40 protein-coding genes, 1 tRNA gene and 1 riboswitch (2 of these 42 running past the window's edge) are annotated in these 57,671 nt (G+C 57.2%); of the genes, 24 read left to right on the top strand and 17 right to left on the bottom strand.

Going from position 1 to position 57,671, the window contains the following annotated elements; translation table 11 throughout:
- Positions 1 to 1,460, bottom strand: the 5' portion of a protein-coding gene (locus Pan181_RS18550; protein WP_145248957.1) for a tetratricopeptide repeat protein. The gene continues 94 nt to the left of window position 1, outside the view; the window shows 1,460 of its 1,554 coding nt (coding positions 1-1,460); the start codon lies at positions 1,458 to 1,460; its stop codon lies beyond the left edge, outside the window.
- A 496-nt stretch (positions 1,461 to 1,956) separates the two neighbouring features.
- On the opposite strand from Pan181_RS18550, the gene Pan181_RS18545 reads away from it, so the two are divergent.
- The 3 genes from Pan181_RS18545 to Pan181_RS26880 all read left to right on the top strand — a co-directional run bounded on the left by Pan181_RS18545 (position 1,957) and on the right by Pan181_RS26880 (position 5,953).
- Positions 1,957 to 3,150 carry a TolC family protein gene (locus Pan181_RS18545; protein WP_231943636.1) on the top strand — a complete coding sequence of 398 codons (1,194 nt, stop codon included), beginning with the start codon at positions 1,957 to 1,959 and terminating at the stop codon, positions 3,148 to 3,150.
- Positions 3,151 to 3,716: 566 nt separating this feature from the next.
- Complete coding sequence (locus tag Pan181_RS18540) at positions 3,717 to 4,277, top strand: chemotaxis protein CheW (protein ID WP_197528498.1); 561 nt, start codon at positions 3,717 to 3,719, stop codon at positions 4,275 to 4,277.
- Between the two features lie 65 nt (positions 4,278 to 4,342).
- The gene (locus Pan181_RS26880; protein ID WP_315861132.1) at positions 4,343 to 5,953 is read left to right on the top strand and encodes a methyl-accepting chemotaxis protein; all 1,611 of its coding nucleotides are present in this window, start codon (positions 4,343 to 4,345) and stop codon (positions 5,951 to 5,953) included.
- A 374-nt stretch (positions 5,954 to 6,327) separates the two neighbouring features.
- Here Pan181_RS26880 and Pan181_RS18530 read toward each other — a convergent pair whose 3' ends face one another.
- Positions 6,328 to 7,281, bottom strand: coding sequence for an IS110 family transposase (locus Pan181_RS18530; protein ID WP_145246082.1), 954 nt, complete (start codon positions 7,279 to 7,281; stop codon positions 6,328 to 6,330).
- 620 nt (positions 7,282 to 7,901) lie between these two features.
- Between Pan181_RS18530 and Pan181_RS18525 the strand changes: the two genes are divergently transcribed.
- Positions 7,902 to 8,510: a hypothetical protein gene (locus tag Pan181_RS18525; RefSeq protein WP_145248955.1), complete on the top strand. Its 609-nt coding sequence runs from the start codon at positions 7,902 to 7,904 to the stop codon at positions 8,508 to 8,510.
- An 801-nt stretch (positions 8,511 to 9,311) separates the two neighbouring features.
- Positions 9,312 to 9,384: transfer RNA gene (locus Pan181_RS18520), tRNA-Ala, on the top strand.
- A gap of 315 nt (positions 9,385 to 9,699) precedes the next feature.
- Here the strand turns inward: Pan181_RS18520 and Pan181_RS18515 are convergent.
- The 3 genes from Pan181_RS18515 to Pan181_RS18505 all read right to left on the bottom strand — a co-directional run bounded on the left by Pan181_RS18515 (position 9,700) and on the right by Pan181_RS18505 (position 14,743).
- Complete coding sequence (locus tag Pan181_RS18515; protein ID WP_145248954.1) at positions 9,700 to 11,277, bottom strand: arylsulfatase; 1,578 nt, start codon at positions 11,275 to 11,277, stop codon at positions 9,700 to 9,702.
- Between the two features lie 1,066 nt (positions 11,278 to 12,343).
- Complete coding sequence (locus tag Pan181_RS18510; protein ID WP_145248952.1) at positions 12,344 to 14,029, bottom strand: efflux transporter outer membrane subunit; 1,686 nt, start codon at positions 14,027 to 14,029, stop codon at positions 12,344 to 12,346.
- A gap of 60 nt (positions 14,030 to 14,089) precedes the next feature.
- The gene (locus Pan181_RS18505; protein WP_145248950.1) at positions 14,090 to 14,743 is read right to left on the bottom strand and encodes a TetR/AcrR family transcriptional regulator; all 654 of its coding nucleotides are present in this window, start codon (positions 14,741 to 14,743) and stop codon (positions 14,090 to 14,092) included.
- A 258-nt stretch (positions 14,744 to 15,001) separates the two neighbouring features.
- Between Pan181_RS18505 and Pan181_RS18500 the strand changes: the two genes are divergently transcribed.
- Positions 15,002 to 16,339: an efflux RND transporter periplasmic adaptor subunit gene (locus Pan181_RS18500; protein ID WP_197528497.1), complete on the top strand. Its 1,338-nt coding sequence runs from the start codon at positions 15,002 to 15,004 to the stop codon at positions 16,337 to 16,339.
- A complete protein-coding gene (locus tag Pan181_RS18495; protein WP_145248946.1) occupies positions 16,336 to 19,590 on the top strand; it encodes an efflux RND transporter permease subunit in 3,255 nt (1,084 codons plus the stop codon). The genes Pan181_RS18500 and Pan181_RS18495 overlap by 4 nt, the downstream gene beginning before the upstream one ends.
- Positions 19,591 to 19,608: 18 nt before the next feature.
- Here the strand turns inward: Pan181_RS18495 and Pan181_RS18490 are convergent, their stop codons facing one another.
- Both Pan181_RS18490 and Pan181_RS18485 read right to left on the bottom strand, forming a co-directional pair.
- Positions 19,609 to 20,817 (bottom strand): hypothetical protein, encoded by a 1,209-nt coding sequence (locus Pan181_RS18490; protein ID WP_145248944.1) that lies wholly within the window; start codon positions 20,815 to 20,817, stop codon positions 19,609 to 19,611.
- Positions 20,818 to 20,822: 5 nt separating this feature from the next.
- Positions 20,823 to 21,188 carry a SpoIIAA family protein gene (locus Pan181_RS18485; protein ID WP_145248942.1) on the bottom strand — a complete coding sequence of 122 codons (366 nt, stop codon included), beginning with the start codon at positions 21,186 to 21,188 and terminating at the stop codon, positions 20,823 to 20,825.
- A 231-nt stretch (positions 21,189 to 21,419) separates the two neighbouring features.
- Here Pan181_RS18485 and Pan181_RS18480 point away from each other — a divergent pair, with 231 nt between their 5' ends.
- The 3 genes from Pan181_RS18480 (at position 21,420) to Pan181_RS18470 (ending at position 26,334) form a co-directional block, all read left to right on the top strand.
- The gene (locus tag Pan181_RS18480) at positions 21,420 to 23,141 is read left to right on the top strand and encodes a DUF3472 domain-containing protein (RefSeq protein WP_145248940.1); all 1,722 of its coding nucleotides are present in this window, start codon (positions 21,420 to 21,422) and stop codon (positions 23,139 to 23,141) included.
- A gap of 538 nt (positions 23,142 to 23,679) precedes the next feature.
- Complete coding sequence (locus Pan181_RS18475; RefSeq protein ID WP_145248938.1) at positions 23,680 to 25,404, top strand: S41 family peptidase; 1,725 nt, start codon at positions 23,680 to 23,682, stop codon at positions 25,402 to 25,404.
- 198 nt (positions 25,405 to 25,602) lie between these two features.
- Positions 25,603 to 26,334, top strand: coding sequence for a hypothetical protein (locus Pan181_RS18470; protein ID WP_145248936.1), 732 nt, complete (start codon positions 25,603 to 25,605; stop codon positions 26,332 to 26,334).
- 69 nt (positions 26,335 to 26,403) lie between these two features.
- Here the strand turns inward: Pan181_RS18470 and hemP are convergent, their stop codons facing one another.
- Entirely contained in the window at positions 26,404 to 26,571 is a 168-nt protein-coding gene (gene hemP / locus Pan181_RS26230; RefSeq protein ID WP_197528496.1) for a hemin uptake protein HemP, read from the bottom strand.
- Positions 26,568 to 27,341 (bottom strand): tetratricopeptide repeat protein, encoded by a 774-nt coding sequence (locus Pan181_RS18460; protein WP_145248934.1) that lies wholly within the window; start codon positions 27,339 to 27,341, stop codon positions 26,568 to 26,570. The genes hemP and Pan181_RS18460 overlap by 4 nt, the downstream gene beginning before the upstream one ends.
- 409 nt (positions 27,342 to 27,750) lie before the next feature.
- Between Pan181_RS18460 and Pan181_RS18455 the strand changes: the two genes are divergently transcribed.
- From Pan181_RS18455 to Pan181_RS18440, 4 genes are all read left to right on the top strand, one after another.
- The gene (locus tag Pan181_RS18455; RefSeq protein ID WP_145248932.1) at positions 27,751 to 28,470 is read left to right on the top strand and encodes a PEP-CTERM sorting domain-containing protein; all 720 of its coding nucleotides are present in this window, start codon (positions 27,751 to 27,753) and stop codon (positions 28,468 to 28,470) included.
- Between the two features lie 117 nt (positions 28,471 to 28,587).
- Positions 28,588 to 29,523, top strand: coding sequence for a hypothetical protein (locus Pan181_RS18450; RefSeq protein ID WP_145248930.1), 936 nt, complete (start codon positions 28,588 to 28,590; stop codon positions 29,521 to 29,523).
- A complete protein-coding gene (locus Pan181_RS18445) occupies positions 29,516 to 30,394 on the top strand; it encodes a DUF1559 family PulG-like putative transporter (protein ID WP_197528495.1) in 879 nt (292 codons plus the stop codon). Before Pan181_RS18450 ends, Pan181_RS18445 begins: the two co-directional genes overlap by 8 nt.
- A 146-nt stretch (positions 30,395 to 30,540) precedes the next feature.
- On the top strand, positions 30,541 to 32,235 hold the full coding sequence (locus Pan181_RS18440) for a Kelch repeat-containing protein (protein ID WP_145248926.1): 1,695 nt from the start codon (positions 30,541 to 30,543) through the stop codon (positions 32,233 to 32,235).
- A 156-nt stretch (positions 32,236 to 32,391) separates the two neighbouring features.
- On the opposite strand, the gene Pan181_RS18435 is transcribed toward Pan181_RS18440, so the two are convergent.
- On the bottom strand, positions 32,392 to 32,622 hold the full coding sequence (locus tag Pan181_RS18435) for a hypothetical protein (RefSeq protein ID WP_145248925.1): 231 nt from the start codon (positions 32,620 to 32,622) through the stop codon (positions 32,392 to 32,394).
- A gap of 468 nt (positions 32,623 to 33,090) precedes the next feature.
- Here Pan181_RS18435 and Pan181_RS18430 point away from each other — a divergent pair, with 468 nt between their 5' ends.
- Positions 33,091 to 33,513 (top strand): secondary thiamine-phosphate synthase enzyme YjbQ, encoded by a 423-nt coding sequence (locus Pan181_RS18430; RefSeq protein ID WP_449187626.1) that lies wholly within the window; start codon positions 33,091 to 33,093, stop codon positions 33,511 to 33,513.
- 1,468 nt (positions 33,514 to 34,981) lie between these two features.
- Here Pan181_RS18430 and Pan181_RS18420 read toward each other — a convergent pair.
- The 3 genes from Pan181_RS18420 to Pan181_RS18410 form a co-directional block, all read right to left on the bottom strand.
- Complete coding sequence (locus Pan181_RS18420; RefSeq protein ID WP_145248919.1) at positions 34,982 to 35,416, bottom strand: secondary thiamine-phosphate synthase enzyme YjbQ; 435 nt, start codon at positions 35,414 to 35,416, stop codon at positions 34,982 to 34,984.
- A gap of 479 nt (positions 35,417 to 35,895) precedes the next feature.
- Positions 35,896 to 36,849, bottom strand: coding sequence for an IS110 family RNA-guided transposase (locus Pan181_RS18415; RefSeq protein WP_145244891.1), 954 nt, complete (start codon positions 36,847 to 36,849; stop codon positions 35,896 to 35,898).
- Between the two features lie 546 nt (positions 36,850 to 37,395).
- Entirely contained in the window at positions 37,396 to 38,223 is an 828-nt protein-coding gene (locus Pan181_RS18410) for a PilZ domain-containing protein (RefSeq protein WP_145248917.1), read from the bottom strand.
- 453 nt (positions 38,224 to 38,676) lie between these two features.
- Here Pan181_RS18410 and fliW point away from each other — a divergent pair, with 453 nt between their 5' ends.
- From fliW to Pan181_RS18375, 7 genes are all read left to right on the top strand, one after another.
- A complete protein-coding gene (gene fliW, locus Pan181_RS18405) occupies positions 38,677 to 39,114 on the top strand; it encodes a flagellar assembly protein FliW (protein WP_145248915.1) in 438 nt (145 codons plus the stop codon).
- Positions 39,115 to 39,399: 285 nt separating this feature from the next.
- Positions 39,400 to 39,618, top strand: a complete 219-nt coding sequence (csrA, locus tag Pan181_RS18400) for a carbon storage regulator CsrA (RefSeq protein WP_145248913.1) — start codon at positions 39,400 to 39,402, stop codon at positions 39,616 to 39,618.
- A gap of 520 nt (positions 39,619 to 40,138) precedes the next feature.
- A complete protein-coding gene (locus Pan181_RS18395) occupies positions 40,139 to 42,985 on the top strand; it encodes a flagellin N-terminal helical domain-containing protein (RefSeq protein ID WP_145248911.1) in 2,847 nt (948 codons plus the stop codon).
- Between the two features lie 281 nt (positions 42,986 to 43,266).
- Positions 43,267 to 46,374, top strand: coding sequence for a flagellar filament capping protein FliD (fliD, locus tag Pan181_RS18390; protein WP_145248909.1), 3,108 nt, complete (start codon positions 43,267 to 43,269; stop codon positions 46,372 to 46,374).
- A gap of 42 nt (positions 46,375 to 46,416) precedes the next feature.
- Positions 46,417 to 46,890, top strand: coding sequence for a flagellar export chaperone FliS (gene fliS, locus Pan181_RS18385; RefSeq protein WP_145248907.1), 474 nt, complete (start codon positions 46,417 to 46,419; stop codon positions 46,888 to 46,890).
- A gap of 113 nt (positions 46,891 to 47,003) precedes the next feature.
- Positions 47,004 to 47,864: a menaquinone biosynthesis family protein gene (locus Pan181_RS18380; RefSeq protein WP_145248905.1), complete on the top strand. Its 861-nt coding sequence runs from the start codon at positions 47,004 to 47,006 to the stop codon at positions 47,862 to 47,864.
- A 299-nt stretch (positions 47,865 to 48,163) separates the two neighbouring features.
- Positions 48,164 to 48,243, top strand: a riboswitch (cyclic di-GMP riboswitch).
- A 39-nt stretch (positions 48,244 to 48,282) separates the two neighbouring features.
- On the top strand, positions 48,283 to 48,480 hold the full coding sequence (locus Pan181_RS18375) for a hypothetical protein (protein ID WP_145248902.1): 198 nt from the start codon (positions 48,283 to 48,285) through the stop codon (positions 48,478 to 48,480).
- A gap of 544 nt (positions 48,481 to 49,024) precedes the next feature.
- Here the strand turns inward: Pan181_RS18375 and Pan181_RS18370 are convergent.
- The 4 genes from Pan181_RS18370 to Pan181_RS18355 all read right to left on the bottom strand — a co-directional run bounded on the left by Pan181_RS18370 (position 49,025) and on the right by Pan181_RS18355 (position 52,955).
- Positions 49,025 to 50,128 (bottom strand): linear amide C-N hydrolase, encoded by a 1,104-nt coding sequence (locus Pan181_RS18370; RefSeq protein ID WP_145248900.1) that lies wholly within the window; start codon positions 50,126 to 50,128, stop codon positions 49,025 to 49,027.
- 235 nt (positions 50,129 to 50,363) lie between these two features.
- On the bottom strand, positions 50,364 to 50,792 hold the full coding sequence (locus Pan181_RS18365) for an RrF2 family transcriptional regulator (RefSeq protein ID WP_261342236.1): 429 nt from the start codon (positions 50,790 to 50,792) through the stop codon (positions 50,364 to 50,366).
- A gap of 81 nt (positions 50,793 to 50,873) precedes the next feature.
- Positions 50,874 to 51,638, bottom strand: a complete 765-nt coding sequence (locus Pan181_RS18360) for a phosphoadenylyl-sulfate reductase (protein ID WP_391483959.1) — start codon at positions 51,636 to 51,638, stop codon at positions 50,874 to 50,876.
- 261 nt (positions 51,639 to 51,899) lie between these two features.
- Positions 51,900 to 52,955, bottom strand: coding sequence for a transaldolase family protein (locus Pan181_RS18355; RefSeq protein WP_145248896.1), 1,056 nt, complete (start codon positions 52,953 to 52,955; stop codon positions 51,900 to 51,902).
- 427 nt (positions 52,956 to 53,382) lie between these two features.
- Between Pan181_RS18355 and Pan181_RS18350 the strand changes: the two genes are divergently transcribed.
- Together Pan181_RS18350 and Pan181_RS26225 are read left to right on the top strand one after the other, a co-directional pair.
- Positions 53,383 to 54,558: a BBP7 family outer membrane beta-barrel protein gene (locus Pan181_RS18350; RefSeq protein ID WP_231943635.1), complete on the top strand. Its 1,176-nt coding sequence runs from the start codon at positions 53,383 to 53,385 to the stop codon at positions 54,556 to 54,558.
- 89 nt (positions 54,559 to 54,647) lie between these two features.
- Positions 54,648 to 57,671, top strand: the 5' portion of a protein-coding gene (locus Pan181_RS26225) for an MMPL family transporter (protein ID WP_197528493.1). The gene runs 117 nt beyond the window's last position; 3,024 of the gene's 3,141 nt are visible here — the first part of the coding sequence; its start codon is at positions 54,648 to 54,650; the stop codon falls past the right edge of the window.

Raw genomic sequence — 57,671 nt, 5'->3', positions numbered from 1 at the left:
TCCACGTACTGCTCATCCACCTGAATGGCATTGGTGTACGATTGGATAGCGTTGGCGTTCTCGCCAAGGTTCTGTTGGCAAAGTCCACGCTTGAAGTAGTATACCGCCCCGGAAGGTTGCAGGCGGATGCACTCGTTGAAGCTTTCGATCGCCGAAACGTAATCGCCAAGTTGAAAGTAAGCGTGCGCCCGATTCAGGTACGCATCGAGATAGCGATTGCTATAGGAGATGGCTTTGTTGTACGAACGAATTGCTTCGCGATACTCACCCATCTGGGCGTAGACCATGCCTTCCCACAGGTAAGCGCGGGCGTCGCCGTAGTTGAGGGTTTCGGTGTCGGTCAGGTCGCGCAGTGCCAGGTTGTTCTCGCCCATCTTGGCGAAGCAGATCGCGCGACGAAAATAGGCCTCGCCCATTTCGGGGTTCAGGTCGATCGCATCGGTGAATGCTTTGATCGCTTTGCCGTACTCTTTGAGCAACCGATGATTCACGCCTTGGCGGAAGTAAGTGGCCGCACGCGTGGCGTCGAAGTTCTCGGTCTCGGGCAGCAGGCCAAGCAAGGTATCGCAAGTTTCAATGCTACCGAGGTAAGCCTTTTCGGCTTCTGCGGTATCGGTTTCCGCTTTGCCTTTTTCTTCGTATACCAAAGCCAGCGTCAGGTAGGCTTGGGCGAACGGAATGTCTTCCATGCCTTCTTCCGGCACGTACTTTTCGATCGCGGTCTCTAAGTTATCGATGGCGGGACCAAAGTCTTCGTCGGCGATGTAGATGGTCGCCAACGTCACGTAACTCAAGTGATCGTCAGGATCAAGCGAAATGGCTTTCTCGAGATCGGCCGTGGCTTCCTCGATCTTGCTCATGCCCGCGTACGCGGTGCCGCGCAGGCGAAGCGCTTCAGCGTCGTCAGGATTTGCTTCCAGGTACTCGGTAAGCAATGGTTCCGCCTGCTGAGCAGCACCAGGCGCGAATTGGGCCGACAACGCATACGCCTTACCGAGGGCAAACGAATACTCAAGGTTCGAGCGGTCGGCTTCGTAAGCGGCTTGTAGGTCGGGCAGGGCGGTGCCGATGAACTGGTTGCCCAGGTCCATGTACATTAACCCGCGATAGTATTGAGTTTCGGCTCGCAGGGCCTTCAGTTGTTCCGAAGAACCGTTGGTGAAGTCCATCGCCTGCTTGAAGTCTTTCATCGCGTCCTGAGGAAGTTCCAGGGCGGCGAAAGCACGGGCGCGACCAATGTAAGGTCGTGGGTCGATGTTTGAAGCAGCAATCGCTTCGGTAAAGGCGTCACGGGCCCCTTCGTAATTCTCTTGCTCCAAGGCGTCGTAACCTTCGGAGATCGCCGAGTCCACGGCGTCCTGCAAGCCATCCTGTGCCTGAGCGACCGTGCTCATCAGTAACAAACTGGCTGCGATCGTTGCCAGGATACGGGACAAGTGCAGGAATTGCGTCTTAGCCATGTTTAGTCACCTTGAAGTGGATTCGCCGTGTGTGTGTTTGGTGGGGCAGGATGGCTGGGCGCGACCCAGCCAGTCGGCGGAGCTATGAATCGTTCACGAACCCCCGAAACATCGGCTCTCGGGGGGCATGGAGTTACGCAGGGTTATCGGGTGCGCAATGGCACCTGTGGTATGTATCGTGCAATACCCTAGGGAGAGCGTCAGCGAGATTTGAGCCGCTCCAGAGGATTGCTAGCTAAAATAGTACGGTAGATACGAATACGCGGGTAACACCGCCAAAGTTCACGGTTTTCCGATGCTATCTACCAGCTGGCATTTGGCAACCTATGCGGGCGCAGGGAGCTTTGTTTGATTCTGGAAGCCAGTCGATCCGAAAGGGGTAACACGCATCCACGAATTCCAGGGAGGGAACACCGTGCGCAGTTGTTTGACAGTTTTATGCGCTTTGCTTATCGCCTCGAATGCTCTGGGGCAACCGCTCGAAATGCCCACCGAGGTGTCCGGTCCCCCGGCCATGCTCGATGCTCCGCAGCCGCTCACGTTGGAAGAGGCCGAATCGATTGCGATTGCGTCGCACCCGGCCATTGCCGAGCAGCAGGCCATGATCCGCGCTGCCCGAGGCGAATGCTTGCAGGTGGGGCTCGCGCCGAATCCTACGGCTGGCTACACCGCTTCGGAAGTCGGCAACGAAGGCAACGCGGGCCAGCAAGGTCTGTACGTCGGGCAGCAGTTTATCCGTGGCAACAAACTGCAGCTCAACCGTCAGGTGGCCTCGCAGCAAGTGCACGTGCTCGAGCAGCAGCTCACCGCCGAGATGCTGCGCGTTCGCACTCGCGTGCGGATTGCCTTGTACAAAGTGCTGCTCACGCAGCGCCAGGTCGATCTGACCACCGGGCTGGTCGACGTCAGCAAGCAAGCGGCCAAGACCGTGAGCGACCTGTTCGACGCCAAAGAAGCCCGCCGGCTCGACGTCCTGCAGGCCCAGATTGAATCGGATCGCATCCTGGTGAAGCTTCGCCAGGCCGAAGCGAATCGCGACGCTGCCTGGCGCGAGCTGGCCGTGGCCATGGGGCAACCGACCACAGCGCGTCGCGACGTGCAGGCCGATCTCGAATCGCTCGGCTGGGCGTACGACTGGGATACCTCGCGGCAAATGTTGCTCGAGGGGAGTCCCGAGCTGGCTGCGTTGATGATGGATGTCGAGCGGGCGCGGGCGGCCGTGGCCCGGGCGTGTGCCGAGCCAATCTCCGACGTCAGCGCCCAAGTGTCGGTTCAGTACGACGACTCGACCGAAGACACCGTGACTGGCATCCAAGTCGGCATGCCGATTCCGATCTGGAATCGTAACCAGGGTGGCATCGCCAAGGCTCGCAACGAGCTGACCGCCGCGCAGCGCCGGCTCGAAGCGTACGAGCTGCAGCTCACCAGCCAGTTGGCCGAGAAGCTCCGCCAGTACTCGGCCGCCAAGGCCCAGGCCGATGCGTATCGAGGGGGCATCCTGCAGCGGGCCGAAGAGAACCTGTCGCTCACCCGCGAAAGCTATCAGGCGGGCGAGTCGAACTATCTGGAGCTGCTCACCGTGCAGCGAACCTACTTCGAGTCGAATCTCGATTACCTCGGCAGCCTGGGCGAAGTGAACCGCAGTGTGCAGCTGCTAAACGGTTTCTTGCTGGGCGAACCGACAGAATGATCGCGCGCTAGCCGTCGCCCCGGCCATGCTAATGCTCTGCTGAATAGGATGACGCCGCGATGAGGTGACCGCCTGCGCGCACTCTATCTCTACGTTCGGCTTCTGGTGGTAGAAGTGGTGCAGTCATAAGCCACCCATCCAAGGGGTGGTTGGGTAGCGCGCGTGATCGTCGGACCTTCTCGATAACGAATTCCCCTTACTCGTCGCCACGTTGATTCTCGGGGGGGCTGCTCATCTCACCCTTCCAAGAGTTCCTGCTCCGCCCCGGCGTGTCCGGAACTTCCCTCGCCACAAGCTCATCGATCAACAATTCACCGATCTGGGGGAGCACGAGTGGCGTGAACAACGACTGTGTCGGATGTCGTGACCAGGCGTAGCGGTGGTGCCCCTCTGTGTAGGGGGGAGTACTGATGGAGATGTGCTCTGTTTAGTCGTAGTGTAATGCATCTAGCAAAAGCGCATTGACTGGGTGGTAATTCAAACCTACGGTTTTGTGCCGCAACGATTGGTTGCGGGAACTTCTGAATCAAGACAAAGAGCGATTGGATGCCGACCCGGCCCGGTAGGTGGACGGCCGCGTTGGATCCCCGTTCTTGCGCCCACTTTCTGCCACCATTGAGGGGACTCTGTTCGTGTCTGAAGAATACCAACCCATTGAGGGTTTGGGCCGCACAGACGATAGCACGCAGTATCTAACTTTCACGCTCCAAGAAGAGCAGTACGGAATAGAGATTCTTTGGGTCCAGGAGATCAAAGGACACACCAAAGTCACTCCTATTCCCAATGCCCCGCACTATCTGTGCGGAGTGGTTAACCTTCGTGGAACCGTTGTTCCTGTGATCGATCTGCGCGCTCGTTTCTCGATGCCTGAAAAACCATACGACCAATTCACCTGCATCATCGTGGTGAATGTAAATGGGCGAGTCGGCGGATTGGTCGTCGACACCGTGTCGGATGTATTGAACATCGCTACGGATTCGATTGCCGCTCCCCCCGACTTGGCGTCCACAAAAGAACAGTCATGCATTACTGGTTTGGGAAAGATGGACGACCGGATCGTGCTGCTGTTGGATGCGGAGCGAGTGTTCGAGAAACAGGACTTCGATTGTGCTGTCGTTGCTGCTTAATGCGAAATCTTATTCATCATTTGATAAACCAAACGCGTCGATAGACGCAGAAAGTATTTGTTTCAATGGCCTGGTTCAAACAACTAAGCGTGGGGGCAAAGCTATTTGCTGCATTCTCCTCGCTGCTGATACTGATGATTGTCATGGGGTTGGTAGCCATCTCCAAGCTATCGACACTCAACGCCAACGTAGAAGCACTGACTTATAAATGGATTCCCTCTCGTGCGCAGGCGAATCTGCTAAGCACGAACACCTCGAACCATCGGGTCTACACGTTCAAACTGTGCATGGTGGAGACCGATGAAGAAATCACCACGTGCAAGAAAGCGCTGGACGAGTGTGCCCAGAAACTGAATGCCAGTTATGAAGAACTGAGCGAACTGTGCTCGTCGGACGAGGAGCAAAAGAATGTTGATGCAATCGGGAGTCGCTTAACTAAGTATCTTGGCGAAAGCGATCGGATGATCACCTTCTTGGATGAAGGGGGCAAGAGCCAAGCGAAAGAGTTGTTGTTGGGAGGGTTGTTTGCAGCTCGTATGGATCTAGAAGACGCCATCAACGAAGTACTCGCATTCAATCGCGATGGTTGCAACTCCGAAGCAAGTGCGGGTATTGCCGCTTACACTTCTGCATTGATCGTGATCAGTATCGTGCTCGTTGTGAACTGCATCGCTGGTTTGGCGATGGCGGCATGGATTTCGCGTTGGTTTAGCGGTGCCATTCGCAAGGTCGAAACGATCTCCACTTCGGTCGCTTCAGCAGCACAGCAGCTCTCAGGAGCTTCGGATACGCTCAGTTCGGGCACGCAAGAGTCGGCTTCGAGTTTGGAGGAAACCGCCGCGAGCCTCGAGCAAATCACCGCGACCGTGCGGCAGAATGCCGACAATGCCGAGCAGGCGAATCAGCTGGCTAATAGCTCGCGAAAAACGGCCGAGCAGGGGGGCGAAGTCGTCTCCCACGCCGTGCAAGCGATGCAGGAAATCAGCGATTCGTCTCGCAAGATCGCAGACATCATTACCACGATCGACGAGATTGCCTTCCAAACCAACCTGCTTGCCTTGAACGCCGCGGTCGAAGCCGCCAGGGCTGGGGAGCAGGGACGCGGGTTTGCCGTCGTCGCTGACGAGGTTCGCAGCTTGGCCCAACGTTCCGGCACAGCCGCTCGGGAGATCAAAAGGTTGATCGAAGACTCTGTCGACAAAGTGAAAGCGGGGTCCGAACTGGTCAACAAGTCGGGCGAGACTCTGAGCGACATCGTGACGAGCGTCAAGCGAGTGACCGATATCGTTGCGGAAATCGCCGCAGCCAGCAGCGAACAGACCGCCGGTATCGAGCAGATCAACAAAGCGATCACGCAGATCGACCACGTGACTCAAGACAACGCTTCTCAAACGGAAGAGATGAGTTGCACGGCATCGTCGCTGTTGAACCAATCGCAACTTCTTCAGACCGTGGTCTCGCAGTTCAATCTTAGCAAGAACGAACCGACGGATGCCGCGATGCCTATAGCGACGGTCTCGGCGAAGTCGCCAAAGCGAGCCCCCATCTCCGAGCATCGCAGAAAGCCCCGCCCAGCCGTTACCAGGCCGATCGAACGCACACCAGTGGTCGATCACGTAGACGACATGGAACTGGTAGGCGTGGGAGCCGACTACGGCGCGTTCGAAGAGTTTTAATGGATGCGAGTCAATTCCCCCAGGCGGCGCACTTCGTCGCCTGGGGTTTTTTTGTTTGAGACCTTAGAACCAGCAGGCATCCAGTGCTGCCCAGCAGCCAGTGGCTTTGCACGAAAAGACAGGTGCTGCGGTGGATCAATTGTAGAGGGGCGCCGGAGTTCTCAAGCTTCTGGGCACAAACAGTCTCGAACGGAAGTCAGTGGAGCAATAACGAACGCGTGCGAGGTCACGCGATTCAACAATAGTCTTCCAGCTCAACCGTTTTTTGGGGGAATGGTGGGTAACCCTGCTCGCAAAGACTTGCGCAGCCGATCCATCGCCTCCAGCGGCTGCCGCAATCTGTGTTGTGTTCGGAGTAGCGACTGTCTTGAAAATCAAGTCTCCCGGGGGTCATTCCAGGTGGAATTTGTTTTAATCATGGCATTGAGTATCAGTAGTAGTTTTCGCATGCAGGCGGTAAGGGCGATCATTTTGGCTTTGCCTCGTTGCAGCAGCTGCTGGTAGTGCTCGCGAATGACTCGGTTATGCTTGGTCGCGACGAGAGTGGGCATGTAGAGCATCTTGCGTACGACCGCTCGGCCGCCGCCAATCATCCGCTTGCCTCGCAAGGTTCCGCTATCACGGTTAATCGGTGCCAGGCCTGCAAGACGTGACGCCTCGCCACGATTAAGCGATCCCAGCTCTGGCAAGTGAGCGATCAAGGCTGCGGCCGTCGTTGCCCCCACGCCAGGCACCGAGGTCAGCAGTGCCGAGCGTTCTCGAAACTGATCGTCGGCTTGTAATAGCTGTTGGATCTGTTGATCGAGCTGTTCAAGCTGTCGTTGGTAGAAGTCAATGGCTTCTTCAATCGACTGGCGCACCAAGTCATCGTGCTGTGTACCCAACCGGTTTTTCTCCCGCGTCAGAGCATCGCTCACTTGCTGCCGACGTGTCCGGAGGGAACCGAGTTTCCGCTCGTTTTCCGAGGGTTTTTTGGTCTTCTTGGGCTGCATCAGTACCGCATAACGAGCGATCACTAGCGCGTCGAGACGATCGGTCTTGGCAAGCTGGCCTTGAGTACGGGCGAAATCGCGAATCTGACGTGGGTTGGCGATACTCACCACGATCCCTTGCTCACGAAGGAAGTCGGCTAACATTCGTTCGTAGCCTCCTGTCGCTTCGAGGCAGGCATGGGTTACCTGATGCTGAGCGAGAAACTGCTGAAGTTGCTGGCATCCCTCTTGGTCGGCAGGGAAGTGATGCACCTGGGTTTGCCCGGCAACGACCACGTCCCAATGATGCTTGGCAACATCAACCCCAATCCAAGTACTTTGCAAACTGTTTTCCATCGGTTACCCTTCCTTGCTTATACGAGCTTGTTGATGAGACAGCTCCGGCGACTGTTCGGGCTACTTCGACAGGCGGCCGACCGGCGATCCAGCTACAATTTCGGTCTCGTGAGGACCCAGGAGGGCACGATCTACCGGCGGCCGCCGTCTTCTGCTACGTTCGCTGCGCTCACTCCGCAGAAGACGGCTCGGTTATTGATACCAACCTTTCTGCAAGATACAAGGAGGGTGATGACTCGACAGAGTTCTCTGCTTCGTGGTAAGAATGGGTACGGATCATCCGTGTTTCGTACGTATCAGTTGCATGGGAACCCTCGATGAAACATTGCTTTGCTGTTTGCATCTGCTTGTTCTCCTCGTTTGTCATGGCTGTTGCCCAGGAGGGGGGCATAGTGGAGTCAGCTAGTCTCGACTGCAACCCCTTCTCCGAGAAACCCTTAGGCATCCTCTTAACTAAGCGGTAGCTGTTGCACCTAACCCCTGCACGCCACCCTGCATGAATCCAGACCTTGGTGGTTTCTACATAGGAGGTTCACTGCAAAGATGTTTTGCATGCTTGTCACAGCTATAGTAGAATGTCAAGTAATTGCACCCCTCTTGATAGACTACGGAATCTCTCCATGTTCAGGCTACTGATTCTCTTCCTTTTTGGATCACAGTCGATTCTTCAAAGTGCTTCTGCACAGAGTCAACTGCAGTTCAATCTGCTGAGCGATTTTGGGGATGGTACAACGCAGACGTTCGTCTCTGAATCGAATGACACAATATTGGCGGTACGCCTCGTGGTGTTTGGCCATGGCAACGCTGCGGATACAACGGTCGAAATTCGCGATCTGCTACCAGACGGAACGTTGGACTCAGAGATTCTTACCAGTGGAATGTTACTAGCGAGTGATGTACCGATAGATGCCCCTGATTGGCGTACGGTAGTGTTTGACGATCCGTTTGAGTTCACCCTGAACGAAGACTATGGGTTGGTAGTCAACCAATTTGGATCAGGGCCTACAGGCTACAACGACTACGGAGCCTTCATCGATGGTCGCGAGACCGGATATCAAGGCGGGAGTTTGCAGTTCCCACTCTACCCCGGTGATCAGCTAAAAGAGTACCGCCCAAGTGGTGATCTTGCGTTTTCATTTGTAGTTCCCGAGCCATCGTCAGCCGTGCTCATAGTACTATTTTCCGCCCCAACTTTAGTGGGCTGCTTATTCCGGGGCCCACGAGTATAAGGAATCGCCCTCCGTCAGATGCATCGGGGCTTCTCGCCTGCCAGATCAACCCCTTCTGCCACCTCCCAAGCGATTTCTCAAATCGCCACACTTTTCATTGGCAATTGGCCACCAGTGGTGTTCTAATGGACAGGTGATCGTTGGCTATCGGCTATCGGCTGTTTAGTGATTGGAGGTGATCGCGATGTGATGCTTGTCTTGAACTCGAACGACTAGCGACGCGCAGGCGATGGTTTGCTGGCGTGGGTGTTCGCTGCTGCGCGCGTTGGAAAAGCGTTGGTGGGGCTGCGTCGCTGGAAGCTTTATTGGCTCTAGGCTTTAGGCTGTAAGCGGTAGGCTGAGATCTTTCAGTCGCTGGAAGCTCCCTCAAGATGACAATCCGCATTCCGAAATCCCCAATCCGAAATTGCCCAACTCCCAACTCAAAATAGTTTCCCATGGGTGGGAATCTATTTTGGGCAACTATCACAGAGGTGTTGATGCAACACGTTACTGGTAAACGACTTGCGATAAGTGCGCAGCGGAAAAATAGATTCCCACTCGATGCGTTTTGGGAAATGGGATCTATTTGGGTGCGAAATCCACTGGTTTTGTAGCGTGGGCGGCGATTCAATTTTCCCATCGGTGGGAACATTGGGAATCTATTCGCGAACGACCCCGAGCCATCCGCCCCGGCAGGGGACATCTCACTCCCCCGCACGGCGGCCGAGTTGCCTGAGCCATATCGCTCACTGCCGAAGCTCAACCCCCTGGAGGCTCGCTTGCACAACGTAAACAAAAGCATAGAATACGGAGACGCCTGGGGCGGTAGCTCAGTTGGGAGAGCGCTGCGTTCGCAATGCAGAGGTCGAGGGTTCGACTCCCTTTCGCTCCACTTTATAAATCTCGCCGGTAGTCCTCGTCGACTCACCGGCGACTCTCACGTAAGCGGGCATCACACGAGACCACCGGCGCAAGCTTCGCCGATGGGGCAGATGCCTTCGGATGCCCAACGCTCTTGCCGGACGTGCTTCTCCAGCAGCATCGCCTGTAGACGCCGTGCAGAGTCGGCGAAGTGGACAAGCAGCCTCGCCGACTCCGTTGGCAATCGGAAATCAACCATAGCAACCCAAGAAGGCGAGCTTCGCCCGCTTGGGTGCTACGACTGAAAGGAGCAACCAGTGACTGGCTGTGTGGTGCGATGCACTCGCTACTGCTTTGCCTTTTTGACAAACTCGTCGACGACATTCGACATATCGAACGACTTGCCGCCTTGTACCGGTGGGTACTCGGCTAGCGACTTGAGGTGAGCTTGCATGAGTTCGCCCATCGGCTGCATCAACCACGATACTTTTTGCATCAAATGGCCATAGGAGTCCGCACTATCGTAGCCTTCGTACGGGTCCATCCGGATGTTGAACACCAGCGGCGCGGTGCGCGGCACCACGTTCGCGTAGTAGTCCTCTTTGGTCGAGAAGTGGAACTTCCAGGGGCCCATCCGCACAGCAGTAAGTTTGCTTTCGTAGTAGTAGAAGATGTGGTCGCGGTTCGACGAATCGCTTTTGCCTGTCCAGTAGTCGAGATTGTTCACGCCATCGATGTACTGCTTTTCTTCCTCGCGAATCGTGGTAGCGATGTCGTCCATGCCGGCCGCAGCGGCCAGCGTGGTGAACAGGTCCTGATGCGCCTGGATGCCGTTGAGCCGGGTGCCGGCTGGGATGTGGCCTGGCCATTTCACGACACACGGCACACGCACTCCACCTTCGTAGGTGGTCATCTTCTCGCCCCGGAACGGAGTGGTCGCGCCGTGAGGCCAAGAGGAGTGTTCAGGACCATTATCGGTGGAGTAGACAATGATCGTGTTTTCGTCGAGGCCCATCTCTTTCAAGGCATCCAGCACAAGGCCGATATCATGATCATGCTGCAGCATGCCCGCCCCATGCACATCGCTCTCGCTGGTGATCTTCTCCACCTTGCGGAGCCACTCGTCATCGATGCGAGTGTAAAGGTGCATGCGGGTGGTGTTGAGCCATACGAAAAACGGTTCGTCCGCTTCTTTGGCCTTCTCGATAAACCCAAGCGCCTTGGGGATGACTTCACCAGCGTCGAAGTTCTTCATCCGCTCCTGAGTCAGCGGGCCGGTATCTTCGATCGTCTGCTTGCCAACCTTTCCAAAACGAGGGTCTTCCGTGGGGTCGTCGGTATCGGTCGCGAACGAATGAATCACACCACGAGTGCCAAACTTCTTCTCGTACGCTTCGAGGCTGCCCGAGTACTTCTCACCAAAGTTTTGGTAGTCACGTTGCTCGGCTTCTTCCTGAGTATTGAGATGGTAAAGATTGCCATAGAACTCATCGAATCCATGGGCAGTCGGAAGATGCTCGTTGCGGTCGCCCAGGTGATTCTTGCCGAAATGGCCGGTGCGGTAGCCTGCTTTTTTGAGATACTCAGCCAGGCAGGGCGATTCCGCTTGCAGCCCGAGGGTGTCGCCTGGCTGTCCAACGGTGGTCATGCCCGAACGAATGGGATACTGCCCGGTGATGAATGCAGACCGCCCCGCGGTGCAGGATGGCTGGGCGTAGTGATCAGTGAAGAGCACTCCGCCACGAGCGATGCTATCGATGTTCGGCGTCGTATAGCCCATGATGCCATTGCCGTAGCAACTGACATTTGACCAGCCGATGTCGTCGCCCCAGATGACGAGGATGTTCGGCTTGTCGTCACCTTGGCAGGTCGCCGAGCCAAACAGGAGAACCAAAAGAGCCAGGAAACCGGGTAAGCGTCGCATACTCGTACCTCCAGATCGCGGATTTGACGAATTGGAACAGGCCGCCCTTCAGATAAGCTAACGCACTGCTGGTTTAGGGGAACTTTCTCGCAGAGGTAGCAAGAAAAGTAAGCAAATCCCCCACTTTTTTCTAAGTAGATATGGCGCGTAGCAGCCATCCTTGTTAGTTAGGTTCTCCGGACAGAAGAAGCCACGATGAAGAACTCCTCGTGGCGAGGCTTTGGGCGACTGAGAACATGATGATGTTTGAAGGGAGCCCGAGGTCCACCCCTAAGGGATGGAGTGTTTTAGGGCGGTACGATTGCCGGTGCCCGACGGCAGTCGATTCTGCTCTTATACCCGACAGATCTCTGCGAATGAATTCAGGTGTTTCGCGTGGTCCACATCGCGAGCCTACGCCTTCGGCTGCGGGGCAAACGGTTTCTCCCATTGTCCCCTTTTTCGCTGGGAAATGGCCACCTGTGGTGTTCTAATGGACAGGTGGTGTGTTGTCCGTTGTTTGTGGTCAGTAGTCCGTTGTTGGAGGATGGAGAGATGTAACCGAGTGAACATTAAATCCACTGAAATATCTACCACACAAGCGCACTGTAGGAGCGGTCTCTGACCGCGATGGCCCTTGCGTAGGCGTTCGCTGCTGCGCGGTTGTTAAAGCTGTGGGCTTTAGGCTGTAAGCGATAGGCTAGATTTTTCAGTCGCTGGAAGCTCCTTCAAGACGACATTCCGCATTCCGAAATCCCCAATCCGAAATCCCTCAACTCCCAACCAAAATACTTTCCCACCCATGGGAATCTATTTTGGGCACTTTCCGTGGAGGTGTTGATGCAACTTCATAGCTACCAACGACTTGCGATAAGTGCGCACCGCAAAAATAGATTCCCACTCGATGCGTTTTGGGAAATGGGAATCTATTCGCACGCGAAAACCACTGGTTTTGTAGAGTGGGCGCGGATTCAATTTTCCCATCGGTGGGTAAATTGGGAATCTATTCGTCTCGTGCAAATGCAGCGTAGGATCGTGGGACAGGTTAGGCCAATCGAGCCACGCCTGGGCGCGGGAGCTGTGCTGGCTACTCGATGGGTTCCGGAACGGTCGGCAGCAGCAGTACGTCGTCTAGCTTCAGCGGATTCTCCAGCTCCGGCATGGGTTCCAGTGTTGGCTCTTCGAGTTCCAGCGGAGCGTTGGCTGGTTCGGGTTGGTCGGTGGGTAGCTGGGGGGCGTCGAGCCCTTCCACAGCATCGGTCGGAACCGGCTCCGGAGTGGTCGGCAGTTCGATCTCGCCGAGTGGGATCACGGCAACGATTTGTTCACGTTGCTGCGGGCAGTCCCAGCCGCCGCCGAGGGCGCGGTAGAGTTCGATCAGCGAGGCGGTTACTTCCCCTTCGGTGGTCGCCAGTTGGTCCTGGGCTTGGAGCAACGACCGCTGCGAGTCGAGCACTCGCTGGAAGTCGACGGTGCCGCGTTGGTACTGGGTAACCGCAAGCTCGACGGCCCGCTCGAGGGCCGCGACGCTATCGGCGAGCGCGGACTGACGTTTTTGCTGACGAGTGTAGTTGATCAACGCGTTGTCGACTTCCTCGGCTGCTTCGAGCACGGTTCGCTGGTAGGCGGCCACGTACTCGGTGGCCAGAGCGTCCTGCAAGCGAATGTTGCAACGAACCCGCCCGAAGTTGAGCAGGTTCCAACGCAGCGTGGGTCCCACGTTGGCCGAGATGCTGTTATCGGTAAACAGGTTGTTGACGCGTTGCGATTGCACGCCGAACGAGCCAGTGAGCGACAAGCTCGGGAACAGGTCGGCCTTGGCTGCCCCGATGCGAGCGACTTGTGCGACGAGGGTGTACTCGGCTTGGCGAATATCGGGGCGGCGACGCAGCAGGTCGGCCGGAATGCCGACTGCAACTTCGCCTGGCGGTTGAGGAATCGGCTGGCTGCCGGAGAGCAGCTCGTCGACATAGCCTGGTGCGCGACCGAGCAACACGCTCAACCGGTTGACCGCTTGTTGGTAGCCGATTTCGAGCGTAGGAATCTCGGCGCGAGTGGTTTCGACATTCGCTCGAGCCTGAGCGACGTCGAGTTCGCTGATCAGCTCGGCTTCGAATCGTTTTTGGGTGATCTCCAGGCTCCGCTGCTGAGCTTTGAGATTCTCCTGAGCGATCGCGAGCCGGCGCTGGAAGGCGCGAGCGTCGACGTAGTTTGTTGCAACCTCGGCGAGCATCAGCACCATGGTATCGCGATACGCCCAGACGCTGGCGCACACTTCGGCTCGGGCGGCTTGCACGTTGCGACGGAGTCGCCCGAAGATATCGATCTCCCAACTACCGTTGAGACCCATGGAGTATTGATCGAAGGTATCGTCGAACTGGAAGCCACCACCGCCGCCGTCGTCGCCCACGAGCTGGCCGGTGAGCCCGCCAGTAGTGGGTTGCTTCTGAAAGTTGTAGGCCGTCTCGCCATCGAACTGAGGAAACAGATCGCCGCGTACGACGCAGCGTTGGTAGCGAGCCTGAGCAATGCGAAGTGCCGCTTCGCGGAGCGACAGGTTATTGTCGACCGCTTCGCTCATGAGTTGGTCGAGCGTGGAGTCGCCAAAACCGAGCCACCAGCAGGCTTCGGCTTGAAGCTCAGCGGTGGTGCTTTCGTCCGGGCGCCACTCCTGAGGGACCTCGGTGTGAGGGCGAAAGTAGTCGGGCCCTACGATACAGCCCGAAAGGCAGGCCGCAAGCGTACAGATAATAAGGTGAGCGCACAGACGCATAGCAACGACATCCTTGTCGTTCGTCCTGCTGGTAGCAGGCCGAGGTTAAATTAGCGCCAGTCAGATCGGGGGCTTTGACCGGATTTCGGATTGTGAACTTGTTTGATAGCCCTCGATGGCAGCCAAGGTAACTCGATAGATGTGCTCGGCAACTCGTTCGGCCGTTAGTTTTTCGTATTCACCCGTGGGGAACATGAACTTGTCGACTTCGGCTCCAACGCGGTAATGCATGCACTGCCCGATGACGGAGAGCACTAACAACCGACGTTCGGTGCCTGGAAAGCCTTTCGGTAAAAGAGCCTGTAATGTTTGCTCGAGAAAGTCGAATCGCGGTTTAACGAACGTTTTGAAGAACTGCGCTGTCGTTTCACTAGGGTCGGTCAGTTCGCGTGCTAGCAGCAAGTGATGTGGCTGATCCCTGCGTTCTCCCCCAAAGACAATGCCCATGGTTTGATGGATGAATTGCCTGAGTTTTTCTTGGGGGGTGCCGGTGGTTGGTATTTCGGTAAAAGGTTTGTCCTGCATCGCCAGGTGGTGGGCTTCGGTCACCGCCGCGGCATGGAGCGTACGTTTGTCCTCAAAGTAGTATTTCACCGCGTTTACGTTGAGCCCAGCGGTTTCGCAGATATCCCGCACCGTAGCCCCCTCGTAGCCTTTGGCCGCGAAGTGCTCGATAGCTGACTGCAGCAACCGTTGACGGGAATCCTGGCTCATTTCATACCAATCGGGCGAATCTCGATTGACCTTCAGAAAAAGGACGATACCATGGAATTAAACAGGTGTTTAATTTCTCGAAAGGGCTGTAATCAAAGGCCCTGCCAGTTAAACGCCTGTTTAAATTTAGGCTAAGAGCCGGTCGTCGAATAGTCAAGGCGACTCCCACCCGGAACCACGTTGGCCTTTCTCAAAAGGCTCCTTGCTCAGATGACCAGCAGCGATAAAAGTGCGCCTACCAGCAGGTGGTTCGAGATCTTGTTCCGAACCGCTGCGTCGATAGCTTTGCTGGCAGCCGGCGTCGGGGGCTGTTTGATGATGGGCAAGGTAGAGACCCACCGCGGTGCCGAACCTGAAGCTCCGGTGCCGATTGTCGAGGTGGCCGTTGCTCAGGAGCAAAACGATGGCATCCCCTTTTCGGTCGATGGCGTCGTGGTGCCTTACCGCCAGGTGGAGATCGCGGCCGAGGTGAGCGGACGCGTTGAGTACAAGGCCGACGAATGTCGCGGCGGCCGCACGGTTCGCCAGGGGCAATTGCTGCTGCGGATTGATTCGCGCAACTATCAACTAGAAGTCAATCGACTGCAGCAGGAACTGACGCAGGCCAAGGGAACGCTGGAGGAACTCGAAGTTCAAGTCGAGAACGCGAAAACGCAGATTGAGCTGGCCGCGGAAGACCTGAAGATTCGCCAACGCGAACTGAAACGCTATGCCGAAGTAAACGACCCCGGCGCGGTGTCGGGCGCGGAGGTTGATACCGCCCGCCGCAACGAGCTGTCGGCCCGCAATACGCTGGAGACCCAGCGTGACCGCCTGCAGGAGCTAGAGTCGACACGCACCCGCCTGGAGAGTGTCCGGGATTTGGTGCAGGTGAATCTCGACAAAGCCCAACTCGATCTCAAGCGATGCGAGATCTACGCACCGATCGAAGGTATCGTCGTAAGCGACGAGGTGGAGCAAGATGGCTACGTGCAGCAAGGCACGCCTGTGGTGGTGTTGCAAGACACCTCGCAGGTGGAAGTTGCTTGCAAGCTCTATATGTCGCAAATGAACTGGCTTTGGCAGTCGTCGAATCCCGCGGATGGCGACGCGGAGGGAGTCAGCGCGTTTGATTTCCCCGCGACTCCGGTCGAAGTGGTTTACGACCTGGGAGCGACCTCTTATGTATGGGATGGCGTGCTGCAGCGGTACGAAGCGGCTGGCATCGACGAACAAACTCGTATGGCACCTTGCCGAGTGCAGGTGAAGAACCCGCTCGAGGCTCGCCTGGAAGTCGACTCGCAGGCGGTCGAAGACGCCCCGCGGCGATCGTTGCCAACGCTTATGACCGGCATGTTTGTCGAAGTGCGAGTGCGGGCGACTCCCAACACCACCCTGGTGCGAATCCCTCAACAAGGTTTGCAGCCTGGTAATAAGGTATGGGTGGTGCGTGATGGCGAATTGGTGATTACCAACGTGCGACTGGCTGGTCGCGACGGAGAGGGAGCGGTGATTTACGGGGCGCAAGGAGGACCGATGCCGGGAGATCAGGTGATTGTCTCGCCGATGGCGGCCCCGCGCGAAGGCCAGCGAGTTGAGGTTCATAAAGACGCATGAAATCTCTAGTACGTTGGGCCATCGAGAACTCGCCAGGGCTGAACATCGTGATTATCGCGGTGTTCGTCGTCGGGTTCTTTTCGTTCTCAAGCTTGCGCCGCGAGTCGTTCCCCGAGTTCGATCTAGACATGATCCTGATCAGCGTGCCCTATCCCGGGGCCGCTCCCCAGGAGGTGGAGGAGGGAATCTGCCAGAAGATCGAAGAAGCGGTTCGCTCGCTCGAAGGTATTAAGAAGGTCACAGCGTCGGCCTCTGAAGGTTCTGGTAGCGTGGTCCTCGAACTCGAGACCGGCGGGCGGAGTCCCGATCGCGTGCTCGACGAAGTGCGTAGCGAGGTCGATCGCATACCGAGTTTTCCGCTCGAAGCCGAGGAGCCGGAGATTCGCCTGGTGACCGCGCGGCGGCCGGCCATTCGTATCGGCGTGCTTGGCCCAGACAAAGAGGGAGCCCAGGCCGAATTGGAACTTCGAGACATTGCCGAAGGTATTCGCAACGACCTGTTGCTCTATAACGAGATCTCGCAAGTCGACCTGACTGGTGCACGCGATTACCAGATCGACATCGAAATCGAAGAAGACACCCTTCGCTCGCACGGGCTGACCCTCAAGCAGGTGGCCGAAGTCATCGGGCGGGAGAATCGCGAGTTGCCGGCTGGTTCGATACGTGGTTCGTCGCAAGAAGTGCTGCTGCGGGGGAACAACCGCCGGACGACAGGAACCGAGATCGCCAAGCTGCCACTGGTGACTTCCTCGGGCGGGGCGGTGCTCACCGTGGGCGACTTGGGCAACGTGCGCGACGAGTTCGTCGATTCGGCATCGCTCAGCCGTGTGAACGGTCGCCCTGCATTGTTGCTTTCGGTGCAGCGGAGCATGAGCGAAGACCTGTTAAAGGCGGTCGATCAAGTCAAAGAGTACGTCGCCGACGCAAAACTGCCGGAAGGCTACGACCTAGTGACCTGGGCCGACGAGTCGGTTGAGGTACGAGGTCGACTTAATCTACTAATTAAGAACGGCTGGCAAGGTCTGGTGCTGGTGTTCTTGTTGCTGGTATTGTTCTTGGAATTGCGGCTCGCGTTCTGGGTAGCCATGGGCATTCCCTTTACGCTCATGGTTACCGGCACCTACCTGCTGGGTACCGATCAAACGCTCAACATGCTGTCGATGTTTGGCTTTCTCATGGCCTTAGGCATCGTAGTGGACGACGCGATCGTCGTAGGGGAGAACATCTACGCTCATCGGCAGATGGGCAAAAACACGCTGCAAGCAGCACTCGATGGAACCGTAGAAGTGATGCCATCGGTGTTTGCCTCGGTGCTCACCACGATTATTGCCTTTGCTCCGCTGTTGTTTGTGTCGGGCATCATGGGCAAGTTCATGGCGGTCATGCCGGTTGCGATTATCGCGATGCTCACCGCTTCGCTGATCGAAAGCGTGACCATTCTGCCGATGCACCTCGCGCATCGCGACAACCTGCTATTCAAAATCTTGCACGTAGTGTTCTACGTGTTTGCCTGGGTCGTACCGGTCGCCCACTGGCTCAACGCTCGGGCAACTAGTGCGCTTGAGTGGTACATCTCTCGCGTCTACGAACCAACGCTGGCCGTGGTGCTGCGTAACCGCACGATCTTTCTAGCGGGCTGTGTAGCCATGCTGATTTTCACCGCGGGGCTCGTGCGATCGGGGGTCACTCCGTTTGTGTTCTTCCCCAAATTGGATGGCAACACGCTACTCGCTTCGGTCAAGTTTCCCGATGGTACGCCCGAGCAGGTGACCGATCGCTGGACCAAGCACGTGGAAGACGCATTCTGGCGAGTCGCCAAGCGGTACGAGGAGCAAGGCGAGCCAATTGCCGAGTTGTCGTACCGGGTGGTCGGCGAGCAGGTCTCGGGCGGCGGTCCTGGAGCGGTTACCGCCAGCGGCGGCAGCGGAAGCCATGTCGGCAGTGTCGAAGTCGAACTACTACCCTCAGAGAAGCGAACCATCAAGGGCGAAGCGATTGCTGCAGCCTGGCGCGAGGAAGTCGGCGACGTGCCCGGCACCGAGGATCTGACCATCTCGTCGCGCGGCGGAGGACCTGCCGCCACGGCCATTGAGTTCAAGTTGCTCGCCGCGCCGGAGTATAAAGACGAGCTGGAGAATATGGTCGAACGGTGCAAGGAAGAGCTTGCCCGCTTCCCGGGAACCTACGCAGTGAACGACGACTCGCTGCCTGGCAAATGGGAGTATCGTTTCCGCATTCGCGAGGAAGCCGCCAGTCTCGGTGTGAAGACTTCGGACTTGGCCGAGACCGTGAGGGCGGCCTTCTATGGCGAAGAAGTGATGCGGGTGCAGCGTGGCCGCCACGAAGTGAAGATCATGGTGCGGTATCCCCGCGAAGAACGCCGCCAGTTGGCCAATTTTGACGAAATCCGGGTGCGATCCGACGATGGAATCGAACGCCCGATCAGCGAGTTGGCCGAGGTCGACATCGCCCGCGGTTACTCGGTGATCACGCGCATCGACCAGCTCCGCTGCATTACCGTGTCGTCCGACGTCGACGAAACGGCCGGCAACACTCGGCAAATCACTCAGGCGTTGCGGAGCAAAGTGGTGCCGGAACTCTCGGAAGAGTTTCCGCATGTGTCGGTGCGGTGGGAAGGTCAGCAGGAGCAAACCGCCGAATCGATCGGCAGCTTGTTCACCGGGTTTGGTGTCGCCGTACTGGCGATGTTCGTGTTGCTATCAATTGAGTTTAAGTCGTACTTCCAGCCCTTGATCATCCTGGTGATCATTCCCTTCGGCATCGTTGGAGTGGTGTTCGGGCACGCGTTGCAAGGCTTGCCTGTTACACTGTTCAGCATGTTCGGCCTGGTTGCCCTGACCGGTATCATCATCAACGACTCGATCGTGCTGGTCGATTTCATCAATCATCGCGTGCGGGAAGGCTTGCCGCTGAACGTGGCGGTGCACGAAGCAGGAGTGCGACGTTTTCGGCCTGTGCTGCTTACCACAGTGACTACGATTTGTGGTTTGCTACCGATCTTGCTCGAGACCTCGTTCCAAGCACAATTGCTCATTCCCATGGCAACCAGCATTGCGTTCGGCGAAATGGTCGCCACCGTGCTGGTGCTGTATCTGGTGCCAGTTTGTTACTCGGTGTACGGCACCCTATCGGGCATGGATCGTACGAATGTCGACTCAGACGATACCGAAGACCCTTTGTTGGAAGACTCGCCGGAGAGTCGCTACGCGCCCGAAGAGTGCGTTGCGTAGCCGATGCTGGGCGAGGGATTATTCGGCAGGTAGACCAAACGCGAAGACCAGCAAGCACAGAACCCCCACGGTAGAGAAGCCAGCCAGGTAAGTCTTGCGTTTGGGGAGATCGGACTGCTGCCAGGCAACTACCACGGCTACCACGCATTGCAGTAAGTAGTACAACGCGAACGCCCGCGAAGCGTAGGCGATGATGCGATTCACGTCGGTCGCCCAGGTGAGAGCGATGGTGATGGCCATGATGATCTGATACGCATATCGCACAGGGAGTCGGCTTCCGGTAAGGTCTTCGATCAATCCGCCAGCGCCCTCCTCATCGGCCACAGCCGCACTGAACTGGCTGCCGATCGCAGCGATCGAAATCAAAAAGGGGAGCACTAACGCAACTGGTTGTGTCATGTTGACTACCGCGGTGACATCGGTGCCAAGTTTGCTGCTCATCAACACGGTCGCCAACGCGATAAATACCACATAGATCGCCGCCGAAATCAACTGCGAGTTTCGCATAGTCACGATGCGCAGATCGGCAGGGTGTTCCTCGCCGAGGTAACGCGATGTTTCAAATCCTTGGACCACGATTAGCAAACCAAGCAGCACACGGATACTGTGCACGTTGAAATCCACTTGCATGTCAGGCAGATGCCAGGAACCTGCCATCGCAAGTTGACTGTTGTGTACCGCCAGGGCGACCAGCAAAGCAGCAATCATGCCGAGGTTCAGCGCGACTGCGTATTTCTCGAGCCGCTCAAGCATGCCGAGCCCACGCCAAGTGCCGACGCCACCAATCACGACCAACAACACGGTAGTGACCGTGTTCTCGGCAAATTGACTCCGCACATGAATCGCGTTGAGCAGAAACGCAGCCAGCAGCTGCAAGTAATAGGTCACCGAGATGAAATACGCCCCTGCCAGAACCATTCGCGAGAGAAAAGCTACCGACTGGGCAGCGCCGTGCCCGTTGTTTTCGATCGGCTCGAAATGGCGGATGTTGAAGCGGATGACCTCTCCCACCGCATAGGCAACTGCCAGCAGGACTGCCATGCAGAACACGGCCGAACTCCCCACCAGTCCACCTAACAACGGCGCACTAATAAGAAAGCCGCTGCCCATAATCGAGGCCAGCGGCGTGAGCGTGGCTTGCCACTCGTTGGAGCCGGCCAGTCGCTTCGAAAAAGCGAAATAGCCGGCCAGGCCAAGAGCGACCACAATGATAACTACATTCAGCATAGGCTCTATTCGTCGGAAACGATCCAGGCGTGGGCTTTGTCGAGGTCTGTTTGATCGAAGTACTTAATCTTAGCTCCTGTGAAGGGCTTGCAAAATACCGACATGCCTTCTTCCCACTTCGATTCGCCAACGATGGCCAACCGCTCAACATCGCTCCAGTGGGCGAAATCGAACTTTACATCCTCCCACAAAGCCCCGGCTGTCCAACCGTGGAAGTCGTGCATCTCAAAGAGAACCCGCAGCTTGCCGTGCTCTTTGATTTGTTGTTCGATGGCAGGGACAAACGTCTCGTAGTCTTCTTTGGTCAGTTTGCCAGTCGCTTTGACGTGCAAAATTTTGCCGGTCGCGACGATTTCGAGTTGGCTTAACATGACTCGCTCCTTTCAATGGAATCCAAATGAGTTTCCGTTCGGGTGCGCTTTGCAGCACTATAGGCAGTCTCTGGCCATTTGGCTCGGCACGATGCAGGAATGCCCTTTCGTTCTACGGCTAAACCGCCAAGGCAGGTTGGTGATTTTGAGTTTTCACGACAGAAAACCGGTACGAAGACCTTTAATGTTACCAGTGATGGTTCCGTTCCTTCCAAGTACTGTGCGTCTTCCATGAAATCTCGCGTCGCATTCCTCTGTTTGGCCCTCACGATGGTACTTGCCTGGTGCACTGGAGCCGCTCGTCCCTGCACGGCGGAGGAGCTGCCTGGCCAGCGTTCGGCGAGCGTGGAACTCACCCCCGTGCCCGATCATACGGGGGATTATTACCGCACGCAAACCACTTTGGATGGATCGCTCTATCTCACCGCCGACGAGGCGTTTTTTCGGCAAGGCAAGCTGCGAGCGACAGGTGAATCCGCAGCACCGGACCCCGAAAAACTCAATGGCGGCAAATCGTTTGCGAACATCGAAGGATGGCAACCTGGCGACAGTTTCGAGTGGGGAGTGCTCTTTCGCCAAGCTGGCGAATTGAAGGTGGACCTCTCCCTCACAGCCGACGACTCCGTCAGTCGCTGGATGCTCACCATCGGTTCGGAGCAACATCCATTGGCGGTCGACTCCGCTACGGCGAAGCTGAGTGTGTCGACCAAAATCACCGAGTCGCAACTCGGACAGCAAACGATTCGACTCACCTGCGAGCATGCTCAAGGTAAACTGAGCCTGCAGCAGGTGGTGCTTTCGGGCGAAGCCGCCCGCGACAGCGCGGTGCTCCGTCAGCGATGGCGACCCGCGGCCGCCCATGCCCGCTTTAGTAGTTCGCAAGCAACCGGGCCGATCCAGTTGTGGGTGATGGAACTCGATGCGGTGCCAGGCGAGTTTGGTTGTTACAGTCCGGTGACAACCCCGTTTGGCTACTACGGTGCCTCGTGGGAAGCCGACGGGCGTGTGGGGACCAGCTTTAACTTCTCGCTCTGGTCGTTTCAGCGTGGAGGTCAGGAACCAGCCATCGACAGATTGTCGCATCTCCTCGCGATCGGCAACCCCGACGCTGAGTTCGGCGGGTTCAGTCACGAGGGAACCGGCGTAAAGGTCCGCGGCTGGCAACCACTCGAAGGCCATCAATCGCAGCGGCAAGCCTTTGCTCTACGCATGGAGCCAGGCGATCCCTACAGCACCTATTACAGTTACTACTATCTGGCCGACGAAGATCGCTGGCAACTCTTCAGCATCGGCAACAAATACAACGGCAACCGTCCTCCAAAATCGCTATGGGTCGGTGGATTCGTTGAGGTGCCCGGCCCGCCGAACCGCCAGCGAACTGGCATCTATCCACGCACCATGCGTTATCGCGGGTGGGTTGAGAATACCAGTGGCGAGTGGTTCCCGCTCGACCAGATGAGCAACGGCGATATCGATCGGGCGACGAAGCTCACCGACACCGAGCGCGGGTGTACCGACGATGGCCGCTTCAAACTCACCGCTGGTGGTTGGAAACTATATACCCCCGCGGAACAAAAGCGGATCGCCAATCCCAACGCGACTCCAGTCGCAATAGCTCCGTACCTCGAACCACGACACCTGGCCACGTTGCATTCGGTTCCTGCTGAAGTGAAGCTGCTGGAAGTGCAACAGCAAGCGGGCGTGCTTCGCGGCAGCTACACTTTGCAAGGCGAACTGGAGTCGAGCGAGGTCACCGCCTACTGGGGAACGCAGGAAGCCCTGACGTTTGCCGACCGCTGGCAACACTTCCGCACGCTGGAGCAAGGTGCAGCGGGCGAGCATCGCTTTGAATTGCCGCTCACCACTTCCGGCGAGCCGGTTTACGTGCGGCTGTTTCTGAAGAGCAGGGCAGGGCAGTTTTGGTCGCCAACGACCGCGATCGCCCAGCCGTAGCTTGGAGCGGATTATTCCTTGGCGGCGGTTTTCCTCGGTCTTTGGGGGCGTGCTATCACCGGTGAGGGGATTTTCGCCCGCTCGCGAACTCTCGGCGAATCGACTGCGTAACAGAACCAACGCCACGGAGCGGCTGTCTTGCTTTTCTTGCTCCTTCGGCGTCGGTTGGTCGGTGATAGTGAGGTCCCGGCCTGTCTGGCAAGACGCCATTACCATAGAGCGGTCGTGCCCCACGAATCCGGCGGAGTCCGGAGAATCGGCACGGTCGGCAGGCTCCGGCGAACTGCTGCGAGCGGCCCCAGCAATTGACGCGTCGCGACGCATGCGGCGCTTGTGCGGGTCGTACGGCACACCGCGGCCAAAAGCGTAGGAAAAAACTGGCTTAGTTTTTTTGACTGCCTTGTTTTTGCGTCCTATATTCGCTTGTGCCCCGGATGGTACCGCCACCAAGGGAGCATCCTGCCCCGCTCGGCTTCATCGTCAAGTCGTCTCGACCGCTGACGTAGAGCACTCTCGCGATAGACGGAACGAACTTAGTATGCGTAAGACGCCCAATAGCTTCTTGTTTCAATTGACTGCTGCGGTCGGCCTGATCCTCGGGTTTGTCGTAAGCGGTACATCTTCGCAGGCACAAAGCGAATCGGTCGCGATTGCCAGCGAAGCGTTGCCTCAAGAGATTTCGCAGTTGCTGGCCGCTGGCCGCAAGCTCGAAGGCGAGCATCGCTGGGGCGAAGCACTCGCTCACTACGAACAAGCAGTTCGCAAGCATCCCGAAGATCGCAGCCTGGCCCAGCGGTACGACATTGCTCGCTTGCATTACGGGGTAGAGCGCCGGTATGTCGATCGTAGCTATCTCGACGCGGTTTCGACTCTCGATGGCAACGATGCGAACGACCTGTATAACGAGTTGTTGCTCAAAATCGATTCGCACTATGTGGTGAATCCACCTTGGAACAGCCTTGCCCGTCGGGGAGTGCAGTCGCTCGACGTCGCGTTGACCAAGACCAATTTCCTGCGGCACAACAATATCTATGCCGATAAAGATCAACTGCTCGAAACCCGCCGGGCGATTTATGGCCCGCTTTCGCAGCAGATTACCACTCGCGAGCAAGCCCTGAGCGTCGCCCGCCAAGTAGCTAAAATTGCGAACCAACGAGTGCAGCTTCGCCCTTCGGCGGTCGCTCTGGAGTTCACCTCGGCCGCTGCAGAAGGACTCGATCATTACTCGTCGTTCCTCTCCGGCAACCAGCTCAAAGAGATTTACTCGCAGATCGAAGGCAACTTCGTCGGACTCGGCGTCGAGCTCAAAGCCGCTCCTTCGGGTGGGCTTGAGATCGTCAACGTGATTCCCGGCAGCCCTGCTGAGCGGGCCAACATCGAAGGTGGCGACATCATCACTGCCATCAACGGCAAAACGATCACCAGCATGTCGACCGACGAAGCCGCTGGCATGCTGACCGGCGAAGAAGGCACCTACGTGGAAGTGCATGTGGTGCCCCCTCACGCTGTCGCCAAGACTGGTGACCTGATCGCCATGCCGAAGACTCGCACCCCGTTCGACGTGAACGTCCGTCGGGAGCATGTGGATGTCCCCAGCCTGGAAGAAGTCGGCATTATCGACGAAGCCTATGGGGTCGCCTACGCTCGGGTGCCGGTGTTCCAGAAGACGACGAGCCGCGACCTGGAACAGGCCCTCTGGGACCTGCACTCCAAAGGCATGCGGACCTTGGTGCTCGACCTGCGTGGCAACCCGGGTGGTCTGCTAACCGCTAGTGTCGAACTGGCCGATAAGTTCGTGGCTCAGGGACGCATTGTCTCGACCCGCGGTCGCAGTGCCGGCGAAGATTTCGACTACACCGCCCATCGGGCTGGCACCTGGCGGGTGCCGCTGGTGGTGCTCATCGACGACCAAAGTGCCAGTGCCAGCGAGATTTTTGCCGCCGCCATCCACGATAACCGTCGCGGTACCGTGGTCGGCGAACGCAGCTTCGGCAAGGGTTCGGTTCAAGGCATCTTCCCGCTGGGGCATGCTGGAGCCGGCATCCGGCTGACCACGGCCAAGTTTTTCTCTCCCACAGGACAACCAATCAGCAAGGTCGGAGTACAGCCCGATATCGTCGTGCGACGTGCTAACGGTTCGCCTGAGGGAGCTCAAACAGTCGCCTATCGCGGCGACGGCGACGATCAGGTGCTCGCCCGGGCGTTGGAAGTAGCCCGCAGCCAAGTGGTGCAAAACGACGCCAGCGATAACTCGCGTCGCTAGGGCGAACGGCGAAAAAACCGGGCAAAACCTGCCAAACTGGCCCGGTGCCCACGTTGACGGCGAAGCCAAATCCCCGGATACTGGGGCATTATCGTGTGGGCCTCGCTCTTGCCCCAACCGCCAAATGCTCGACTGAGCGTAGTATTTGGCGGAAAACGTAGGCTATCCTACTCCCAACTCCCTGTTTGCTTTGCTGCCATGCCTGTCGAAGACGACGACGATCTGTACGATGGCGATTACGAATTCGTAGACGATGATGAGTACGAAGACTCGGAAGAGTATGAGTACGAATACGAGGACGAGTACGAAGACGACGTCGAATACGAAGACGAAGAGCCTGAAGAGGAGGCTGAGGAAGAAGAACCTGAGCCCAAACCGGTAGCAAAGCAGTCGAAGGCCAAAAAGGCCCCGGCCAAGAAAGCTCCGGCCAAGAAGGCTGCTGCGCCCAAGAAAACGACCGCTAAAGAGTCGAAGACAAAAGAGGCGAAGGCCAAGACCACCAAGGCTAAGGAAACCAAAGCCAAGGAGCCTAAGGAAAAGGTCGAAGAAGAGCCCGCCGCTCCAAAGAAGAAGGCGGCCCCTAAAACCGCTAAGAAGGCACCTGCCAAGCCGAAGAGCAAGCCAGTCGAGGAGGAGGTCGTCGCCGACGCTCCCAGCGAGTTGGAAGATGCTCCCAAGGCTGAAGAGGTCTCGAGCGACGCCCCCGAGTCCTCGTCGGACGTCGATGAGTACGGTCGCGAAGCACCGGTGACCAACTACGTGGTGCACGTCTACGAGTACAAGAAGTTCAAGCGTACGATCGACTACAAGTTCACCCCGGAAGATGCCGACGCCTTTGCCACCGAGTACAATCGCTCGAGTCGGTCTTATGGTCGCTTTGCAGTACCGGGCAAAGCCGAGATTCCTCCCGGCAAAGAACTGGCTCCGTAAGCGAGCTGCGCTCACCAGTTAAACATCAACGGGCTGCCCACCATTGGGCAGCCCGTTTTCGTTTTAGCACTATTTTTGTAGGATCAATTTGTCGTTCTTCGTAATCGTCAGACGGTATATCTGACCCGTGTGTTCAATCAGCAAGGTACGTCCCCCTTGCATCAGTTCACTGGACGTTACGATACGCTGTTCTGGCTCGTTCGGTGTGGGTGTTTTGTGATCTTCCCTTTCGCTCACGGCAGATCCTCCTCGTGATGCGATTGGTCTTCGTTGACTTCCGCCAGATGCCTGGCAAGTGCTTCGGCACGATCAGCGTCGCCTTGCGAAAGGGCCAACTGCAGCAAGCGATGCAAGCAGCCCCGGCAGCATATCGAATCGACATCGGTCGCAGTGATCTGTCGCAACTCGTCGTACGCTTCTTGATCACGGTGATGCTTTAGTAGTTGCAGGACGAGCACTACCCGATACCGGCAATTACACGGAGCTAAGTGGATCGCACGCCGGAGCAGCGGCACTACCCTTTCCGCTGGTTGACGCAACCGTACGAGCGATTGCGCCAAGCAAAACAGCAGGCGATCGTCATCTGGTTTCTGCTGTACTTCGCGGCGACAAACTTCGGCCGCCTGTCGCCAGTTGCCGGTTGCTGCCAGACCTCTCAATAGCTGCCAAAGGTCGTTGTCTTCCAACCCGGTGTGCTCGGCAAGCTCCAAGTAGATGTGAGTTGCAAGCTCGTCGTGCCCAAGCCGGCGATGGCAGTCGGCCAATAGAAGATGCCCTTTGGTCTGGAGCGGCACGAGCAACAAGGCGTGCTCCAGATTCTCAAGCGCCAGGTCGAAACGCCCCTGGTGGTGCAGTAGTTCCGCTCGGAGCTGCCAGAGGTTTCCCCTGTTTGGGTGATCCTGAAGCTCGACCTCCAGGATATCGATGGCAGCCTTGGTAAATCCACGTTGATGAAGCTCAACGGCGCGTCGGGCAACGGACTCGTTTGGAGATTTTTCACAACTCATGGTTTGTTTTTTATGAGAGAAATAAAAAAACCACTATGTTTATAGGGTTCTTGGAAAAACGGGGAAGGTTGACACGAGAGTCGTAATTGCTATCTTATTGCTATTGAGACGCAGTCGCAACACCTAGCCAGCCATTCTTCGTTTGGAATAGCAAGATTGCCAGCCAGGGTACCCCTCGCCGAGCATGCGGCTCCCCGCCGAAGCCGGCTCTCACCCCGCCCGCCTGGGTGTCCGGGCTAACGAAGAAAGGAGCTTGCACCCCCTCCCGCCTTATGAGCGGCAAATGTCCCCGAGTCAGGTGACACGCTGCTGCTATCTGATCCGGAAGCATCTCACGCGTTGTGCTTTGTTTCTGAAACCCGTTTACCCAGTACCTGTTTGGTAATTGATTTAACTCAAGAGAAGTCTAATGAAAATCTATTGCACCTTGATCGCCCTGATTGCCTCGCTTGGTTTCCAAGCAGCCACCTTTGCAGCCTTTGTTGAACCACAGTCGTGGACACGGGGAGATGGTGGAACCACCTATCAAGAATGGGGAGTGTTCGACGCCTACCCCACCGACAATACGCCTGACGTCGGCGACATCAATCCCAATGGCACCGCGTCGTTGACTGAAAACACCGGAACTGCTTTCACCACCAGCAGCGGCAACATCTATGGCCCCGGCGGTGCGACTGAGTTCACGGTCACCATTCCTGAAGCCGATGTGCCGACCCCGCAGCACGACATCACAGCAGTGGTTCAATTCAGCACCCTCGGTACCGAGCTGGACTACACCAGTGTTTTGCTAAATGGCCTGGCCCCTGTCGATACCGCTGAAATCGACCGTGTTGCGCTTGGTGGTTTTGGTGGTTCGCAGATCGATACCTGGATGCTGTTCAACGTACCTTATGCCGATTTTGGCGATGGCGTTGCCGGCGTCGAAGACCTCACGCTCGAGTTCACCGCTTCGGGGGCTCACATGAGCCTCGCCGCGTTGTCGATCGACACCGCAATTCGTCCCTTTGGTTTTTACGCCGAACCGAATCCTGTGCCAGAGCCAACCAGCATTGCATTGTGTGCCTTGATCGGTGCTGGTGGACTCGTCGTCGCAGCGCGTCGCCGCTTCGATCTGAATGCCAACGTTTAAAGCTATGTAACAAGTTCCCATGTGTTCATGGGCAGCAACGTGGGGCATCGGAATGTTCCGGTGCCCCACTCTTCACAACGAAATCTTGAGTCGGATGACGTTGAAAGGATATTCGTGATGGAATACTTCAATCGTACTCGCTGGTGGCAGGCCGTTTTCATCGGAATGCTTGTTGCCGGTTTGCCAGCTTCGGTCCAGGCGCTCGGAATTACGCCTGATGCAGAAGACTGGCCGTTCGGTAATTGGTCGCGAAGCGACGCCAATAGTAGCTACGCCGCTTGGGATATGTTCACCTCAGCCGAGGGGGGCGACAACCTGCCCGACGTTGGCCAACACAACGCGGCCGAGGCCAATGTGGTCGAAACGTCGGACCCGGCGGTTGCTTTCCTTACTTCTAGCGGCAATATCTACTCATTCTCTGCAGCTACCGATTTTGATGTCACGATGCCGGCGATCGATCTGGGGGCCGGAGCCAGTACGTCGGTGGTGCTGCAAGTCGTCACCCAAGGGAGCGAGCTCGACTACTCGTCCGTTCGTTTATCCTACGACGACGGGGATCAAGGCATCACGCCCGACAGCACAGCAGAACTCGGTCGCATTGAACTCGGTGGATTTGGTGGCGAGTTGGTAACGACACTCTTCGCCTGGGATCTGGACGGTGTTAGTACTTCGAGCTTCTTGCTGGAGTTCAATGCTTCGGCAGAGTCGATGAGCCTCGACGAAGTCATCCTCGACACGCTTGCCATGGCAAGTGAGGTGATTAGCCAGCCGGGCGATTATGATGGCAGTGGTGTGGTCGATCATGGTGATTACGAGTACTGGATCTCGCAATTCGGCGCGACTAACTCTCCGGCCGATGGCAATGGCGACGGCATCGTTGATCTCGGGGACTACACTCTATGGCGCGACAATCTAGGATCGAGCACGCTCACAAGTGGTGTTGCTAGCTCGCAGTCGGTCCCCGAACCTGCCACTGCAGGTAGTTTGCTGGTGATTATCGGACTCGCAGGTGGAAGCATGTACCTGGCTAGCAAAGGGAATGGAAATGCCTAGCACGTTGCGTCGAAACGCCTTTACGTTGGTGGAACTGTTGGTGGTGATTGCCATCATCGGCATCCTGGTGGCTTTGCTATTACCGGCCGTGCAGGCGGCTCGCGAGGCGGCCCGCCGCGCGAGTTGTCAGAACAACATGAAGCAAATCGGTCTGGCGATGCATCAGCACAACGATGCATTCAAGCGACTGCCGCCGGCTGTGCCAGAAGGGCATGAGCATAACACCGGTGCCATGGTCTGGATTCTTCCTTACCTGGAACTCGGTAACGTGATGGATCGCTACGACTTCACGCTCGGCCCCGACGAAGGAGCGAACGAGGAGCTGTCGAAGATGGTGCTACCAGTATTCGTCTGTCCCACGATGTCGACACTCGATGGCTCGCGCCCAAATGGAATGGCCAGCTATGGCATCAGCACCGGTAGCGGCTACTCTCGCTACCCGGTAAATGTAAAAACCGGCGAGCCCGATCCCAATACGCATAACGGAGCGATCATCGATCCCGTACGGGGCAAGACCTCCATCGCCAAAATCACCTCGGCCGATGGCACGTCGCAAACGTTCCTGGCGGGCGAGCTAGATTTTGGTCTGCTGAATTATGCCGACCGCACCGCCGGCACTGGCACCACTGCCGGCGGCACCACCCGCTGGGCCTACGCCTATCCTGGTGTTTCGTGGTGTTCCACGGCCGGCGTGTTTAATAGCGACCGGCTGATCAATGGTTTTCTGGAATGGGAGACCTTTCGCGGCGATCATCCCGGCGGCGTGATGATGCTGTTTGTCGATGGATCGGTTCGCATGGTGGATGAAGAGACCGCCGACGAGGTACTCGACGGCATGGCCACCACCGCAGGAGGCGAAATCATAGAGTAGCGGCCAACAAAGGTCGACTTTCTCGGCCAGCCGTCTACCATGGAACAACCCGTTTGCGGGGCTTCACCCAGAAGGTGGAGCCTCGCGGCACTTACCAAACCTGCCCCGCCGTTTCCGCGGCACGCACCCACAACGGAAAGAAACTGATGAATCAACCAACGAAAACATGGCTCGGCGTCATGGCCTTGTTGCTAGCAATGGCTCCAATGGCCCATTCGCACTTCACTTGGATGTCGTCCGATAGCGAAGGCCGCGCCTTGTTGTTCTTTGCCGAGTCGCCCCAAACGCCCGACTATAAACTCCCCGAGGCGGTTACCAAGGCCGAAGTCACCTTGCAGGTGGCCGATGCAACTCCTCAGAAGTTGACGCTCCAGACCGTCGAGAACGAAGAGTTCATCGGCCGGCAGAGCGACACCGGTGTAGTCGGCAATGGAGTGCTCACCTCGGTTTGCACGTATGGCAACTACCACGGGACTTTGCTCACCTACTACGTGAAGCACTACGCGGGCGACCTGGCTGCCGCGACCGCCGCCGAAGCCGCTAAGCCGGCCGACGGTTTCGTATTCGACCTTCGACCAGAGCTGATTAAAAAAGGCATCGTGCTCACCGCCACGCGGGATGGTGAGCCGCTCGAGGGAGTCGCGGTCACTCTGATCGATCCCTCTGGGGATCAGGCCGAGAAGGAAACCGGCAAGGACGGCACGGTGAAATTCTATCATGTAGCTAGCGGACCGTTGGGCTTCATTGCCAACGTTACCGAAGAGAAAGAGGGCGAAGAGAACGGCGAAAAGTACACTTCGCTGTCGCACTATCTGACGCTCACCTTCGACTACGCCGAGGGTACCCAAGCCACGGCCGCGTCGACCGATTCGGAGAAACCAACCCCATCGATGGATACCGAAGACCCAGCGGACACCACCGTTGAATCGGCTTTGCCTCCTCTTCCGGAAGGGGTGACAAGCTTCGGCGCAGCGACCTGCGATGGTTACGTCTACGTGTATAGCGGTCACATCGGCGGCACCCACGAGCACACGAAGGAGAACTACTCCACGCACTTCCGCCGGATGCCGCTCGCCGGCGGCGAGTGGGAAGAGCTCCCCTTCGAGGTCCCGCTGCAGGGCTTTGCGGTAGTGCCGTTCGAAGGAAAGCTGATCCGCGTCGGCGGAGTGTTCTCGCGCAATGCCAAGGACGAAGACGCCGACATGTACTCGACCGACGTCGTCTCGATGTTCGATCCTGAGACTAAGTCCTGGGCTAAGCTGCCGGCGCTGCCGGAACCGCGTAGCTCGCACGACGCGGTCGTGATCGACGGCTCGTTGTACGTGGTCGGCGGCTGGAACCTCCAAGGCGGCACCGACGGCGAGTGGCACGATACCGCTTGGAAGCTCGACCTCGCAAACCTCGAAGAAGGCTGGAAGCCGCTGGCGAAGCCGACCTTTATCCGCCGAGCGATGGCTGCTTCGTACCTGCCTGGCAAGCTCGTCGTGATCGGCGGCATCGACGACGGCAACGACATCTCGCGCGACGTGTTCGCCCTCGACCTGGCAACCGGCGAGTGGACTTCGCTGGCCGAGCTCCCCGGCGACGGAATGCAGGGCTTCGGCGTGTCGGCCTGGAACCACGAAGGCAAACTCTACGCAAGCGGTAGCACCGGCCTGCTTTACCAGCTTTCCAACGACGGCAGCGAGTGGATCGAGGTCCACGAGTTTGCGGATCCTCGCTTCTTCCACCGGCTACTGCCCGCCGGACCGGGCCGGTTGCTGATGCTAGGCGGCGTGTCGATGGATCGCCGCAAGCACGTCGGCGATAGCGAGTGGGTCGAGCTCAAGCCCGCCGAGTAACTCGGCGGGAGGCTGCTGCGAGTCGAAATCTCCAGCGAACCTCCACGCGGATAACTCATGAAAAAACGAACGCCGCAATCATTGGATTGCGGCGTTCGTCGTTCATTATCGATACTGACTCCCGCAACTTCGTCGGGAGCCAGAATGGCTGCTGAATTAGTCGCGAGGACGAACAGCGCCGGTCAGGCCCGAATAATCGAAACGGTCCTCGTCGTGCCACAGGGGATGGCCCTGGCGTACGCGTTCGGCCAGGATTTCCAGCTTCTCAGGCGAGCCAGCAGGGGCTTCGGTCGGCTGGAACGACGCATCCACGCGGGGCACGAAGTCCTCGTCGTGGCCATACTTCAGGATGGCGTCGAATACATTGTCTAGTTTGGAATCTGCCATAATACTCTCTCACATTTTACTGCTGGTGATCGTCCTTAGGCGGGATTCGTGGGGGACGATCGGACGTCTACTCAAGCAGCCACCAGGGTGTTGGTGTTTCACCCCTGCTCGAGTGAAGAATTGATTAACTTGATCGCACGATTATTACTGGAGAAATCCAGATGTCAAGTTTTTGCAAGGGTACTTGTAGGGAGTTTTTTGTAGTTTTTTGCATGCCCTGACAAACCCTGCTACTTGGCGAAGAATAGCCGTCGGTTAGGTGAAAACTAAAGCCAATTGGTGTGCGATTCTGCTCCGTTGTGATAGCATCGCACACCCGCGAATCCCGTCGTCGCAAGTAGGGGAAATAGACAATTGTCAAGGGTCCGGCAAGAGAGGTTCCCCTTTGCCCTATCTTCCCTAGCAAGGTAGAACCCACCCTGAAACGACTGGATAAGAGTACCCTTATCGACCATTCGGAAGGCCTTCTTGATGAACTGGACTCAACGGAACCTGCAATTTTCCCGGAAACGGCGCGGTTTTCACCTCGTCACTCGCGACATTGTCGACCAGCTGCCCGAGATCGGCGACCTGCGCTGCGGCATGCTCCATCTTTTTTTGCAGCATACTTCGGCCGCGCTCACGCTCAACGAAAATGCGGATCCCGACGTGCAAGTCGACCTCGAAGCGTCGATGAATGCGATCGCGCCGGAGTCGTTTCCGTACATTCACACCTGCGAAGGACCCGACGATATGCCGGCCCACGTGAAGAGTTCGTTGCTCGGCGCATCGTTGATGATTCCCGTACAAGATGGACACTTGGCACTGGGCACCTGGCAAGGAATCTACCTGGTCGAGCACCGCAATCACGCGACCCCGCGCCGAGTGGTCGCCACGCTCTGGGGCGAGTAACCTCGCGCCTGCAATCGAGTGCAGCGACCTGCAACCGATTGCTCGCTGACAACACGATCGCGTGGAGCGGATTGCCATGAAACTACTCCGGTTCTCGGTGACTGGGGGAATGGGTAATGGATCCGTACGCATGACAATCGATACCGATCCGCATGGAGATTTCCGGGGGGTGAGTCTTTGAAGTGAATTCACTCTTGGACACGATTCGTTTTTGATCTCTCGAAAAAATCCGTGCTGCCCTCTTCCTCTGCGGCGGCGTCTAGGCCGACTCGTTGGCGTTGATAGATGAACTCGCAGCGATGCTCATGGCGTTGGCCAGACTCGACGCAACACACTGCCTTTCGTGGTCTCGGGAACAATGCGGGAGGTGTGAGGGATGATGTCATTCGCCTTCTCCCTCACACCGACAGTGACAATCCTCGTCCTCCGTGAAGCTGTGGGGGCCCCATCCCTCATTCACATAGCTGTCGCAGGTAAAGTGCTCAAACACGGTTTCAGTAAAATGCCTGGATCGTTGATGGCAGCAGAGGCCCCAGTCGGTCTCCCATGGAGCGAAAAACGAGCAACCGCCACACTGGCGACCGTCTTCGTAGAGTCTAAGGCACGCGGGCTCGCCCGGCCATTTTTCTGCATATCGGTGAGCTGATTCACTATTGGAAAATCGGTTTAGCACAATTCTATTCTCGTTCACTTCCGCTCTCCCAAGCCACGCTTACGTACAGTAGACCGTCTTTTTGCTTCGAACCATCGCTTGCGGTCACCATCTAGGCCTTATGTTTTGTTGTTGAACAAGTCTCTCATGGCGTTGGATAAACACATGGTGTAACACACTGACTTTCGGTGGTTTCGAGAACGTCGGTCACGCGAATCAGTTCATAGCCGCCCATGTGTGACAATCACCTGATGGTCGGTTACCTCTTGAACGATAGCCGGGATATTCACTTTCCAAGAGCTTGTCCCAAAGGGAGGCCAATTCCAAAACTGAAATGCAAGGTTAACGAAACCAAAATGTGGAACTGTCAGCCAATTTCGTACGGAATGTGCGGCGCCGCAACTCGGACAGCACACAGTCGGATCGTCCACACCAATCATGAACTCGCCGATTGCCCCAGCAAAAGGCCCGGCTACCGAGTCATCACCAGGGGCAAATTTCTGGTTGCACTCGCTGCATGTGAATCCATCAAGGCAGGTGAATCCCAAGGAGTTGACCCATCTGCCAATGCAAGGTTCCATTCCGTTTGTGACGAGTCTCCAAAACTCGACTTCGGTGACGAGTCGCTCGTAGACTTCCGCAATTCTTGGCCCAGGGCGGTAGCCGCCAACGCCTCCCAGTACAGCTTCCGGGTCTAGCACTGATTGAATGATACCATCGCCAGCAAGAGCCTCCACGACACTCTGTGCAAGCAATTCAGCACGGTTAGAAGAGACGTCTCGCACTGCGACTGCTACATACCAATCACTCATGACCTCACTCCCCAATAATCTTCACCAGCACCCTCTTTTTGCGCCGGCCGTCGAACTCGTAATAGAAAATATGCTCCCACGGGCCGAGGTGCAGTTGGCCGTCGGTGATCGCGACCACCACTTCGCGGCCCATGATCTGGCGTTTGTGGTGGGCGTCGGCGTTGTCTTCGCCGGTGCGATTGTGCAGGTAGCCGCCGCGGGCGGGGTCGCTCCCCGCGTTAAACGGCACCAGTTCCTCGAGCCACCGCTCGTAGTCGGCGTGCAGGCCCGACTCGTTGTCGTTGATGAACACGCTGGCGGTAATGTGCATGGCGTTCACCAACACCAGGCCATCCTGCACCCCGCTCTCGGCAACGAGGTTCTCGACCTCACGGTGCAACGAGACGATCGCTCGCCGGTCGGGAATGTTCAGCCAGATTTCCTTCGTTAGCGACTTCATCAGTAGGGGCCTCCTTGGTTGGTTGCCAGTCGTGTAAGTAATGGGATCATTGGAATCGGGCACCGATTATAAAGCATTCGTCACGCGGTTGGCTGCCATGGCCATGACGAGCGTAACCCCAGCAGGGGAGGGGGGCAGCAGGAGATGGGACGAATAGATACCCACCGCCCCAAATAGATTCCCAACGCTGGGCAAATAGATTCCCAATTTACCCACCGATGGGAAAATTGAATCGTCGCCCACGCTATAAAACCAGTGGTTTTCGCGCCCGAATAGATTCCCATTCCCAATAACGCATCGAGTGGGAATCTATTTTCCCGCTGGGAATTAATCGCAAGTCGTTTGTCAGTAGCGAGTTGCATCAACACCTCCGCGATAGATGCCCAAAATAGATTCCCATCCATGGGAAAGTATTTTGAGTTGGGAGTTGGATGTTGGGAGTTGGAAGTTAGAAAGGGCAGTAGCGACTGTCTTAAAGTTCAAGTCTCTTTGGAGCATTTCCAGTCCGTTTTTGTTTTGATCATGGCATTGAGTATCAGCAGTAGTTTTCGCATGCAGGCGGTGAGAGCGGTCATCTTGGCTTTGCCTCGCTGCAGAAGTTGCTGGTAGTGTTCGCGGATAATCGGGTTGTGCTGGGTGGCCACAAGAGTGGCCATGTAGAGTCCCTGACGCACCGCCGCTCGACCGCCGCCAATCATACGCTTGCCACGCAAGGTTCCGCTGTCGCGGTTGATCGGTGCCAGCCCTGCCAAGCGTGCCACTTCGCGACGATTGAGAGTGCCCAACTCCGGCATATCGGCGAGCAAGGCCGCCGCCGTCGTCGTTCCTACGCCAGGCACCGTGACTAGCAGCGACGAGCGTTCTTGAAACTGAGGATCGGCTTTGATGAGCTGTTGAATCTGTTGGTCGAGCTGCTCCAGTTGTCGTTGGTAGAAGTCGATCGCTTCTTCGATCGACTGACGCACCTGCTCATCTCGCTGCGTGCCTCGCCGATTCTTTTCCCGTGTCAGAGCATCACTCACCTGCTGACGACGAGTTCGGAGGGAGCGGAGTTTTTGCTCGTTTTCCGAGGGTTTTTGGGTTTCTTTGGGCTGCATCAACACGGCATAGCGGGCGATCACCAGCGCGTCGAGGCGATCGGTCTTGGCGAGCTGACCTTGCGCGCGGGCGAAGTCGCGAATCTGACGTGGATTGACGACACTCACCGCAATCCCTTGCTCGCGAAGGAAGTCGACTAGCATGCGTTCACAACCTCCCGTGGCTTCCAGGCAGGCGTGGGTCACCTGATGCTGCACTAACAACTGCCGAAGTTGCTGGCATCCTTCTTGACCGGCAGACCAATGATGCATCTGCGGTTGCCCCGCAACGACGATGTCCCAGTGGTATTTGGAAACATCGATCCCAATCCAAGTACTTTGCAAATGGTTTTCCATCGATTACCCTTCCTTGCATATGCGAGCTTGTTAAAACAGCTCTGGCGACTGTTCGGGCTAATGCGACAGGCGGCCGGCCGGCGATCCAGCTACGAGATCGGTCTCGTGAGGACCGAGGGTGGGACGATCTACCGGCGGCCGCCGTCTTCTACTTCGTTCGCTACGCTCACTCCGCAGAAGACGGCGAAATCGTTGATAGCACCACCTCTGCAAGATACAAGGGTGGGTCCAGGAGCTTCCAGCGACGCAGCCCCACCAACCACTTTACCACGCGCGCAGCAGCGAACCCTCACGCAAGCAACCATTCGCCAGCGCGTCGCCAGAAGTCCGACATGAATGTAAGTATCACATCTCAATCACCTCCAATCACTAAAAAGCCAATAGCCAATAGCCGATAGCCGATAGCTGATAGCTGAAAGCCGACAGCCTTTGACACCTGTCCATTAGAACACCATGGGTGGCCAATTCCCACCTAAATCTTCCGAAATTTAGATGGGAATTCTGCGGCCATTCGGGCAGCGGTTCGGGAGGGGGAGGGCGGATCGCCTACTCTTCGGGACGCATCACAAAGCGCCCGGCGATCTCGAACAGTTCTCCGACTGGTTGGCAGCGGAGTACTTTCACCACCATCTGCAGCGCCGCTTGTCGATCGCGGGCCGGGAACTCAATGACCAGGTACTTGGGCCGCAGTGGCTCGTCGTGCAACAGCGCGATGCCCTCGGTCGAGATGTCTCTGGTGGTCAGCAAGGCTGCGGGACCAACTTGCGCGAACGACTCGTCCACCGGCACGGCCGCAATCGGCAGCGAGATCCGCATGCGGGTGTTCGCGCGGCGTTCGGGACCCGCATACGGTTTGGGAACAAGGTCGTTGATCGCCCGCGTGATGGTGGTGGGGGGATGCTGCAGGCGAGTCCAGTCGATCGGGAATTTCTCGATCACGATGTTATCGATCAGCGAGACAGCCAGGTCGGGATCCAACTGTCCGCGATACTGCTTATGGCATTTCCGGCAGAGCCAGGTGAGCGACCAACCATCGTCGGGGCTCTCGTGCAGCGGAAGCTTGGTTTGGCAATTCGAGCAGCAAAGTGCGGAAGGATCTTCCTCTTCCTGCAAGTGGTGCAGCTTGTGGTAGTCCTCATCGCGGACGAGAACCGACTCGATGTTGCGAGCTTCGAGTCGTTTGCGAAGTTGCGGTGAAATCGGAATTCTCGGAGCAATCAGTTTTACTCCGTCTGGATCGTAGATCGCACAGGCTAGCGAACTGCCAATCGCCAGGGAGCTGGTGGGAATGCTACGGTAGACTCCCGTTTCGGGAGTTGCGTCTCTGCCGAGAATCAATTGAGCTTCGTCACGATTACCTTTCAGACTGTTCATGTTTAGGGCTCCGAGGATGACTTTCTGGGTGATCCAAAAACCGCCTTCACATTTCTCATATACAATGCGGTCGCCCGCCAGGAGGAGCAGGTGGCCGAAAGTTTCGGGAGTCCGATTAGCAAAAACCCCTGCATTTAGGGGGAATTCCCTCCTCTCGGTTGGTAGGAATCGCCAAACCTGTCATAAGCCGACCGCACCGAAAACAGGCGGGGCGGCTCCTTTGCCAACGTTTCGCTCTGCCGTGATTGAGTGCTATTGATGGCGACCCATGGTCCGCAAGCGTGATAACCAACAAGCTCGATGCTAGCACTACCAACAATACTGGGTCGACTTGAGACGATTTTTTGGAATGCTTCTGCTGTAGTGGCCGATGGAAATAATCAGGCACGCTTGCTTTTCGCGCTGCCGGTAGGTTTTTTGCAGCCCATCGAAGATTTCGCCAGGAGGTTGACCATGTACGTAATGACCACTCGGTTTGGAAATGTGCCGATTGAACAGGTCGACGTCTTGCGATTCGAGCAAGGGCTCATCGGAATGGAGAAGTGCCGCGAGTGGGTACTGCTGGCCGACATCACCAACGATTCGTTGGCCTGGCTGCAGTCGCTCGATCGTCCGGAAGTCGCCCTGGCGGTGGTGAGCCCCCGCCGGTTCGTGAAAGACTATCAGATTCGGGTCAGCAGTCGCGACATCGCACCGCTCGGTAGCACTTCGATGAAGTCGCTGCAGGTGTTAGCCATCCTGAATCGCCATGAAGATACATTAACATTGAATTTGAAGGCCCCGATTGTGGTGAACCTGGAGAATAACCGGGGTCGGCAAGTGGTGGCCAAAAACGATCACGAAGTACAGTTTGTGCTGGGAGCTACCATTCCCATGCGACGTTCCGCTTAACGTTGCCAGCGACCGGAACGACGGGGGCTGCCGGGTACGTACCGCTGCGGGCCGCATAACCCCACCTTCATCAGTGTCATTACAGCAACGATCAAGTTGGGGCCGAAGGATTGGACAGAGAGCCTAGTTGCGAAACAAATTGCACGGTCACTCGCTGATCGGCTGACAGCTCGCTCTAGGAAACTCAACGTCTTTGATCTCTCTGTTTACCAAGTCCACCACCGCCATATAACGAAGTAGGGCAACCCGCTGCTGGAGCTGCGGGAGCCAGGCAAGGAGCCTTCCATGTTGGTTCTATCGCGACAACGCGACGAAAGCATCATTATTGGCGACAACGTGGTTGTGACCATTGTCGATGTTCGAGGCGATAAGGTGCGCCTCGGTATCGAGGCCCCCATCGAGATCCCGGTGCACCGCCAAGAGGTGTACGAAGCGATTCAACGCGAGAATCGCAAGGCGGCCGAAATCAAGCCCGAAGATGCCCAGCAGTTGCCCAAGCAATAAGTCGGGCAGCTACCTCTCCCTGTATCTTTCGTGCGTCAGGCGAATCGATTTCGAAACGCCTCGTTCTCTATTAATAGTCGCGCGACTCTATATTCGCTGAGTTTGAGCGTCTCTCCGCGCTGCACGTTTCCGCGTTATTACAGCGAAACTAGTGCGATTGTACGGATTGTGACGATCGCACGGCTCGCACCTGTGGATTAACGACGAAAACTCTACACAGGCGTAAAGCACCTATTTTCTCAGGTCGATAGCTTTGGTTAGGCAACGGGACCGTATTCCGTTGTCGCCAGGCCTTCGCACCAAGGGATACGCGAAATAGCCAGACCAACCACGGTGGAGTTTTTTTTAGGAAAAACCCCCCGCGTGTACTAAATGCAACCTAGTGTTGCTCAGCACGGCGGTCATAGGTGACCAAAGTGCGACAGTGACTAGCGAGACAGGCCGGGGTCGTTCACTCCCCATTAACCGTCCAGTCCGGTCCAACTTCGGAACATTTTTTGTTTTTTTAGGGGTGTTTGCAATGACTCGAATTAACACCAATGTCAGCTCGCTCGTCGGCCGCAACAACCTACGTCAGGCCAACGCAAGCTTGTCGCAATCGCTGACGCGTCTGAGCACTGGTTTGCGAATCAACACTGGTAAAGATGACCCAGCCGGTTTGATTGCCAGCGAAAACCTACGTAGTGATATCACCGCGATCGAGAAAGCTATTAGCAACACCGACCGCGCGAACCAAGTGATTGCCACGGCCGACAGTGCTTTGGGACAGGTTTCGTCCCTGCTGAACGACATTCGCGGTCTCGTGACCGAATCCGCGAACTCGGGTGCTCTGTCCGATGAGCAGATCGAAGCGAATCAGCTTCAGGTCGACTCGTCGCTGGAAGCTTTGAACCGTATCGCCCAGACCACCACCTTCCAAGGTCGTCGTCTGCTCGATGGTTCGCTCGACTTCATTACCTCGTCGAGCGATACCGATTTCGCGAACGTCTCGAACCTGCAGATCGACCAGGCTAACCTGGGTGCGACCGGTTCGGTAGATGTTGACATTAGCGTCACTACCGCTGCCACGAAGGCTCAGATCGACGTCACCAGCTTCCCAGCTACGTCGACCGCCGCTCAAGCGACTGCCGACCTGGATCTTACCCTGGCACAGACCCCGACGGCCTCGAGTGTATCGGCCGGCGGCTCGTTCGCCGTCGACACCGCATTGACCCAGTCGACCGTTACCGCGGGCGGCAGCTTTGCGATCGACAACGACGCCCAGCAGTCGAGCCTCTCGGCTGTGACCCTGGCGAACAGCGATATCTCCTTTGCCACGACCGCAGCTGGTGGTCTTGACGGAACCAACGGCAACATCGATGTCGTGTTCACGAACGGCCAGGATGGTAATGGTGACGTCGCTGTCGTGACGTTCGACGGATCCACTTTGACGATCGCAATCGACGACGGCACCACTCAGTTCTCCACGATTAAGACGGCCGTAGACGGCTTCGTCGACGGTGGTAACGGGGTTGGTGCAGGCGACATCATCGCCACCGTGGGCACTCCTGGTGGTGTGTTCACCACCGGCGATGTTGCCACGTTCGGTACTCAGTCGCTTACTGGCGGTATCGATGCTGCAACAGACACGGCGGCCACCTTTAGCGCCACGAATGCAACCGGCGAGAACTTCGACATCACCTTCGCCTCGGGTACGAGCGGTTCGGGTGTAGTCGTCACTGGTGATGCATCCAGCGGTTACACGGTCACCATCGGCGACGACTATGTCGGCGACCTCGACTCGATCGCCACGGCAATCAACTCGGGTGTTGCAGAAGTCTCCGACGCAGCGTTCTCCAGCAACCTGGCCTTCGACGCGGCGGCTGGCGACAACGCTGCGATCGCCAACGTCGTGTCCCTGACTGGTGGTTCGGCCGCTGCAACAGATGCACCGGCCACCTTTAGTGCCACCGCTACCGGCGGTGAGAACTTCGACATTACCTTCGCCTCGGGTGCGAGCGGTTCGGGTGTCGTTGTCACAGGTGATGCATCCGCCGGTTACACTGTGACCATCGGCGACGACTATTCGGGCGACCTCGACTCGATCGCCACGGCTATTAACTCGGGTATTGCAGAAGTCTCCGACGCGGCGTTCTCTAGCAACCTGACGTTCGACGCCGCCGTTGGCGACAACGCATCGATTGCCAATGTGGTGTCCCTGACTGGTGGTTCGGCCGGTTCTACCGGTACGCTGGCTATCGACATCACTACCGATGCGAATACAGCCACCTATAATGGCTTCGCGATCAACGTGACCGAAGGTGGTGGTACTGCCAATACGGCAACCGCTACTTTGAATACGAGCGGCAGCAGCATCGATATCAACATCACTGGCACCGTGACCGCCCAAGCGATTATCGACGCCATTAGTGGTATCGATGGCTTCACTGCCAGCTTGGATGGTACGAACTCGACCAGCGGCTTCACCGCTGCGGGTACTAACTACGTTGAAGCAAGTGACTCCGCTCCTGGCACGGCCCCCACGCTCACCGGTGGTGACAACGGTGGTGGTCTGGCTAACGACGTGGTGTTCGAACTCTCGGGTACCAACGGCTCCGAAGTGCTTTCGTTCGGCGAAGGCACCGTGATCGCCGACGTGGCCAAGGGTATCAACCTGGTGAGCGACGCGACTGGTGTGAGTGCCACTGTGAACGGCACCACGCTCGAGCTGACCTCGAACGCTTACGGAACCAGCGCTTCGGTGGAAGTCAGTGTGATCGATGACATCGGTGCCTTGTTCACCGACGCCCGTGACACTGGTACCGACATCGTGGCCAATGTGAATGGTGTGTCGGCCACTGGCGACGGTAACGAACTGTCGATCAACACCGCCACGCTCGACCTGTCGGCAACGATCGACCCAGCCTTCACCGGTACTGCTAGCTTTAGCATCACTGGTGGTGGTGCCTTGTTCCAACTCGGTCCCGACGTAGTATCGAACCAACAAGCCCGCTTGGGTATCGGTAGCGTGAACACCGCCCGCCTGGGTGGTGTGAGCGGCAAGCTCTATCAGCTTGGTACCGGTGGCTCGGCCGACTTGACAACCGACACCACCACGGCTGCTAGCATCGTGGAAGAGGCGATCGACCAGGTCACCTCGCTTCGCGGTCGACTGGGTGCGTTCCAACGTACGACTCTGGAAACCAACCAGAACGCGTTGAACGACACGCTGACCAACCTGACCGAAGCCGAAAGCTCGATTCGCGACGCCGACTTCGCCGAAGAAACCGCTTCGCTGACTCGTGCTCAGATTCTGGTACAGTCGGGTACTCAGGTGTTGGCCATCGCGAACCAGAACCCGCAAAACGCTCTGTCGCTGCTGGGTTAAAACACTCGCGATAATTGAAAACCTCACACCGGTCCGGTTCGCAAGAACCGGACCGGTTTTGTTATGTATCCTTCCTGATTGTCCATAAAACACATGTTGGTTGGCGTCGATTGCCGCTGCTGCGGGATGGGGTTCAGGTTCCTGTCTTACCTGGTCGATACATTCGATAGACTTTTGCACATAAGCTGCGTGCTAGCGTTGCTCGCACCTGCTTGAGCTACATTTGTGAAGCCAACTGGCGTGAAGCCTGTTCATTCCAACTCGTACTCGCGTTAACCAGTATGGGATCAATTCAATCCAGCGTGGGCCTGATCACCGGTATCGAAATCGAAGATACCGTGAATCAGCTTATGAAAATCGCGGGGACACCGCGCGATAACCTGCAGGATCGTACCGATGCCCTCACGGTGGAACGCACTGCGCTCGAACAGGTAAGTTCGATGCTGCTGGCGATGCATTTTTCCGCCACGGGATTGACCTCTTCGAGTGTCTACAATTCGACCTCCGTTTCTTCGACGGATACTTCGCTGCTAACGGTTGCCAAGAACGGGCAGACACCGCCGCAAGCAGGCACGTACACCTTTACCACACTGCAGACCGCCACGACGCACCAGGCGGTCAGCAGTTCGTTGTCGAATGTGGAAAGCCAGCTGTCCAGTGGATCGTTTACCATCGGCGTGGGAGGCCATGTGGATGGCGGTGTTCGACTCAGCGAGCTCAACACCGGAACAGGGGTCGTGCAGGGATCGATTCGCATCACCGATCGTAGCGGAAGCTCGGCCGAAATCGATCTGCGATCGGCAATCTCAATCGACGATGTGCTCGACGCGATCAATTCCTCCGGCGACATCGACATCACCGCGTCGGTGAGTGGCGACTCGCTGGTGCTTACCGATAACTCGGGTGGCACCGGAAACCTCCGCGTGCGGGAAGTCGGCCTCGGCACAACGGCTGCCAGTCTGGGACTGTCGGGCATCAACACCGCTTCCGATTCGGTCACCGGATCCGATATTTACAATCTGCATAGCGGCACCTTGCTTAGTTCGCTCAACGACGGCAACGGAGTGCAAATTCACTCCGTCGGCGATGCACTAACGGTGACCTTGGCCGACGACACGGACATTGTGATCGACGTCAGCGGCTCCTCGACGCTTGGCGAGATTATCGACGCCATTAACGAAGCTGGCGGCACCCAACTTAGTGCGGCAATCTCCAGCGATAAACAGGCCATCGAGCTCACCGACAACTCCGGTGGTAGCGCGGTGTCGTTTAGTGTGTCGGGCACCGGGACGCTTGTCGAAGATCTCGGGCTGGGGGGAACCGCTTCCGGCAATGTGATTTCCGGCGACCGGATTCTGTCGGGATTGAAGGACACGCTGATCCGTTCACTGAATGGCGGACAGGGGATCGCCGAGCTCACGAGCATCGACATTACTAATGCGGCGGGAGTCACGACCTCGGGAATCGATTTGTCGACTGCCGAGACGCTCAGCGATGTGGTCCAATTGATCAACGATTCGGGCGCGAACGTTACCGCTTCGATCAATAGCTCTCGCAATGGCATTCAGATCACCGACAACTCGAGTGGATCGAATAATCTGGTGATCTCGAGCGCCGATACCACGGCCGCGAATCTCGGTATCGCTGTCGACGACGCAGTAAGTACTATCAACTCAGGCAGTCTGAATCGACAGGTCGTAAGTGAGTCGACTTTGCTTACCGATTTCAACGGAGGCAAAGGGGTTCGGCTAGGTGACTTTCGCGTTACCGACTCCGCTGGCAACGTCGGAGCGGTGAGCCTCGATAATTCGAATGCCGAGGCAGAGACCATCGGCGACGTGATCGACGCGATCAACGCCATGTCGATCGATGTCGAGGCACGCATCAACGACACGGGCGATGGCATCCTCATCACCGATCTGGCCGGCGGCACCGGAACGCTGACCATCACCGACATCAGTGGCAGCAACGCCGCGGCCGACCTGCGCATCGCTTCGGCATCGTCCGACACCAATGGTAGCAGTCAACAGATCATCGATGGCCGCACGAGCCTGTCGATCGATCTCAGTGAGCTGGAAGTGCCCGAAGGCATTTCCCTGAGTTCGTTGAACGATGGCAACGGCATCACGCTCGGCGTGATGGAAGTGACCGCCAGCAATGGCGAGTCGTTCTTTGTGCAACTCAACCAGCCTGGCAACGAAGCGTTCAGCGTGCAGGACGTGATCGACAAAATCAACGACGCAGCCACGGCCAAAGGGGTCGACGTGGTTGCCAGTTTCAATTCTGCTGGCACCGGCTTGCGGTTGCTCGATTCCGAAGGGGGAGCCGAAACGCTCACTGTGCGCGATGTCGGCACCGGCACCGCGGCCGCGGAGCTGAAGCTCACCAACGAGGCATCGACCAAAGCAGATGGCAGCCAGCAATCGATCAACGCTTCGGGATTATTCACTGCCACGGAAACCGAACAGAACGCACTCGACGCGTTGGTAGAGAAAATCAATGCCTTCGACGGTGGTTTCACCGCGAGCTCGTTCTTCGATGGTACCGGATATCGTCTTTCGATTACCTCGGAGAAAACGGGGGCGGATCAGGAGTTGCTGATCGACTCGTCGCTCGTCGACTTCTCGATGCAAGACGCAACACGCCCCAAAGATGCGGTGTTGCAGTACGGTAATGCCGCGACGGGCGGTATCGTCGTGACTTCCAGCAACAATAAGTTCGATAACGTCGTTCAAGGTCTGACAGTCACGGTGGTGAAAGCCTCCAGTTCGCCGGTAACGGTCGAAGTTGGCTCGGACTCCTCGAAAATGGTTTCGGCCGTTGAGAACTTTGTCGACTCGTTCAACTCGTTGCGTACCGTGATGGCGGAACTGACATCGTTCGATGCCGAAGCCGAGACAACCGGCATCCTTTTCGGCCGCAGCGAGATGCTGCGGATCGAAACTGATATGTCGCGGGTGCTGACCAATGCGTTTCGTAGCAGCAATCAATTCCGAACGCTCGAGTCGGTCGGCATCAGCATGAACGAGGACGGCGAGCTGGAACTCGACACGGCCAAGCTCACCGAAGCCTTCGAGGAGAGCCCCAGCGAGTTAGAGCAGTTCTTCACTTTGGACAAGACTGGTGTCGTTGATCAGGTGCAGGCGGCCATTGATCAGCTCGCAGGTGGAGACAACGCCCTGATCGCCCGGCGATACGATGCGCTAACCGCAACCATCGAAACAAACGAAGCCAAGATCGAAAGTATGACCGAATTGCTCGATCTCGAGCGGACACGCACACTTAACGAGTTCTACGCTTTGGAAGAAACGATCGCTGGCTTGCAATCGAATCTCAGTTTGCTTGATTCCATTCAGTTTATCCAGCCGATTAGTAGAAATAACAACTAACCTACTCGACCCGCACTGACCCCCACACGGAAGGTTTCCGATATGTCGCAAGCTAAGGCCAATGTCTACCTTGAATCGAAGGTGATGACCGCCTCGCCTGCTCAGCTTCACCTGATGTTGATTGAGGGGGCGATTCGCTATTGCACTAAAGCCGATCAGCAGTGGGAGAAGAACAACGAAGGTTTCGCCAACGAGGCCTTGGTGCGAGCCATCGAAATCGTGGGAGAGCTGCTGGCTGGGGTTCGTAGCGGTAAGAGCGAAATTACCCAGAAGCTAAGCGAACTCTATTTCTACTTGTTCAGCACGCTTACCTCGGCTTACGTCAATGGCGATCGAGGAAAGCTGGCCGACGTGATGCGGATTCTCGAATTCGAACGCGAAACCTGGCAGCTTGCCTGTCAGCGGGTGCACCAGAGCCAAGAGCAGGAGCCCCCGAAATCCACGACCATCGTCGCTCCGCACGTAGTGGCCAGCGAGCCAAATGCCGTGGAATCTGGGTTCTCGTTCGAGGCCTAGGCATCTCGAGGCACCAATCGCAGCAAGCGCCCCTCGTCAATCAGGCGAATCGCGGCTAGGCTACAGGTACTTGTAACCTTCGTAGTCTAACCCGCTCGCCCGAGATTGATTTGATGACGGTCACCAAGCAGCCAATTCGCGTCGGCCATAGCCCCGATCCAGACGATGCCTTCATGTTCTACGCCCTGGCGAAGGACAAAATCGAGACAGGCCCGTTGGAATTCACGCATGAACTGGTCGATATCGAAACGCTTAATCAGCGGGCCTTCAGCGGCGAGCTGGAACTCACCGCCGTGAGCATCCACGCCTACGCGTTCCTGCAGGACAAGTACATGCTTTGCTCCTGTGGGGCCAGCATGGGCGACGGGTACGGCCCGATGGTCGTCGCCCGCGACGAGATGAGCGTTGCGGATCTTACCGGCAAGACCCTCGCGGTTCCCGGAAAGCTGACCAGCGCTTTCCTGTCGCTGCGGTTGTGCTTGGGGCAAGATTTTGACTACGTTCTGGTGCCGTTCGACGAAATCATCCCCGCTGTGGTCGCCGGCGAGTACGATGGCAAGGCCATCGATGCTGGCCTGATCATCCACGAAGGGCAGCTTACGTACGGCGATCAGGATCTGAAGCTGATTGTCGATCTCGGCGTGTGGTGGCAACAGGAAACTGGTTTGCCGCTGCCTTTGGGAGCCAACGCGGTGCGTAAGGACCTTGGGGCGGAGACCATCAGCGAAGTGCAGCGATTGCTCAAGGAGAGCATCGAGTACGGTCTCGATCATCGCAAGCCAGCCCTCGATTACGCGCTGCAGTACGGCCGCGATCTCGATGATTCCCGCGCCGACAAGTTCGTGGGAATGTACGTAAACGACTGGACCCGCGATTTCGGCGACCGTGGCCGCCAGGCGGTTCGCGAGTTCCTGAAACGGGGCTACGAAGCCGGCGTGCTGCCCGAGCTCGTCGAGCCTGAGTTCGTCGACTAAGCAGGGGACTGCACTTCGGTGCAGCGTCTCGTCTCGTGGAAGCTCACCGCACGTGCGGGCCATTGGGCGGCCTGCTCGTGTACGCAGCTATCAAAGGGGAACGACTCGCGAGTCGAACGCCATTTAAAGGCTTCGGAAGACCGACGGAAATCTTTGTGTTTTTTCTCTTTTGGTTGGACAGCTACCGAAAAGTAACCTAGTTTTAAGTAGTGAAGCAAGCGACTTCACGACTCATCCACCTTCCTGTTTCTTTTCCCTTTCGCTGCGGACTCTGCTGACGTTTCGCGCACAGCAGCTCCGACCGACAAAGGCAAACCTGCCGCGAGGCAGGGACGCAAAGCCGTGGATCTCTCTCTGGGGAGACAGCCTGGTTACCGGACAATGCTCCAACCGTCCAAGTCCGGACAGCAGGCTAGTCATGCGCTCCATCTCCCACCACAGCTATTCCAGCGTCTCCGACTTGCCATTTTTGTTTGTCGATTCCGAAAGAACGTCGACCGGTAGCAGCTCTGCCGAAGGTCGTGCTCAGCAGCAACACGTAGTCCATACCATGGACAACGTACTTGACGACTGGTGCGATTTCGAGACTTCTGCTCGACCTGGTGCGACGACCTAATACCGCACTCACTCAGAATACACACGTCTTCGCTAAAAGTACCGGGGCAGGGCTTTTAGCGAGGAGCCTGTGGAGGATGAACGCGCTGGGGCCGTTCTTCCTCTCTCAACAAGAGTGATCTCGGATGAGGTATCAAGCAGTCCCCCCCAACCCTTGATCGCCCTCCGAGATTGCTCTGTTGCGAATCAACCTGTCACCTGCTGGTGACACTGTAAACCGCTAGCGTTGCTTCTGGGGCAGAAGCTCTAGCACTCTATGGCTGGATTCTTTAGCTGGCATGTTGCTTATTATTTGTCGGAGTGGCAAACGATTCGAGCCGCGGGGTTGATGTTGTGCAGCACCACTACGAATGGTGTCGTGGTGGTGCTGCAGCGTTATTGCCGGGCGGAGGCTATTGGAATGGGGGTCGGGGGTCTGGGGTTTTGGGGCGGTCAGGAGCTCCTTCCTGGCCCTCGGCCCCTCAAGACGTGATGCATCACGTACAACGGAACGACTCCCGTTCTGCTAATCACAACACAGGCACGAGCGACACTGGATAAGTTGCTTACTCGCCGCCAGCAGCCACAGGGACCTCGGCTGGCTTGCAGTTGAACTCCGGATAAGCAATAGCCACATTGACGAGGTAGCGTGGAATGTTCTCCAAAAGGGGAGTCTTGGCTACCGAGAATTCAATGAGTGCTCGATTCGCTTCGCGGGTGTATTCCTTGAACTCGGCGATTACGTTGCCTTTTAGTTTGGCATCGATATCAAGCACTTGTGTCGGCGTGGAAGGCGAGAAATTGCAGTCTGCAAGATCCACGGTGCGGACCTGTTGGTGCTCGCGCGTGCGAAAATGAATTTGCTTGTCGCTCAGGTCGTATACGATTTGCCATTGGGTACCATGTTGCTTCACGCGATCGAGCATATCGAAGCCGACACGAGTAAACGGTTGCGATGTTGGCTTCAAATTCTTGAGCAAAGTAGCCAGGCGGGCGTAGCGGCTAAGCGACGCACTATCGTTCGACAATGCCCGGTCGCCGCCGAAGCCGCGCACCTGCGTCAAGTCCTCAGCACTCACGCTGCATAGATTGTTGGTGATCAAGCGGTTTGGCAATGACTCGCCAGAGTGTGCGACCATCTTGCCTTTGACAAACTCGATGACGGCAGAGTTGCCCTCGGCATCCGAAACAAAGTAGTGAACCTTAGCACCACCAACCGGAGTAATACGAATATGCTTATCGCTCTCAAGCACTTCTTTCACGGTCGATGCTGTATCGAGTTGATACTGAATCCACTGCGCGGTACTGACGGATGGGCGTTCGTCCGAGGCGGGGTATTCCGATTCGTCGAGCCACAGGCAGGTTACCGCCAGGCCGGCCTCGTTCATGCCATCGTTCGGTAGTTCGCGCCCGTATTGATTGATGGTGACGCTACCATACTTGCTGGTCCATTCAGCAGGATTGTCGAACGACAACGCCCGCTTCGCCATGTCGCGCTTATTGATGATGATCAAAGCGTTCCCGATTCGCCAGTCGTAGCTGCGAATCATCACCGACGTGTCGCCCCACATGAACTGAGCCGAAGAGCAAGCAGTAGCGAAAGAGTGCCCACAGCAGGCGAGAACCATCAACACACCAGTAACGATGTAGCGAGAGAGTTGCGAACGCATGAGGACCCTTTGATAAGGCGGAAATGGAACCAGTGTTACCCTGAACGGTCTACCTGCCAATGTAACACGAACCACAGTCTGGACGCCACAGCGAAGCGTGAAATGCAGTCCGATTGCTAGCCTGCCAATATGAAGTGATCGCTTGCACCAAAGGGGATTATTCCCAGCGAGCGAATGCTCGTTTTGCCTGTCACAGCAGCGGAAATTTAAGGGCAATCGCGGAGTTGAAAGCAGCCTAAATGTACCACATCGGAGCCCGGCGGCCGGCCGCGCATTCTAGCAGGTCGGTCAGGGAAATGCCCCGTAGGCGTTCTCGCTGTGCGGTATGGGCGTCGCGGCAGGCGGAGTGCAGTGCTCCTCGGTAGCCGGTAGTCGGAGGTGGTTGGTCGGTGTCGGTCGAATCGCTCCCTTCGAGCGCTTCGAACACTTCGCCCAGGCTAATCGCGTCGGGGGTGCGTGCCAGGCGGTATCCGCCCGCAGCCCCGCGGGTACTTGTGACCAGCCCGGCTCGTTTGAGTTCCAGCAGAATCTGCACCAGAAAACGCCAGGGAATATCGTGATCGGCAGCCACCTTGCGAATTTGCACTGGCTCTCCCGAGGGGTAGTGCTCGGCAAGATGTAGCATGGCAAGCGAGCCGTATTCGGTTTTGGCGCTGAGCTTCACTGGTGTATCAGGCAGTAGGGGAGAGGATTTGTAGTCTATCGATAACAGGCGAAACTCATTGCATGACAGTACGGTAGATCGTTAAATACCACTACCTTCTTGCTGATCGATCGAGTGCAGTCCGCACTCGGTTTTGCCAGTGCCGCTCCACCGCCCAGCGCGCTCGTCGGTCTCCCCGTCGATCACCGCCCGCGTGCAAGGCCAGCAGCCGATGCTCGGGTAGCCTTGATCATGCATGGGGTTGTAAGGGACCTCTTCCTTAACGATGCGGCCCCACACTTCCTGTTTGGTCGAGTTGGCCAGCGGGCTGATTTTGACCAGGTTGAACTTCTTGTCCCACCCGACGATGGCGGCTTGAGCACGGTCGGCGCTTTGGTCGCGGCGGATACCGCTCATCCAAGCGGTGCGGCCAGCCAGCCCTCGGTGCAGCACTTTGATCTTGCGGTCAAAGCAGCACTGGTTCGGATTGCTCACATAGAGCGGACCGTCGTGGGCGGCTTCGTATTCGGGTACCGACAACTCGGGGCGAAGCATCTCGACTTCCAGGCCGTATTTCTCTGCAATGCGATCACGAAGATCAAGCGTCGCTTGGAACTGATAGCCGGTATCGAGATTGAACACGTATGTTTCGGGCGCAACGCGGGAGAGGATCGAAAGAATCAGGCAGCCCTCGGGGCCGAAGGCGGTTGCCATGGTCAGGCCGCTGCCGAAACGCTCCGCTCCCCAGGCGATGATCTCCTCGGGCGTGGCGGTTTCGAGCCGGGCGCTCGCTTCGGCCAGTTCTTCGAGCAGTTCGGGGGTGGGTTCCAGGGTCATACCGTTTTGGCTAGTAGGCGTTGAATTCATCGTAGCGTGGCTCATGGTTCCAATGCTCCGTTGGGCAACCCAAGTAGGTGGCCGCTCGGTAGCAGCCTACGCAATGGTATGTAAGTTCGTAAACTAAGTCAAGAATCTATCCTTGGTATCGTCCAAAATCGTGGAAAACTGCAGTTTGTAGCGGTAATTCGGGGAAAACGAACGAGCCGCAGCCCACCGGCCAGCCGCCTCGAATGGCGAACTGGACCGGCCGGATGCGGCTCGGCGTGTGAGACTAGTAGGTGGGGGATGCTACGAGACAAGTTCCTCGCGTTTCGAGGCAATAAGCTCGAGCAACGCCTTCTGCGGGGCGGCGAACTTCGCGATACCTTCGGCCATGAGGGTCTCTTCCATCTGGTCGATATCCACCTTTTCGTCGATCTCTGCCAGCACTTCGGAAGGGGGAAGCTGATCGACCGTGCGGCTAAACGTAAGACCGCTCTCTTGGACCGCTTCGTTCGTAGCCGGCGGATTGGTTTGAATGTCGCTACCAGCCAGGGCGGCAACGTACTTCCAGGCTGGGTCTTCCGGTTTCTTGCTGCCGGTGCTGGCGAACACGATCTCTTGGTTCAGAGGCCATTCCTTCTTCGCCCAGAACTCCTGGTTAGCAGCCCACATACGTTGTGCATTGACGATGCCCACCATGCCCTGCGCGGCTGGCGACAGTTCTGGCACGTGCTTCTCGGTGTAAACGTCCACCCGTGAGATGAAGATACTGTAGACGCTTTTCACCCCTTCGACCGTCGAACGGTGGCTGGCACCCCGGTAGATGGCTTCGCGCGCCTGCTCGTACTGTCGTTCGGTGAAAATGAGCGTCACGTTCAACGGCACCCCTGCGGTAGCCAGCGGCTCGAGAGCCTCCAGGCCAGCTGGTGTAGCGGGAACTTTGATCATGCGATTGCGGTGCTGGCTGCTCCACTTCTTGCCAAGTTCGACGTACTGTTCCACACGATAGTCGTGGGGCAGGTCGGCCTCGGGGTCTTCCAGCAGCGGATCGAGTTCGAAGCTCACGTAGCCATCGTCGCCTCCGGTGGCTTGCCACACAGGAGCAAACACCCGCTGGGCGTCGGACACGATGCGGTCGGTAAGCAGCCAGGCGGCTTGCTCGTCGGTGGAGTCAGGAGCTGCTAGCAACTTGCTCAGCATATCGTCGAAACGGCCGGTCTTCACTAGGTCGGAGATGATGATCGGATTCGAAGTAGCGCCGGTAGCGCCCAGGCTGCGGTTTTCTGCTACCAGGTCGGGGTCGACCGAGTCGAGCCAGAGCTTGGTACCACATTGGATCAACGATTCGAGAGGCGTGGACATCCGGCGTGCTCCCTGATTTGGCGAGGAGAGATTCGGCTCGCCCTGATCGACAAGGCAAGCTTGGTAAACTTTGGTGATGCTAACGAACCTGACAGTTCTATGGATTCTGCTGATTCACTAGATTCTAACAGTTATTCCTGTATTGACGATGCTCAAACGACGATGAACCACCACAGGTGGACTCACCGCGCGTCCCCGGGGGGGCGACAGTTGTCATCGCTCACGAGCTTAGCCGCTCGTAATCGCGAGTTACGACAGCTGATCGCCGAATAGAAATTAGGGCACGGGACGACAGGAGAATCAATCCGTGACCAGGCATACTACTGCGTATATCACTTGTTGTGGGGCTCTCGCCCTATTGTTTGCTCCCGTGGCCGTAGCTCAGGATCTGACTATGCCACCCACTGCAACGATGGGGGAGCCAACGATGGCCGATCCCTCGTTGATCGAGTCGGTACCTCCGGGGGAGGAGCTGGTTGGACCCAGCCCCTCGGTGGAAGATTCGATTATCACCGAAGAGGGGGTGGGAGCACCGTCAACCTACGGTAGCTACGCCGACCTTAACGACAGTGTCAACATGTGGGGCTGCCGCCCTGCGATTACCGAGAGCACCGGCACCTGGCTTCGCCGTGGTTGGTGGTACACCGAAATCGATGCGGTCGTTCTGAACCGTATGTGGAAACGGGACGACGTGGAGTTTGGTTCCGACTCGGCTTCGACCAAAGGTCTGCATGTCGAGCGTTCCGACCCAGGTGCGGGTGGAAACGTTCGCTTTACGCTTGGTCGCTTCTTGTTCCGTGATATGAAGAACCGCGATCACACGGTCGAGTTCTCCGCCTTCGGTGGATCGGATTTCAGCCAAAGCGACACCCTAACGAGTTCTACTGGCGGTCAGACACTGTTCGTGCCTACCTCGATCTCGCATTTCAATACTGCGTTCGACGGTGCAGAATCGATGTCGATCTACTACGACAGTAGCCTTAGTAGCTTTGAAGTGAATTACCTGGTCAAGGAACGTATGGGGCGCGACCGCATGATGCTCAATCCGAATGGTGAGTGGGTGCGGCGTGCAAACAAGGGTGTTACCCGTCAATTTATCGCAGGTCTGCGTTACGTCGATCTGGAAGAGCATCTTGATTGGACGGCGGATAATATCAGTAGTCTGAACAATGAAGATGGCAGCTACAACATCTATACCAACAACGATCTATTCGGTATGCAAATCGGTGGTAGCATGTTGTTTGAGAATGATCGCTGGAACGTGGAGATCCTCGGCAAGGGTGGTCCATTCCTAAACGATGCCAAGGCACGTTCAAGAATGACAGTGACCGATGCCACTGCGACTTCTGGTATTAGTGCAGATAACAGCTACTTGGTGGAAAACCGAGAATCGAGTCTGGCTTTTGTCGGCGAGTTTCGGTTGGTCGCCCGATATCACCTGCGGCCAAACTTGTCGCTGCGTGCGGGCTGGCAGATGATGTATATTACCAGCGTGGCAACGGCTCCCGATCAGGCAAACTTTTCGCCTGACGAAGGACGTTTCCCTTATACGGGTGACCCGTTCTATAACGGTGCGATCTTCGGTTTCGAAAGTTACTGGTAGGCCGACACTATCGCTGCGGGCGTTGGCTTTAGATACTGGAGTTCACCGCCCGCTCCTGGCCCACCACCCTGAGTCAATCGTCAGATCCGATGGACCGTCCCACGTTTTTAGACCGCAGCCCTCTGGGCATCCCCAATTACCTGGCTATCGCCTTGGTGGTAGCCCTGATGGTGGCGATCGTGCCACGCGGGGCGCGGAAAGCACTCGAGTCGAATACGAACAACGTGGAAGACTGGCTGCCTGCCAGCTACACGGAGTCGACCGAACTCAACTGGTTTCGCGATCAATTCGGTACCGAAGCATTTGTGTTGGTGACCTGGGATGGCTGCACGCTGTCCGATACCACTCAGCTCGAAGCATTAGCTAGTCGGTTACGAACCGAACCACTCACGCCAGAGCTGGCAGAGTTAGCGCATGTTGCGCCGCATCCCGATCGTCACATGTTCACGCGGGTGACGACGGGGCCCGAGCTCATCGATCAGCTAACTACCGCGCCGGCAAAGTTGGAGCGATCGGTAGCCATCGCCCGACTCGAAGGGGCGATGATCGGTCCGGCCACGGGAGAGGACGACGGATCGCGCACCACTTGTCTTATGGCGTATCTGTCGCCGTACTCGCGGGCAAGCAATCCCGCGATGCGCAAAGCGATCGAGCATGTTGTTGGTATCGTGACCAACGACATGAAGATCGAGCACGAACGACTACACATCGGTGGTCCGCCGGTCGATAACGTCGCGATCGACGTCGAAGGCGAACGCACCCTCAAAACTCTCGCCGGCTTGTCTGGTCTGGTCGGCTTGGTGCTGGCTTACCTTTGCTTCCGAAACCTACGACTCACCGGCATGGTGCTGTTTGTCGCCATCGTTTCGGCCGGCGCTAGTCTGGCAATGGTCTACTACTACGGCGCCGTCGAGGTGCTCGGCTTCGGTGCCGATACGCCACGGCTAGGTAAGATCGACGCCATACTCATGTCGATGCCTGCGGTCGTTTACGTCTTGGCTCTCTCCGGCGCGATTCACCTGGTGAATTACTATCGCGACGCGGTACACGAACATGGCCGCCGAGGGGCAGTGGAGCGGGCAGTGCGCATGGCGCTGATGCCATGCGGCGTGGCCGCCATCACTACAGCCATTGGTCTGGCTTCGCTCGCAAGTAGCGACATCTTGCCGATCGAAAAGTTCGGAGTCTTCTCGGCCATCGGCGTGATGGTAACGCTCGGCATCTTGCTGTCGATGTTGCCGGTCGCGCTCCATCGATTTGCTCCACCAATTGAATCGCCGAAAAATGGTGGAGGTGGTACTTCGCTCCCTACTTGGGCGCGTGCTTGTACCTCGTTCATTGGCCGCCATTACGCACTGGTCACCTCGGCATGTGTCCTTTTGATGGTTGGGTTCGCGATTGGTTTGCCACGAATCGAATCGTCGGTAAAGCTCATCAAGCTGCTCGATCCGCAATGCGATTTGGTGCAGGACTACACTTGGCTCGAACATCACCTCGGTAACCTGGTGCCGATGGAAGTGGTGGTGTCGGTGCCTCAGACGCAGCGCCGGGGCGTAAACGATCTTCCCGACGTGGATGGCCAGCACTATGCAATGACCACGTTCGAACGCCTGAGCATGGCGCGACGAGTCTCGCATCAGATCGAACAACTCTCGCCAGTGAGTCGAGTGTTGAGCGCGGCGACCTTCTCGCCCGAACCGCTCCAGTCGAACTCACCGTCGAATCGTCAGACTTATGCTTATATCGTGAGCCAAGCGATCGACGATAGCCGCGAAGAACTCGGCGAGTTCCTGCGTTGGGAAAAAGCGACCTCGCTCGAAGCACCGCCACACGAACTATGGCGGATGAGTGCCCGCATCGCGGCCCTCGACGATATCGACTATGGCGAGTTCGTGGCCGAGTTGCGCGAAGCAGTGCAGCCAGTGATCGACGCTTATCAGGTGCGAAATCAACTCGTTGAAATACTCTCGGCCCAGCAGATTCATGTAGGCACTTCGCGGCTCTGCATGGTGATTCCAGAAGAATATTCCACGACCGACGCCATGCTGGCGGACGTGCTGCAAGAGTCGATGGCCATGACCGGTAGTCGACAAGCTCGCTTGTGGGTGACCACGCCGGAGCGCATGGCCGAGTCGTTGGCCAAAACGCCCGATCGTCTCGCCAGCCAGCAGGCGGTGTTCACGCTGCATCAAGACCTGGCCGAACAGCTCAAGGCCAAGCAGATTGACTGTACCTACCTAGTGCCCAAGACCGGCGACTCCGTCAATCAGATTTCGGCCACTTACACCGGTGTGGTGCCGCTGGTTTACAAGACACAGCGCGAGTTGCTTGTGAGCTTGCAGGAGAGCCTGGTGATGGCCACGTTGCTGATCGCCCTGGTGCTGATGGTGCTGCTGCGAAGCATCGGCGGCGGGCTGGCAGCGATGATTCCCAACCTGTTCCCACTGGTTGTGGTGTTTGGAGCTTTGGGGTGGTTTGGCATTCCTGTCGATATCGGCATCATGATGACCGCGAGCGTCGCTCTCGGCGTGGCCGTCGACGATACCATTCACTTCGTCAGCTGGTTCCGCCGAGGTCTGCATCGTGGGCTCAATCGCTACGATGCAACCATGGAAGCCTACGAGCGGTGTGCGACCGCCATGGTGCAAACCACGCTCATCGCTGGCTTGGGACTCGCGGTGTTTGCCTTCAGCACCTTTACCCCGACCGAGCAGTTCGGCTACTTGATGGTTACCATTCTGGCCGCAGCGCTCGTCGGCGATCTTATCTTGTTGCCCGCGCTGTTGGTCGGACCGATCGGGGCCTTGTTCCCCGCTAGTGGCTCGGCCGCGGAAGCAACCGAGTTGGCCATCGCCTGTGACCCGGCGGACGAATCGGGAGAAAACGATTCCACCACGGTCCAGCAACCCGAACCACCCGAGCAGCCACGTGTCGTTATTCCAGCGACCGAGCCGGAGGTAGTCGATCCGCTGCCGGAGGTCGCCGAGCAAATCGAGGCGATTCAGGCGATCGCGGATGGGTTTGATGCAGCAGACGAAGAGATCCGCGAACCCGAGTCGAACTTGGGGCCCGTATCGAACTCCGAGAGGGGGGCGAACTCGGAGCCCAGCATC

Source organism: Aeoliella mucimassa (assembly GCF_007748035.1).
GTDB classification, from domain to species: Bacteria; Planctomycetota; Planctomycetia; order Pirellulales; family Lacipirellulaceae; genus Aeoliella; species Aeoliella mucimassa.
This window is presented reverse-complemented; position numbering and strand designations above follow the sequence as displayed.

Coding starts and splice junctions, on each gene's coding strand:
- Pan181_RS18480 (WP_145248940.1), top strand. CDS start 21,420: ATGAAATCTCGCGTCGCATTCCTCTGTTTGGCCCTCACGATGGTACTT.
- Pan181_RS18505 (WP_145248950.1), bottom strand. CDS start 14,743: ATGAGCCAGGATTCCCGTCAACGGTTGCTGCAGTCAGCTATCGAGCAC.
- Pan181_RS18470 (WP_145248936.1), top strand. CDS start 25,603: ATGCCTGTCGAAGACGACGACGATCTGTACGATGGCGATTACGAATTC.
- Pan181_RS18360 (WP_391483959.1), bottom strand. CDS start 51,638: ATGAATTCAACGCCTACTAGCCAAAACGGTATGACCCTGGAACCCACC.
- Pan181_RS18485 (WP_145248942.1), bottom strand. CDS start 21,188: ATGTTAAGCCAACTCGAAATCGTCGCGACCGGCAAAATTTTGCACGTC.
- Pan181_RS18375 (WP_145248902.1), top strand. CDS start 48,283: ATGCGCTCCATCTCCCACCACAGCTATTCCAGCGTCTCCGACTTGCCA.
- Pan181_RS18495 (WP_145248946.1), top strand. CDS start 16,336: ATGAAATCTCTAGTACGTTGGGCCATCGAGAACTCGCCAGGGCTGAAC.
- Pan181_RS18440 (WP_145248926.1), top strand. CDS start 30,541: ATGAATCAACCAACGAAAACATGGCTCGGCGTCATGGCCTTGTTGCTA.
- Pan181_RS18450 (WP_145248930.1), top strand. CDS start 28,588: ATGGAATACTTCAATCGTACTCGCTGGTGGCAGGCCGTTTTCATCGGA.
- csrA (WP_145248913.1), top strand. CDS start 39,400: ATGTTGGTTCTATCGCGACAACGCGACGAAAGCATCATTATTGGCGAC.
- Pan181_RS18395 (WP_145248911.1), top strand. CDS start 40,139: ATGACTCGAATTAACACCAATGTCAGCTCGCTCGTCGGCCGCAACAAC.
- Pan181_RS18525 (WP_145248955.1), top strand. CDS start 7,902: ATGTTCAGGCTACTGATTCTCTTCCTTTTTGGATCACAGTCGATTCTT.
- Pan181_RS18515 (WP_145248954.1), bottom strand. CDS start 11,277: ATGCGACGCTTACCCGGTTTCCTGGCTCTTTTGGTTCTCCTGTTTGGC.
- Pan181_RS18380 (WP_145248905.1), top strand. CDS start 47,004: ATGACGGTCACCAAGCAGCCAATTCGCGTCGGCCATAGCCCCGATCCA.
- Pan181_RS18460 (WP_145248934.1), bottom strand. CDS start 27,341: ATGAGTTGTGAAAAATCTCCAAACGAGTCCGTTGCCCGACGCGCCGTT.
- Pan181_RS18475 (WP_145248938.1), top strand. CDS start 23,680: ATGCGTAAGACGCCCAATAGCTTCTTGTTTCAATTGACTGCTGCGGTC.
- Pan181_RS18510 (WP_145248952.1), bottom strand. CDS start 14,029: ATGCGTCTGTGCGCTCACCTTATTATCTGTACGCTTGCGGCCTGCCTT.
- Pan181_RS18490 (WP_145248944.1), bottom strand. CDS start 20,817: ATGCTGAATGTAGTTATCATTGTGGTCGCTCTTGGCCTGGCCGGCTAT.
- fliD (WP_145248909.1), top strand. CDS start 43,267: ATGGGATCAATTCAATCCAGCGTGGGCCTGATCACCGGTATCGAAATC.
- Pan181_RS18530 (WP_145246082.1), bottom strand. CDS start 7,281: ATGGAAAACAGTTTGCAAAGTACTTGGATTGGGGTTGATGTTGCCAAG.
- Pan181_RS26880 (WP_315861132.1), top strand. CDS start 4,343: ATGGCCTGGTTCAAACAACTAAGCGTGGGGGCAAAGCTATTTGCTGCA.
- Pan181_RS18355 (WP_145248896.1), bottom strand. CDS start 52,955: ATGTCCACGCCTCTCGAATCGTTGATCCAATGTGGTACCAAGCTCTGG.
- Pan181_RS18370 (WP_145248900.1), bottom strand. CDS start 50,128: ATGCGTTCGCAACTCTCTCGCTACATCGTTACTGGTGTGTTGATGGTT.
- fliW (WP_145248915.1), top strand. CDS start 38,677: ATGTACGTAATGACCACTCGGTTTGGAAATGTGCCGATTGAACAGGTC.
- Pan181_RS18445 (WP_197528495.1), top strand. CDS start 29,516: ATGCCTAGCACGTTGCGTCGAAACGCCTTTACGTTGGTGGAACTGTTG.
- Pan181_RS18420 (WP_145248919.1), bottom strand. CDS start 35,416: ATGAAGTCGCTAACGAAGGAAATCTGGCTGAACATTCCCGACCGGCGA.
- Pan181_RS18455 (WP_145248932.1), top strand. CDS start 27,751: ATGAAAATCTATTGCACCTTGATCGCCCTGATTGCCTCGCTTGGTTTC.
- Pan181_RS18350 (WP_231943635.1), top strand. CDS start 53,383: ATGGCCGATCCCTCGTTGATCGAGTCGGTACCTCCGGGGGAGGAGCTG.
- Pan181_RS18435 (WP_145248925.1), bottom strand. CDS start 32,622: ATGGCAGATTCCAAACTAGACAATGTATTCGACGCCATCCTGAAGTAT.
- Pan181_RS18415 (WP_145244891.1), bottom strand. CDS start 36,849: ATGGAAAACCATTTGCAAAGTACTTGGATTGGGATCGATGTTTCCAAA.
- fliS (WP_145248907.1), top strand. CDS start 46,417: ATGTCGCAAGCTAAGGCCAATGTCTACCTTGAATCGAAGGTGATGACC.
- Pan181_RS18410 (WP_145248917.1), bottom strand. CDS start 38,223: ATGAACAGTCTGAAAGGTAATCGTGACGAAGCTCAATTGATTCTCGGC.